The organism is Streptomyces sp. NPDC002958 (assembly GCF_055563255.1).
In genome coordinates this window covers 115,344-156,457 of the sequence record NZ_JBVHDS010000004.1, presented here as the reverse complement: position 1 = coordinate 156,457, position 41,114 = coordinate 115,344, and the positions used below count along the sequence as shown (strand labels likewise).

34 protein-coding genes and 3 pseudogenes (1 of these 37 only partly in view) are annotated in these 41,114 nt (G+C 69.9%); 24 read left to right on the top strand and 13 right to left on the bottom strand.

The features are described 5' to 3' along the window. Positions 1–402: 402 nt before the first annotated feature. Positions 403–1,632 (bottom strand): acetyl-CoA C-acetyltransferase, encoded by a 1,230-nt coding sequence (locus ACZ3IC_RS09535; RefSeq protein ID WP_467414305.1) that lies wholly within the window; start codon positions 1,630–1,632, stop codon positions 403–405. Between the two features lie 527 nt (positions 1,633–2,159). On the opposite strand from ACZ3IC_RS09535, the pseudogene ACZ3IC_RS09530 reads away from it, so the two are divergent. After that, positions 2,160–2,369: pseudogene (locus ACZ3IC_RS09530) on the top strand (3-oxoadipate--succinyl-CoA transferase subunit B); the annotation flags it as partial. Between the two features lie 46 nt (positions 2,370–2,415). Beyond that, positions 2,416–3,975: a 3-hydroxyacyl-CoA dehydrogenase gene (locus ACZ3IC_RS09525; protein WP_467414304.1), complete on the top strand. Its 1,560-nt coding sequence runs from the start codon at positions 2,416–2,418 to the stop codon at positions 3,973–3,975. A gap of 93 nt (positions 3,976–4,068) precedes the next feature. Here the strand turns inward: ACZ3IC_RS09525 and ACZ3IC_RS09520 are convergent. Continuing rightward, a pseudogene (locus ACZ3IC_RS09520) lies at positions 4,069–4,386 on the bottom strand (DUF6597 domain-containing transcriptional factor); the annotation flags it as partial. 52 nt (positions 4,387–4,438) lie between these two features. On the opposite strand from ACZ3IC_RS09520, the gene ACZ3IC_RS09515 reads away from it, so the two are divergent. Continuing rightward, on the top strand, positions 4,439–4,870 hold the full coding sequence (locus ACZ3IC_RS09515; RefSeq protein WP_467414302.1) for a CU044_2847 family protein: 432 nt from the start codon (positions 4,439–4,441) through the stop codon (positions 4,868–4,870). A gap of 9 nt (positions 4,871–4,879) precedes the next feature. Here the strand turns inward: ACZ3IC_RS09515 and ACZ3IC_RS09510 are convergent, their stop codons facing one another. Beyond that, the gene (locus tag ACZ3IC_RS09510) at positions 4,880–6,034 is read right to left on the bottom strand and encodes a YihY/virulence factor BrkB family protein (RefSeq protein WP_467414299.1); all 1,155 of its coding nucleotides are present in this window, start codon (positions 6,032–6,034) and stop codon (positions 4,880–4,882) included. Between the two features lie 17 nt (positions 6,035–6,051). On the opposite strand from ACZ3IC_RS09510, the gene ACZ3IC_RS09505 reads away from it, so the two are divergent. The 14 genes from ACZ3IC_RS09505 to ACZ3IC_RS09440 all read left to right on the top strand — a co-directional run bounded on the left by ACZ3IC_RS09505 (position 6,052) and on the right by ACZ3IC_RS09440 (position 19,512). Next, the gene (locus ACZ3IC_RS09505) at positions 6,052–7,689 is read left to right on the top strand and encodes an acyl-CoA dehydrogenase family protein (protein ID WP_467414297.1); all 1,638 of its coding nucleotides are present in this window, start codon (positions 6,052–6,054) and stop codon (positions 7,687–7,689) included. Positions 7,690–7,933: 244 nt separating this feature from the next. Next, positions 7,934–9,220: a helix-turn-helix domain-containing protein gene (locus ACZ3IC_RS09500; protein WP_467414295.1), complete on the top strand. Its 1,287-nt coding sequence runs from the start codon at positions 7,934–7,936 to the stop codon at positions 9,218–9,220. 108 nt (positions 9,221–9,328) lie between these two features. Next, on the top strand, positions 9,329–9,922 hold the full coding sequence (locus ACZ3IC_RS09495; protein ID WP_467414293.1) for a GNAT family N-acetyltransferase: 594 nt from the start codon (positions 9,329–9,331) through the stop codon (positions 9,920–9,922). Positions 9,923–10,030: 108 nt separating this feature from the next. Beyond that, positions 10,031–10,114, top strand: a complete 84-nt coding sequence (locus tag ACZ3IC_RS09490; protein WP_467414728.1) for a putative leader peptide — start codon at positions 10,031–10,033, stop codon at positions 10,112–10,114. 116 nt (positions 10,115–10,230) lie between these two features. Then, a complete protein-coding gene (locus tag ACZ3IC_RS09485) occupies positions 10,231–11,931 on the top strand; it encodes a nitrite/sulfite reductase (protein ID WP_467414291.1) in 1,701 nt (566 codons plus the stop codon). Continuing rightward, positions 11,928–12,107, top strand: a complete 180-nt coding sequence (locus tag ACZ3IC_RS09480) for a hypothetical protein (protein WP_467414290.1) — start codon at positions 11,928–11,930, stop codon at positions 12,105–12,107. The genes ACZ3IC_RS09485 and ACZ3IC_RS09480 overlap by 4 nt, the downstream gene beginning before the upstream one ends. Continuing rightward, positions 12,104–12,817 (top strand): phosphoadenylyl-sulfate reductase, encoded by a 714-nt coding sequence (locus ACZ3IC_RS09475; RefSeq protein ID WP_467414287.1) that lies wholly within the window; start codon positions 12,104–12,106, stop codon positions 12,815–12,817. Before ACZ3IC_RS09480 ends, ACZ3IC_RS09475 begins: the two co-directional genes overlap by 4 nt. 23 nt (positions 12,818–12,840) lie before the next feature. Then, positions 12,841–13,386 carry an adenylyl-sulfate kinase gene (cysC, locus tag ACZ3IC_RS09470; protein WP_467414286.1) on the top strand — a complete coding sequence of 182 codons (546 nt, stop codon included), beginning with the start codon at positions 12,841–12,843 and terminating at the stop codon, positions 13,384–13,386. Beyond that, on the top strand, positions 13,383–14,318 hold the full coding sequence (gene cysD, locus ACZ3IC_RS09465; protein WP_467414284.1) for a sulfate adenylyltransferase subunit CysD: 936 nt from the start codon (positions 13,383–13,385) through the stop codon (positions 14,316–14,318). The genes cysC and cysD overlap by 4 nt, the downstream gene beginning before the upstream one ends. Before the next feature lies 1 nt (position 14,319). Continuing rightward, positions 14,320–15,690, top strand: a complete 1,371-nt coding sequence (locus ACZ3IC_RS09460) for a sulfate adenylyltransferase subunit 1 (protein ID WP_467414282.1) — start codon at positions 14,320–14,322, stop codon at positions 15,688–15,690. A gap of 245 nt (positions 15,691–15,935) precedes the next feature. Further along, positions 15,936–17,051, top strand: coding sequence for an aliphatic sulfonate ABC transporter substrate-binding protein (locus tag ACZ3IC_RS09455; protein WP_467414280.1), 1,116 nt, complete (start codon positions 15,936–15,938; stop codon positions 17,049–17,051). A 40-nt stretch (positions 17,052–17,091) separates the two neighbouring features. Then, complete coding sequence (locus tag ACZ3IC_RS09450) at positions 17,092–17,883, top strand: ABC transporter ATP-binding protein (protein ID WP_467414277.1); 792 nt, start codon at positions 17,092–17,094, stop codon at positions 17,881–17,883. Continuing rightward, on the top strand, positions 17,870–18,748 hold the full coding sequence (locus ACZ3IC_RS09445; protein ID WP_467414274.1) for an ABC transporter permease: 879 nt from the start codon (positions 17,870–17,872) through the stop codon (positions 18,746–18,748). The genes ACZ3IC_RS09450 and ACZ3IC_RS09445 overlap by 14 nt, the downstream gene beginning before the upstream one ends. 8 nt (positions 18,749–18,756) lie before the next feature. Then, on the top strand, positions 18,757–19,512 hold the full coding sequence (locus ACZ3IC_RS09440) for a sirohydrochlorin chelatase (protein ID WP_467414272.1): 756 nt from the start codon (positions 18,757–18,759) through the stop codon (positions 19,510–19,512). A gap of 202 nt (positions 19,513–19,714) precedes the next feature. Here ACZ3IC_RS09440 and ACZ3IC_RS09435 read toward each other — a convergent pair. Next, positions 19,715–20,291 (bottom strand): annotated as a pseudogene (locus tag ACZ3IC_RS09435) (DUF1697 domain-containing protein). Between the two features lie 123 nt (positions 20,292–20,414). Next, positions 20,415–21,617 (bottom strand): S8 family peptidase, encoded by a 1,203-nt coding sequence (locus ACZ3IC_RS09430; RefSeq protein ID WP_467414270.1) that lies wholly within the window; start codon positions 21,615–21,617, stop codon positions 20,415–20,417. A gap of 549 nt (positions 21,618–22,166) precedes the next feature. On the opposite strand from ACZ3IC_RS09430, the gene ACZ3IC_RS09425 reads away from it, so the two are divergent. Next, the gene (locus tag ACZ3IC_RS09425) at positions 22,167–24,170 is read left to right on the top strand and encodes a glycosyltransferase family 2 protein (protein ID WP_467414267.1); all 2,004 of its coding nucleotides are present in this window, start codon (positions 22,167–22,169) and stop codon (positions 24,168–24,170) included. Positions 24,171–24,237: 67 nt separating this feature from the next. On the opposite strand, the gene mgt is transcribed toward ACZ3IC_RS09425, so the two are convergent. Genes mgt through ACZ3IC_RS09405 form a run of 4 tightly spaced genes read right to left on the bottom strand, consistent with a single transcriptional unit; the run spans position 24,238 to position 28,572 of the window. Next, the gene (gene mgt, locus ACZ3IC_RS09420) at positions 24,238–25,470 is read right to left on the bottom strand and encodes a macrolide-inactivating glycosyltransferase (protein ID WP_467414265.1); all 1,233 of its coding nucleotides are present in this window, start codon (positions 25,468–25,470) and stop codon (positions 24,238–24,240) included. A gap of 17 nt (positions 25,471–25,487) precedes the next feature. After that, positions 25,488–26,786: an ABC transporter substrate-binding protein gene (locus tag ACZ3IC_RS09415; RefSeq protein WP_467414262.1), complete on the bottom strand. Its 1,299-nt coding sequence runs from the start codon at positions 26,784–26,786 to the stop codon at positions 25,488–25,490. Then, on the bottom strand, positions 26,786–27,625 hold the full coding sequence (locus tag ACZ3IC_RS09410) for a carbohydrate ABC transporter permease (protein ID WP_467414260.1): 840 nt from the start codon (positions 27,623–27,625) through the stop codon (positions 26,786–26,788). The genes ACZ3IC_RS09415 and ACZ3IC_RS09410 overlap by 1 nt, the downstream gene beginning before the upstream one ends. Further along, a complete protein-coding gene (locus ACZ3IC_RS09405) occupies positions 27,622–28,572 on the bottom strand; it encodes a carbohydrate ABC transporter permease (RefSeq protein WP_467414258.1) in 951 nt (316 codons plus the stop codon). Before ACZ3IC_RS09405 ends, ACZ3IC_RS09410 begins: the two co-directional genes overlap by 4 nt. A 125-nt stretch (positions 28,573–28,697) precedes the next feature. Here ACZ3IC_RS09405 and ACZ3IC_RS09400 point away from each other — a divergent pair, with 125 nt between their 5' ends. Beyond that, entirely contained in the window at positions 28,698–29,564 is an 867-nt protein-coding gene (locus ACZ3IC_RS09400) for a phosphotransferase enzyme family protein (RefSeq protein WP_467414255.1), read from the top strand. On the opposite strand, the gene ACZ3IC_RS09395 is transcribed toward ACZ3IC_RS09400, so the two are convergent. Beyond that, on the bottom strand, positions 29,561–31,189 hold the full coding sequence (locus ACZ3IC_RS09395; protein WP_467414252.1) for an IS200/IS605 family accessory protein TnpB-related protein: 1,629 nt from the start codon (positions 31,187–31,189) through the stop codon (positions 29,561–29,563). The two genes, ACZ3IC_RS09400 and ACZ3IC_RS09395, sit on opposite strands and share 4 nt — an antisense overlap. A gap of 443 nt (positions 31,190–31,632) precedes the next feature. On the opposite strand from ACZ3IC_RS09395, the gene ACZ3IC_RS09390 reads away from it, so the two are divergent. The 3 genes from ACZ3IC_RS09390 (at position 31,633) to ACZ3IC_RS09380 (ending at position 32,909) form a co-directional block, all read left to right on the top strand. Continuing rightward, complete coding sequence (locus ACZ3IC_RS09390; protein ID WP_467414249.1) at positions 31,633–31,806, top strand: hypothetical protein; 174 nt, start codon at positions 31,633–31,635, stop codon at positions 31,804–31,806. A gap of 60 nt (positions 31,807–31,866) precedes the next feature. Next, the gene (locus ACZ3IC_RS09385; protein WP_467414246.1) at positions 31,867–32,379 is read left to right on the top strand and encodes a hypothetical protein; all 513 of its coding nucleotides are present in this window, start codon (positions 31,867–31,869) and stop codon (positions 32,377–32,379) included. 176 nt (positions 32,380–32,555) lie between these two features. Next, a complete protein-coding gene (locus tag ACZ3IC_RS09380; protein ID WP_467414245.1) occupies positions 32,556–32,909 on the top strand; it encodes a DUF4333 domain-containing protein in 354 nt (117 codons plus the stop codon). Between the two features lie 57 nt (positions 32,910–32,966). Here ACZ3IC_RS09380 and ACZ3IC_RS09375 read toward each other — a convergent pair whose 3' ends face one another. Next, positions 32,967–33,695 carry an exonuclease domain-containing protein gene (locus ACZ3IC_RS09375; RefSeq protein WP_467414242.1) on the bottom strand — a complete coding sequence of 243 codons (729 nt, stop codon included), beginning with the start codon at positions 33,693–33,695 and terminating at the stop codon, positions 32,967–32,969. Positions 33,696–33,882: 187 nt separating this feature from the next. After that, on the bottom strand, positions 33,883–35,115 hold the full coding sequence (locus ACZ3IC_RS09370; RefSeq protein WP_467414241.1) for an SAV2148 family HEPN domain-containing protein: 1,233 nt from the start codon (positions 35,113–35,115) through the stop codon (positions 33,883–33,885). Positions 35,116–35,486: 371 nt separating this feature from the next. Between ACZ3IC_RS09370 and glgX the strand changes: the two genes are divergently transcribed. Both glgX and treY read left to right on the top strand, forming a co-directional pair. Beyond that, a complete protein-coding gene (gene glgX / locus ACZ3IC_RS09365) occupies positions 35,487–37,646 on the top strand; it encodes a glycogen debranching protein GlgX (RefSeq protein ID WP_467414239.1) in 2,160 nt (719 codons plus the stop codon). 136 nt (positions 37,647–37,782) lie between these two features. Next, a complete protein-coding gene (treY, locus tag ACZ3IC_RS09360; protein WP_467414238.1) occupies positions 37,783–40,179 on the top strand; it encodes a malto-oligosyltrehalose synthase in 2,397 nt (798 codons plus the stop codon). Here the strand turns inward: treY and ACZ3IC_RS09355 are convergent. Then, positions 40,139–41,114 carry the 3' portion of a cytochrome P450 gene (locus ACZ3IC_RS09355; protein ID WP_467414726.1) on the bottom strand. It continues 116 nt past the right edge of the window, so only the last 976 of its 1,092 coding nucleotides appear in the window; its start codon lies off the right edge, out of view; its stop codon occupies positions 40,139–40,141. The two genes, treY and ACZ3IC_RS09355, sit on opposite strands and share 41 nt — an antisense overlap.

The window sequence follows — 41,114 nt, the reverse complement described above, 5'->3', positions numbered from 1 at the left end:
TCCCCCACCCACTCCACATCCCACCCCCCCCCCACCCACCCCCCCCCCCCCCCCCGCGCCCCCCCCCCCCCCCCCCCCCCCCCCCCCCCCCCCCCACCTCTCTGCTCTTCTCCGCAGTCCTCAGCAACGGCGAGTTGCAGGACCGGGAGTTCGGCATCGTCATCCCACCGGCGTTGCACCGGAAGCTGGTCGCAAGCGGATATCTGGGCGCGGACATGCCGACAACACCCGTCGCCACTTGTATCTGGCTCGCCCGGGCGCCGGGGCAGCGGTCGGCGCGTGAGCTGGCACGGCGGGCAAGCCCGGTGACGCCGTGCAATTGAGGCTTGTTGTGGCGCGAGTTGCGTTCGAGCATCGGGGAGAACGCGAGACGCTCGGCGTCTCACTGCCCCGTGGCGTCTCTCAGGCCGCGATGCGCTCGAAGATCGCGGCGAGGCCCTGTCCGCCGCCGATGCACATGGTCTCCAGGCCGTACCGGACCTCGCGGCGGTGCAGCTCGCGGGTCAGTGTGGCAAGGATGCGGGCACCGGTGGCACCGACCGGGTGGCCGAGGGAGACACCGGAGCCGTTGACGTTGATGCGCTGCTCATGGTCGGTTTCACTCAGACCCAACTCGCGGGTGCAGGCGATCACTTGGGCGGCGAACGCCTCGTTGAGCTCGATCAGGTCGAGGTCGGCAAGGGTGAGTCCGGCGCGGTCCAGGGCCGCTCGGGTCGCCGGGACGGGGCCGATGCCCATGGTGGCGGCGGGCACCCCGGCGCGGGCGAAGGAGACCAGCCGGACCAGCGGGGTGAGGCCGAGCCGTTCGGCGGTGGCCGCTCCGGTCACGAGGCAGGCGGCGGCTGCGTCGTTCTGACCGCTGGCGTTGCCGGCGGTGACGGTCGCCTCGGCGTCGGACTTCGCCATGATCGGTCGCAGTGCGGCGAGTTGTTCGGCGGTGGTGTCGGGGCGGGGGTGCTCGTCGGCCGTGACGACCATCTCGCCCTTGCGGGTCCGTACGGTGACGGGCACGGTCTCCGCGTCGTACCGTCCCTCCGCCGCGGCCCGGCCGGCGCGCTGCTGCGAGCGCAGGGCGAGGGCGTCCTGGTCGGCGCGGCTGATGCCGTACGCACGGCGCAGGTTCTCGGCGGTCTCGATCATGCCGCCCGGTACGGGGTGGTTGACGCCGCCCGCGGTGACCCTGCCCCTGGCCAGCGCGTCGTGGAGCTGGAGGCCGGGACCCTTGATGCCCCATCGCCCTTCGTGCGTGTAGTACGGGGCGACGCTCATCACGTCGACACCGCCCGCGATGACGACCTCGCTGAAGCCGGCCCGGATCTGCATCGCCGCGTCGAGGACGGCCTGGAGGCCGGAGCCACAGCGGCGGTCGATCTGGGTGCCGGTGACGGTCTCGGGCAGTCCGGCGTCGAGGGCGGCGACCCGGCCGATGGCGGGGGCCTCCGCGGACGGGTAGGCGTGTCCGAGGATCACCTCGTCGACCGCGGCGGGGTCGATTCCGGTGCGGGCGACGACCTCGGCGATGACGCGTGCGGCGAGTGCCGTCGGCGTCTGCTGTGCGAACACTCCGCCGAAGCGTCCGATGGGGGTGCGCAGCGGTTCACAGATGACGACATCGAGCTGCTGGTCGGGCACGGCGTGACCTTTCGGTGGCGAGGGGCGTGTGTCGCCCTTTCGAAGGCGAGGGGCGCGTGTCGCCGACCCTTGCACCCTGTGACTGAGCCGGTCCAATATCCCGATCGCCCTGGTTCAAGACGCAGCGCGTCTCAATGGCGGCTTGCGGTGGTTCGGCCCCTGGCCAGGAGCCCGGCCGGGCCCCCGACGTGGGCAGGGCTTTTTCCCGGCGTGGGCAGGGCTTCCTTCGCCACGGCGTGCACCGACCGCAGAGCGGCGGAGGGGTTGTCGGCCCGCCATGCCCGCTCCTCCGGTCACCGGTCGATCATCACCGACCTGATTCATCAATCAGAAGTCTTGATGCGACCTTAATTTGGCATGGGGCAGCAATCAATAGCCGCTGACACGGTGGGACGACGCGCATACCCAGGGCGCGCACGCAGAGCCGGAGGAGCACCGTGGCCACGACGGACCGGCAGGGCAAGACAATTTCGATGAAGGCAGCGATCGCCGTCCACGACGGCAGCACCGTCTGTCTCGAAGGCTTCACCCATCTGGGCATCCTTGCCCGTGAAGGCATCGGCCAGGAGCTGCGGCTGGTCGCCGTACGAGTGGGCGTCACCGTCGAGCAGGTACGGGCGGGCCACCGGCTGAAACCTCCGGGTCGCCGACACGGTCGGGACCTACCGCTGCCGACCGAGGCCGAACTGCGGCTGCTGCGCGAGGACGTGGACCCGGACCGGGTCTATCTTCGCTGAGTTGAGACGAATCACATGTTCACATCCCGAGAGGACCGCAACCGCCATGCGTATCAGGATCGTCGGCGCCGGGGCCATGGGCCGCGGCATCGCCCAGTGGGCGGCGACCGCCGGACACACCATCGAGCTGTGCGACGTGCGTACGGAGGCGGTGACGGCCGCGGTGGACTTCGTACGGTCCATGCTCGAAAGGGCCGTGCAGAAGGGCCGGATGTCCGCCGAGGACTCCGCCGCCGCGATGGAGCGTCTGATCCCGCTGGACGACCCGTGGGTGGAAGGCCCGGACGTCGAGCTGGTCATCGAGGCCGTGCGGGAGGACCTCGACACCAAGGCGGAGGTCTTCGGCCGGCTGGAGCAGGCGCTGCCCTCGACGGCCGTCTTCGCGACCAACACCTCGTCCCTGTCGGTCACCCGGATCGCCGCGTCGCTGAAGGACCCGACGCGCCTGGCCGGGCTGCACTTCTTCAACCCGGTGCCGCTGATGAGGATTGTCGAGATCGTGCCCGGCACGGCCACCCGTCCGGAGATCCCGTCGGCCCTCACCGCGCTTGTCGAGAGCTGTGGCCACCGTGCGGTCACGGTCGCCGACACCCCCGGTTTCCTCGTCAACCACGCCGGCCGCGGCCTGGTGACCGAGGCGCTCGCGCTGCTGGAGGAGACGGTCGGCGATCCGGCGGACATCGACCGGATCGCCCGTGATGTGCTCGGCCTGCGCATGGGACCGTTCGAGCTGATGGACCTCACCGGTCTGGATGTGACGGCCACGGTGATCGACTCGATCTGGCAGGGATTCCGGTACGCGGACCGGCTCCGCCCTTCCTATCTCACCCCGAACCGGGTGGCCGCGGGGCTGCACGGCCGCAAGACCGGGCGCGGCTGGTTCGACCACGGCCCCGAGGCGCCCGCCCCGGCCCCGGAACCGCCGGTCACGGGAGACGCGGACCGCCCGGTGTTCGTCCACGGCGTCGCGTCCCAGGAGCGGGACGCGACCGTGCTGCGTGCGGCGCTGACCGCGGCGGGCGCCGTCGTCGAGACCGGTACGGAGCCGTCAGCCGACGCCCTCGTACTGGTTCCGGTCTGGGGCACCACGGTCGCCTCCGCGGTCGCCGAGCACCAGCTGCCCGCGCCGCGCACCTTCGGCGTGGACCCGCTGCCTCCGGTCGGCCGGAGGCGGGTGCTGGCCGTGACCCCGGCGGCGGACCCGGCCGCTGCGCGCGACGCCCGCGCGGTGCTGACCCGGGCGGCGGACGGTGACGGGCCTTATGCGGTCTCGGTGGTACGGGACACTGCGGGTTCGGTCGCTCAGCGGCTGCTCGCCTCGATCGTGTCAGTCGCGGCATCGATCGCGGAGCGTTCCATCGCCACCCCCGCCGATATCGACCTGGCCGTCACGGCCGGGCTCGGCTACCCCGTCGGCCCGCTGGCCTGGGGCGACCGGGTCGGCGCCGAACGGATGCTGGAGCTGCACCGGGCGCTGCACCGCACGACGGGCGACCCGCGCCATCGCCCGAGCCGCTGGGTCACCGAACGCGCCCAGCTGGGTCTCGCGCTGACGGAATCGGGGACATCACCCGCCGACTGCACGGGCGGCGCCGCGTCGTCGTGACGGAGGGCAGCGGGACCTGTCGGGGGCTGCGGTCCCGACAGGTCCCGCCGTGCGTGGATTGCCTTCTCCAAGCTCTCGGCGATCCCCGGCGGCGGTGAGTACGCGGACCAGCGTGCCCGGCCACAGGTCCGCGAGGTCGACCCGGCGGTCGCGCAGTTCATGCGCCGGTACGCCGAAAAGCGCCGGGGCCGTGCCGGGCGCGAAGCGGATGCCGGTGTACTGCCCGCCGGTCTCGACGGCCGGCGTTTTTGCATGGGTGTGGGGGGCCCGCGACGAGCAGCCGTCCACCGATCCGGAGCAGGTCCACGCAGCCGTCGGGCAGCACCGGATGGACCGACCCTTCCGGCACGCTCAGTGTCCACGTGATCGCACCCTCGAACGCGACGCCCGCTCTTCGTACCTGTCGCTCAAACGCCACACGCTAATCTCGTCGGCGGACGGAATCAGCTACCCGGGGGCGGTCATGACGGCACTGATGGAGTTCACCACCGACAGCGGCGCGACGGTGACGGTCGAGGTCGACCGTCATACGCCCGGTGCACAGCTGGTCGCACTGGGCGACGACAACACCCTGGCCAGAGCCGGGCGTACGTTCGACAGCGCACTCACGGGAATCCGTTCGGCGGCCGAGTCCGCCCTCGCGGTGTTCCGGGACGGCGCCCTGAAACCGGACGGTGTGGAGCTCGAGTTCGGGGTGAAGATCACTGCGGAGGCCGGAGCCGTGATCGCGAGGAGCGCGGTCGAGGGCCATCTGCTGGTCAAGCTGTCCTGGTCCCCCGGCACGACATCAGCCGCAGAGACTGCATCAACGACACCGGCTGTACCGGCGCCCACGGCCCCACCCGTACCGGTCGCACCACCCGTACCGGCCACACCACCCGCAACCGCCAGGTAGCGGGCGCCCTCAATCGTCGGACGGGTTGTTCGACTGGTCCGACTCCTTGTCGCGGCTCGGCTGCAGTCTGGACTTCACATCGTCCGGCGGCAAGAACCTCGACCAGCGCTCCGGGAACTCGGACGGCATATGGGGACTGTCACCGTCGTCGTCATCGTCGTCGTCCCGGTTCTCCGCCTGTGTCCGCGCCACGAACTCCGCGGCCTGGGCCACCCGTGCCCGGTCATTGGCCGCACGCGCCGCAGCCGTCGCCAACGAGGGCCACACCCGGTCGATGGCGGCGTTCACCGCCGCTCCGACCAGCACCGCGAACGCAGAGATGCCGATCCACAGCAGGACGGCGATCGGTGCCGCCAACGAGCCATAGATCGTGGGCCCCTCGACCGTACTGGTGAGGTAGATCCGCAGCAGGAAACTTCCGAGCACCCACATCGCGAGCGCGACCAGCGCACCTGGCACATCCTCGATCCACGGCGAACGGACCGGTACGGACACGTGGTAGAGCGTCGTCAGGAACGCGATTGACAGCAGGATCACCAGCGGCCAGTACAGAATGCTGAAGACCTCGGTGCCCCACGGGATGAACTCCACGACCCGGTCGGGGCCGACCACGAGCAGCGGCAGCACGACGGCACCGAGCAGCAGCGCGACGACATACAGCAGGAAGGAGAGCAGCCGCGTCTTGACGATGCCGCGCTGGCCGTCGAGGCCGTACATCACCGTGATCGTTTCGATGAAGACGTTGACCGCGCGAGAGCCGGACCAGAGCGCGATCGCGAAGCCGATCGAGATGATGTCGGGCCGGGCGCCCCTGGTGACGTCCGCCAGGAGCGGTTCGGCGAAGTCGTTGACGCCCCGCTCGCTGAGCACCGTCTGCGAGGCGTTGAGGATGTTGCGCTCGATGGAGGCGACCGTGGTGGTGCTGGTCCACTCGTCGACGTAACCGAGCAGTCCGATCAGGCCGAGCAGCAGCGGGGGCAGGGACAGCAGGGTGAAGAACGCCGCCTCGGCGGCGAGTCCCAGGATGCGGTACTCCATGCACGAGTTGATGGTGTCCTTGAGCAACTGCCAGACCATCTGCCGCTTGGATACATTGCGGTAGAGGACTCGAGCCCGGTGGAGCCGACCCGATGGCCGCTCGGGTGTTTCATTTGCTGCCTGCACATCCTTACCGTATCGGCATGGCACCCACCACCCACACAGTGTCCAACCAGGTACCGCCGCTGGTCGGCTACGACGTCTTCGCCGCCGACCGCGCACTCACCGAGGCGGTGCAACGTCACATGCCGCCCGATCTCCTGGCCGAAGCCCAAGGCGAACTCGGCGAGCTGGGCAGGTCCGCGGGCTCCGCGCAGGCGCAGGCGTGGGGGGTGCAGGCGAACGAGAATCCGCCGGTGCTGCGTTCCCACGACCGGTACGGGAATCGCATCGACGAGGTGGAGTTCCATCCGGCCTGGCACCGGCTGCTGGGTCATGCGGTCGCCGCGGGTCTGACCGACGCCTGGGGCAGGCCCGGCGGTCATGTGCGGCGGGCGGCCGGCTTCCTGGTGTGGACGCAGGCCGAGGCGGGGCACGGCTGCCCGCTGTCGATGACGCACGCGGCGGTGCCCGCGCTGCGGACCGATCCGGCGCTGGCCGCCGAGTGGGAGCCGCTGCTGAGCTCGACGGTGTACGAGCAGGGGCTGCGGCCCGCCGCGCAGAAGGCCGGTGTGCTCTTCGGGATGGGCATGACGGAAAAGCAGGGCGGCACGGACGTACGGTCCAATACGACGCGGGCCGAGCCGCTGGCGGCAGAGGGCGAGTATCTGCTCACCGGGCACAAGTGGTTCTGTTCGGCGCCGATGTCCGACGGATTCCTGGTGCTGGCGCAGGCGCCCGGCGGCCTGACGTGTTTTCTGCTGCCCCGGGTGCTGCCCGACGGCACGCGCAACACGTTCGCGATCCAAAGGCTGAAGGACAAACTGGGCAACCGGTCCAATGCGTCGAGCGAGGTCGAGTTCGACGGGACGTGGGCGCGCCGGGTCGGCGACGAGGGGCGCGGGGTGCGCACCATCATCGAGATGGTGGCGGCGACCCGGCTGGACTGTGTGGTCGGTTCGGCGGCGCTGATGCGGCAGGCGGTGGCGCAGGCGATCCACCACTGCACGTACCGCAGCGCGTTCGGCGGGGTGTTGATCGAGAAGCCGCTGATGCGCAATGTGCTGGCCGATCTGGCGCTGGAGTCGGAGGCCGCGACGGTGCTGGCGCTGCGGCTGGCCGCGGCATACGACGCCGATTCGGAGAGCGAGCGGGCCTTCCTGCGGATCGCGGTGCCGACGGCGAAGTACTGGGTGACGAAACGGTGCACGCCGATGGTGGGTGAGGCGCTGGAATGTCTCGGCGGCAACGGTTACGTCGAGGAGTCCGGGATGCCCCGGCTGCTGCGCGAGGCGCCGCTCAACTCGATCTGGGAGGGCTCGGGGAACGTACAGGCGCTTGATGTGCTGCGGGCGCTGCAACGCGAGCCCCAGGCACTGAACGCGTTCCTTCAGGAGGTCGGCAGGGCGCGTGGCGCCGATCACCGGCTGGACGGGGCGATCAAGGACATGCTGACGGAGCTCGCCGATCTGAACGGGATCGAGGCGCGGGCCCGCCGACTGGTCGAGCGGATGGCTCTGGTGCTGCAGGGGGCGCTGCTGGTGCGCTGGGCGCCGCCGGAGGTGGCCGACGCGTTCTGTGCGTCACGGCTGGGCGGGGACTGGGGCACGGCGTTCGGGACGTTGCCGCACAGCCTCGACCTGGCATCGGTCGTGGAACGGGCGCGGCCCGTCGAGCATTAGCCGGGAGGCACAGCAACGGAGGGTGGTGCTGCGCCGACACGGCACCACCCTCCATGCTGTGCACACACGATGGCGGGGCACAGGCTCCGCCGTACGGCGTTTCCGTCACTCTCGTACGGACCCGCACGCCCTCGCCAGAGTTGCAAAGGGTTGCAACCATTGTGTGGAGTGCGCGGTATCGGGCCCCTCACACCAGGCAGGATGGGTCCGTGGGCCGCTGAACCGGCCCGTGCATCTGGGGGGAATGAGAGTGGAGACACGCGCTGCCGAGGTGACGCGATCGGCTGTGCCGCAGTCCGTCCGGGCCATACGCCTGATCCACCGGGCCAGGGAGGCGAGGCTCGCTGGCGGCCGTTCGCCGGTCGCCCCTCGGGCGGAGATCGGCGCTTCGTGGGACCGGGTGCGGCGCAGCGGTATCGATCCGGATCAGTCCACCGAGAGTGTGCTGCTGGAGATGGACGAGATCGAGCACCGGCGCCGGAATTCGACGCTGGGCGAGGTGATGCCGCTGCTGAGCGAGGGCCTGGTCTCCCTCGCGGACGCCGCCCAGCAGATCGTGGTGGTCACCGATGTGGAAGGCCGGGTGCTGTGGCGCCAGGGCAATACGGGGGTGCTGCGCCGGGCGGACGACATTTGTCTGGCGGAGGGCGCCGCCTGGGCGGAGGCGAGCACGGGGACGAACGCGATCGGCACGGCGCTCGTCTCGCGGACACCGGTCCAGGTCCATTCGTCGGAACACTTCGTGCGCAGTCTGCACAACTGGACCTGTGCGGCGGCTCCGGTGCGTGATCCGCGGGACAGTCGGCTGATGGGCATCGTCGACATCAGCGGTCCGGCGTCCACGTTCCATCCGACATCGCTCGCCCTGGTCCGTTCGGTCGCCAGGCTGGCCGAGAGCGAGATCAGGAACCGGCATCTGCAGACGATCGACCGGCTGCGTTCGGTGGCGGCGCCGCTGCTGTGCCGGGTGGGCGGCCGGGCCCTGGCGGTGGACACCCACGGCTGGCTCGCCGCGGTGACCGGGATGCCGCCGGTCGACCGGCTGCCGCTGCCCAAGTCGATGCAGCCGGGCCGCGTGTGGCTGCCGTCGCTCGGTATGTGCCGGGTCGAGCCGCTGCCCGGCGGCTGGCTGGTGCAGGTCACGGACGGGTCTTCGGACGGGCCGCCGCGACGGGTGGTGCTGGACCTGAGCCGGCCCCGCGGTCTCACGGTCAATGTGGTGGGTGCGGTGGGCACCTGGACGCAACGGCTCTCGCCGCGCCACGCGGAGCTGCTGTACGCCCTGGCGCTGCACCGTGAGGGGCGTACGGCATCCGAGCTGGCGGAGGACATCTTCGGCGACGCCACCCGGACGGTGACGGTGCGGGCGGAGATCTCACGGATACGCCGCCATCTCGCGGAGGTACTGGCTCACCGCCCGTACCGCTTCGGCGAGGGGGTCGAGGTGGAGGTGATCCACCCGGATCATCCGGCCGATCTGCTGCCGCGCTCGACGGCTCCGGTGGTGGTCAGGGCGCGTACGGTTGCCTAGCACGGTTGCGGTACCAGGACCCCTCTTTCGCCGTTTGGCGACGGTCCCGCCGTCCGGGCTGCGGGACCGGCTTGGGCCCGGGCCGGGCGGCATGGTTCCCTGACAGCCATGAGCAACCCCGCGCACACCGCCGCCACCACCGCCGAGGTGACCATCTGGTCCCTGGAACAGACCTCCTCCGACGATCTGCGCCCCGCCGCGGTTCCGGAGGGCGATGTGCGGATCATGCGGTCCGGGGTGCCGCTGCCCGAGTTCAGCCGGTTCCTGTACACGGCGGTCGGCGGCGACATCCAGTGGACGGACCGGCTCACGATGACGTACGCGCAGTGGCAGGAAGCCTTGGACCGGCCCGGGGCGGAAACCTGGGTGGCGTACGAAAACGGCACTCCGGCCGGATACATCGAGTTGGACCCGCAGGACGACGGCGTGGTCGAGATCATGTACTTCGGGCTGATACCGGCCTTCCGGGGGCGCCGGATCGGCGGCCATCTGCTCTCGTACGGGGTCGCCCGCGCCTGGGACCTGGCGGAACGCTGGCCGGAGCGGACGCCGACGAAGCGGGTGTGGCTGCACACCTGCTCCAAGGACGGACCGCACGCCATGGACAACTATCTGCGGCGCGGCTTCCGGCTCTTCGACACCACGGTGGAGCTGGAGCCGGAGGTGGCGACGCCGGGGCCGTGGCCGGGGGCGGCGCGGTAGGGCGCGGACGCGGCTTCCGGCGACAGGTGAGGTGATTGGGCAGGACACTTTCGTTCACATCATGGACAGTGGTGGACTGGTCCGAGCTTCGCGTGCCACGCTTCCGTCATGTCTGGGACTGGAATCGCCCTGGTGAGTCGACGCCACGTCGACCTCGGCCGCGTGTCCAGCGCCGTCTGTCCGACGGGCTGAGAGTCCCAGCACCGCCGCGATCCCCCTTTTCTCTGCAAAACCCTGCGCACCGCCGCGCCTCAGCGCGAGTGTGCAGTTCAGAGCCGCCCTCCTGTAGTCCCGAAGGACGTACTGTCATGGCCGCTGCCCCGGAACAACCTGCGAGCACCACCACGCCCCGCCGCAAGGCCGGACGCCACCGCGGCGAAGGCCAGTGGGCCGTGGGGCACCACACTCCCCTCAATGGCAATGAGCAGTTCAAGAAGGACGACGACGGTCTCAATGTGCGGACACGCATTGAGACGATCTACTCCAAGCGCGGTTTCGACTCGATCGACCCCAACGACCTCCGTGGACGCATGCGCTGGTGGGGCCTCTACACCCAGCGCAAGCCCGGGATCGACGGCGGCAAGACCGCGATCCTGGAGCCGGAGGAGCTGGACGACACGTACTTCATGCTGCGGGTCCGGATCGACGGCGGCCGGCTGACCACTGAGCAGCTGCGGGTCATCGGCGAGGTCTCGCAGGAGTACGCGCGCGGCACCGCGGACCTCACCGACCGGCAGAACGTCCAGTACCACTGGATCCGGATCGAGGACGTACCGGCGATCTGGGAGAAGCTGGAGGCCGTCGGGCTCTCCACCACCGAGGCCTGCGGTGACTGCCCCCGCGTGATCATCGGCTCCCCGGTGGCCGGGATCGCCGCCGACGAGATCATCGACGGGACGCCGGCGGTCGACGAGATCCACGAGCGCTACATCGGCAGCAAGGAATTCTCGAACCTGCCGCGCAAGTTCAAGACCGCGATCTCCGGCTCGCCGGTGCAGGACGTGGTGCACGAGATCAACGACATCGCGTTCGTCGGCGTCGTCCACCCCGAGCACGGCCCGGGCTTCGACGTCTGGGTCGGCGGCGGGCTCTCCACCAACCCGCGTCTCGCCGAGCGGCTGGGCTCCTGGGTGCCTCTCGACGAGGTGCCGGATGTCTGGGCCGGGGTCGTCGGCATCTTCCGTGACTACGGATACCGCCGGCTGCGCACCCGCGCCCGCCTGAAGTTCCTGATGGCCGACTGGGGCCCGGCGAAGTTCCGCCGGGTACTGGAGGACGAGTACCTGAAGCGTCCGCTCATCGACGGGCCCGCGCCCGCGGAGCCCAGCAGCCGCTGGCGCGACCACATCGGCGTCCACCAGCAGAAGGACGGCCGGTTCTACCTCGGTTTCGCACCCCGGGTAGGCCGTGTGGACGGCTCCACCCTGGCCAAGATCGCCGACCTGGCGGCCGCCCACGGCTCGGACCGGCTGCGCACCACCGTCGAGCAGAAGATGCTCATCCTCGATGTGGAGCAGGACCAGGTGGACTCCCTGGTCGCCGGCCTCGAAGCGCTCGACTTCCAGGTGAAGCCCTCTCCGTTCCGACGGGGCACGATGGCCTGCACCGGCATCGAGTTCTGCAAGCTGGCGATCGTCGAGACGAAGGCGCGCGGCGCCTCGCTGATCGACGAACTGGAGCGTCGCCTGCCGGAGTTCGACGAGCCGCTCACCATCAATATCAACGGCTGCCCCAACGCCTGCGCCCGCATCCAGACCGCGGACATCGGCCTCAAGGGCCAGCTCGTCCTGGACGCCGACGGCAACCAGGTCGAGGGCTACCAGGTGCACCTGGGCGGCGCCCTGGGCCTGGAGGCCGGGTTCGGCCGGAAGGTCCGTGGCCTGAAGGTCACTTCGGCCGAACTGCCCGACTATGTCGAGCGGGTCCTGGGCCGCTTCCAGGAGGAGCGCGAGGACGGCGAGCGGTTCGCGACCTGGGCAGCGCGCGCCAGTGCGGAGTCGCTGTCATGAGCGAACGCGCCGCCCCGTTCTACTGCCCTTACTGCGGTGACGAGGACCTGCGCCCGCACGAGACCGGCCACGGCGCCTGGGAATGTGCCTCCTGCAACCGCGCGTTCCAGCTGAAGTTCCTGGGTCTGCTGACCCGGGGGTTGCAGCGTGACGACGTTGAACAGGACAGAATATGACGGATATTCAGATGGAGGAACGCACCGTCGAGGAGCTGAAGGAGCTGGCCGGGCGGGCCGGCCGGGAGCTGGCGAACGTCTCCGCGCTGGAGATCCTCCAGTGGGCGGCCGACACCTTCGGCAAGCGGTTCTGCGTCACCTCTTCCATGGAGGACGCCGTCGTGGCGCACCTCGCCTCGCGCGCCCTGCCGGGTGTGGACGTGGTCTTCCTCGACACCGGCTACCACTTCCCCGAGACGATCGGCACCCGTGACGCGGTCGAGGCCGTGATGGACGTCAACGTCATCACGCTGACCCCGCGCCAGTCCGTCGCCGAGCAGGACGCCGAGTACGGTCCGAAGCTGCACGACCGCGACCCCGACCTGTGCTGCAAGCTCCGCAAGGTCAGGCCCCTTGAGGAGGGCCTGACTCCGTATGCGGCCTGGGCCACCGGGCTGCGCCGCGACGAGTCCCCCACCCGGGCTAACACCCCGGCCGTCGGCTGGGACGAGCAACGGCAGAAGGTCAAGGTCTCGCCGATCGCCCGCTGGACGCAGGACGACGTCGACGCGTACGTGTCCGAGCACGGCGTTCTCACCAACCCGCTGCTGATGGACGGTTACGCCTCCGTGGGCTGCGCGCCCTGCACCCGCCGGGTGCTGGGGGGCGAGGACGCACGCGCCGGACGCTGGGCCGGCCGGGGCAAGACCGAGTGCGGACTGCACGACTGATGACGACTGATCAGGAGACTTCGATGAGCGTGACGGAGACGGGAGCCACCATCTGGCTGACCGGTCTGCCGAGCGCGGGCAAGACCACCATCGCGTACGAGCTCGCCGGGCGGCTGCGCGGCGAGGGCCACCGCGTAGAAGTGCTCGACGGCGACGAGATCCGGGAGTTCCTCTCCGCGGGCCTCGGCTTCTCCCGCGAGGACCGCCACACCAACGTCCAGCGGATCGGCTTCGTCGCCGAGCTGCTGGCGGCCAACGGCGTGAAGGTGCTGGTCCCGGTCATCGCCCCGTACACGGACAGCCGGGAAGCGGTACGCAAGCGGCACCAGACCGAAGGGACCGCGTATCTGGAAGTGCATGTCGCGACTCCGGTCGAGGTGTGCTCCGTACGCGATGTGAAGGGCCTCTACGCCAAGCAGGCAGCCGGCGAGATCAGCGGGCTCACCGGGGTCGACGACCCTTACGAGGCACCCGAGTCGCCCGATCTGCGGATCGAGTCGCACCGGCAGACCGTGCAGGAGTCCGCGGCGGAGCTGTATGCGCTGCTGAGCGAGAGGGGTGCGGCGTGACGACCGTCGCGACTGTGTCGGAGGGCACCGACAATCCGTACGCACTCAGCCACCTGGACTCCCTGGAGTCCGAGGCCGTACACATCTTCCGCGAGGTGGCGGGCGAGTTCGAGCGGCCGGTGATGCTCTTCTCCGGCGGCAAGGACTCCATCGTGATGCTGCATCTGGCGCTCAAGGCGTTCGCGCCCGCGCCGGTGCCGTTCACGCTGCTGCACGTCGACACCGGGCACAACTTCCCCGAGGTGCTGGATTACCGCGACCGCACGGTGGCCCGGCACGGGCTGCGGCTCCATGTCGCCTCCGTACAGGAGTACGTCGACGCCGGGAAGCTCCGCGAGCGCCCGGACGGCACCCGCAATCCGTTGCAGACCGTGCCGCTGACCGAGGCGATCCAGCAGCACCGATTCGACGCCGTGTTCGGCGGCGGGCGGCGTGACGAGGAGAAGGCGCGCGCCAAGGAGCGGGTCTTCTCGCTGCGCGACGAGTTCTCCCAGTGGGAGCCGCGCCGCCAGCGCCCCGAGCTGTGGCAGCTCTACAACGGCCGGCACGCCCCCGGCGAGCACGTCCGGGTCTTCCCGATCTCCAACTGGACCGAGCTGGACGTCTGGCAGTACATCGCCCGTGAGCGCATCGAGCTTCCGGAAATCTACTTCGCCCATGAGCGCAAGGTCTTCAACCGCTCCGGCATGTGGCTCACCGCAGGCGACTGGGGCGGCCCCAAGGAGGGCGAGCGGGTCGAGACCCGGCAGGTGCGCTACCGCACGGTCGGCGACATGTCGTGCACCGGCGCCGTCGACTCGGACGCGACGACGCCGGCCGCCGTGATCACCGAGATCGCCGCCTCACGGCTCACCGAGCGGGGCGCGACGCGTGCCGACGACAAGATGTCCGAGGCCGCGATGGAAGACCGTAAGCGCGAGGGGTACTTCTAGGATGACCGCACTCACCCAGCACACAGAGCAGTTGTCGACCACGACCCTGCTGCGGTTCGCCACCGCGGGGTCCGTCGACGACGGCAAGTCCACCCTCGTGGGACGTCTTCTGCACGACTCCAAGTCGGTCCTCACCGACCAGCTGGAGGCCGTCGAGCACGCCTCGCGCAGCCGGGGCCAAAAGGCGCCCGACCTGGCGCTGCTGACCGACGGACTGCGGGCCGAGCGCGAGCAGGGCATCACCATCGATGTCGCCTACCGCTACTTCGCGACGCCACGACGCCGGTTCATCCTGGCCGATACCCCAGGGCATGTGCAGTACACCCGGAACATGGTGACGGGCGCCTCGACGGCCGAACTGGCCGTCGTCCTGGTCGACGCCCGCAACGGTGTCGTCGAACAGACCCGCCGGCACGCCGCCGTCGCCGCGCTGCTGCGGGTGCCGCACGTGGTGCTGGCCGTCAACAAGATGGACCTGGTCGACTACGCGGAGCCCGTGTTCGCCGCCATCGCCGAGGAGTTCACCACGTACGCCGCATCCCTCGGCGTCCCGGGCTGGGGGCCTGGGGGGAACCCTCAGGAAAACCGGTGCACCACGATCCCGATCTCCGCGCTGGCCGGTGACAATGTCGTGGAACCGTCCGCGCACATGGACTGGTACGGCGGCCCGACGGTCCTGGAGCACCTGGAGACGGTGCCGGTCAACCATGACCTCACCGCCTGCCACGCCCGCTTCCCCGTCCAGTACGTCATCCGGCCGCAGACCGTCGAGCACCCGGATTACCGGGGTTACGCGGGCCAGATCGCGGCCGGTGCGTTCCGCGTGGGCGAGGCCGTCACCATCCTGCCCTCGGGCCGTACGTCGACGGTCACCGCGATCGACGCGCTCGGCGAGAGCGTGGACGTCGCCTGGGCGCCCCAGTCGGTGACGATCCGGCTGGCCGACGACATCGACATCTCGCGCGGCGACCTGATCGCACCGGCCGACGACGCGCCGGCGATCACGCAGGACGTCGAGGCGACCGTCTGCCATGTCGCCGACCAGCCGCTCACCGTCGGCCAGCGGGTGCTGCTCAAGCACACCACACGCACGGTCAAAGCGATCGTCAAGGACATCCCCTCGCGCCTCACGCTGGACGACCTCTCCCAGCACCCGGCGCCCGGCCGGCTCGTCGCCAATGACATCGGCCGGGTCGTCGTCCGTACCGCGCAGCCGCTCGCCCTCGACGCGTACGCGGACTCCCGGCCCACCGGTTCCTTCCTGCTGATCGACCCGGCGGACGGCACCACACTGACGGCCGGCATGGCCGGTGCCTCGCTCGCCGCCGTGGACGCGGCCGCGGCCACCGACGACGCCGAATGGAACTTCTGATGAGTACCGACATCTACTCCACTTTCGCGAAGGAGGGCGGCCGCGTCGGCAGCGGCGCCCTCGGCAGCGGCCAGGGCGGGGTCGCTCGATGTGCGCGATGACGTACGCGCACTGCCTGCGCGCCTGCTTGAACCAACCGCACCGCTCGCACAGCCGGTTCAGACGAAGACCTGCCGCCTTCCCGGCCGCGCCCCCGTAGTTTCCGCAGGGACGCGATCACCGGGCCAACGAGAGGAAAACCTCCCGTGCCTGCCCCTCGTACCACGCTCGACCGCAGCCTCGCCGCTGCCGCCGCCCTGCCACTGCTCGCCGTGGCACTCACCGCCTGCGGCTACGGCTCCGAGGCGAAGGACGACGACTCCAAGAAGTCGGACGTCGCCGCCGACGCGAAGAAGCTCTCCACGGACACCGTGCGGATCGGCTACTTCCCCAACCTCACGCACGCCACCGCGCTGGTCGGCGACCAGGAGGGGCTCTTCCAGCAGGAACTCGGCGGCACCCGGCTCAAGACCTCGCAGTTCAACGCGGGCCCTTCCGAGATCGAGGCGCTCAACGCCGGTTCGATCGACATCGGCTTCATCGGCCCGTCGCCCTCCATCAACGGCTTCACCAAGTCCCAGGGCAAGAACCTGCGGATCATCGGCGGCTGCGCCTCCGGCGGCGTGAAACTGGTCGTCGACCCGAAGAAGATCAAGACCCTGGACGACCTCAAGGGCAAGAAGATCGCCACCCCGCAGCTCGGCAACACGCAGGACGTGGCGTTCCTCAACTGGATCTCCGAGAAGGGCTGGAAGGTCGACGCCCAGAGCGGCAAGGGCGACGTCTCCGTGGTCCGTACGGACACCAAGGTGACCCCGGTCGCCTACAAGTCCGGTTCCATCGACGGCGCCTGGGTCCCCGAGCCCACCGCGTCCAAGCTGGTCGCCGAGGGTGCCGAGGAACTGCTCGACGAGTCGACGCTGTGGCCGGACAACAAGTTCGTGATCACGAACATCATCGTGTCGCAGAAGTTCCTGAGCGAGCACCCCGATGTCGTCGAGGCGGTGCTGCGCGGTTCGGTCCACACCAACGCGTGGATCAACGCCAACCCTGACAAGGCGAAGGCCTCCGCCAACGCCGCACTCGAGAAGCTGACCGGCAAGACGCTGCCCGCCGAGGTCCTCGACCCGGCGTGGAAGTCGATCCAGATCACCGATGACCCGCTGGCCGCCACGCTGAACGCGGAGGCCGAGCACGCGGTGAAGGCCGGTCTGCTGGAGAAGCCGGACCTGACCGACATCTACGACCTGAAGCCGCTGAACAAGGTCCTCAAGGCCGCGGGCAAGCCCGAGGTCGCCGACGCCGGTCTCGGCATCAAGTAAGCCATCCGACCGTTCCAGGATCTCCCAGGAGGTGACGACCATGGCGACGACCACGCTCACCAAGGGCGAGGACCATACAGCGGTCGGGCACGCCGCCCGTATCGACCACGTCTCGAAGTCCTTCGGCGGACCGGAGGGGCAGCAGCTCGTCCTCGACGACATCTCGCTCGATGTCGCACCGGGCGAGTTCGTCACCCTTCTGGGAGCCTCCGGGTGCGGAAAGTCGACGCTGCTCAATCTGGTGGCCGGACTCGACCGCCCGACCGCGGGGTCCATCGAGACCCCCGGCGGGCGACCGGCCCTGATGTTCCAGGAACACGCCCTGTTCCCGTGGCTGACCGCGGGCAAGAACATCGAACTCGCGCTGCAACTGCGCGGTGTACCCAAGTCGCAGCGCCGCACGGAAGCGGAGCGACTGCTCGAACTCGTACGGCTGGGCGGGGCGTACGGGAAGCGGGTACATGAACTCTCGGGCGGTATGCGGCAGCGGGTGGCGATGGCCCGGGCCCTCGCCCAGGACAGTCAACTGCTGCTGATGGACGAGCCGTTCGCCGCGCTCGACGCCATCACCCGGGATGTGCTGCACGACGAGCTGACCCGGATCTGGCGCGAGACGAACGTCTCGGTCCTCTTCGTCACACACAATGTGCGCGAAGCGGTGCGGCTCGCCGAGCGGGTCGTCCTACTGTCGTCCCGCCCCGGCAGGATCGCCCGTGAGTGGACGGTCGACATCGAGCAGCCGCGCCGTATCGAGGACAACGCGGTCGCGGAGCTGTCCGTCGAGATCACCGAACAACTGCGTGGGGAGATCCGCCGTCATGGCCGACACTGACACGAAGCCCGACGATCTGGCCGGTCTGGAGGCCGGGCTCGACGCGCTGGACGCCGTGCAGGTGCGCCGCACCCCGGTGCGCGAGGTGCTGCTGCGCAAGGTGCTGCCGCCCGTGCTCGCGGTGGCGCTGGCGATCACCGTCTGGCAGCTGCTCGTCGAGGCCCAGGTCACCGACGACTACAAGCTGCCGTCACCGGCCGCGGTGTGGACCAGCGCGTCCGACATGTGGCTGCAGGGAACGCTCCTGGAGGTCGTCTGGACCAGCATCTCGCGCGGTCTGCTCGGCTTCCTGATGGCCGTGGCCATCGGTACGCCGCTGGGTCTGCTGGTCGCCCGGGTGAAGTTCGTACGGGCCGCGATCGGCCCGATCCTGTCCGGGCTGCAGTCCCTGCCGTCGGTCGCCTGGGTGGCACCGGCCGTGATCTGGCTCGGACTGAACGACAGCATGATGTACGCCGTGATCCTGCTGGGCGCCGTCCCCTCGGTCGCCAACGGACTGGTCTCCGGCGTCGACCAGGTGCCGCCGCTGTTCCTGAGGGCAGGCCGTACGCTCGGCGCGACCGGGCTGCGCGGGACCTGGCACATCGTGCTGCCGGCCGCGTTGCCCGGCTACCTGGCCGGTCTCAAGCAGGGCTGGGCGTTCTCCTGGCGTTCGCTGATGGCCGCCGAGATCATCGCGTCCTCCCCCGATCTCGGCCTGGGGCTCGGTCAGTTGCTGGAGAACGGCCGCAACAACGCGGACATGCCCGGCATCTTCCTCGCCATCATCCTGATCCTGTTCGTCGGCATCGCGATCGACCTGCTGATCTTCAGTCCGCTGGAGCGGTGGGTACTGCGCAGCCGCGGTCTCCTCGTCAAGAACTGAGCCACGCCATGTCCACCCCGGTCCTCCTCGTCATCGCCCACGGCAGCCGCGACCCACGGCACGCGGCGACCGTGCACGCGCTCACCGCGCGGGTACGGTCGCTGCGGCCGGGACTGCGTGTGGAGACCGCTTTCCTGGATTTCAACGCGCCGTCGATACCAAGGGTGCTGGAGCGGCTGGCAGCACAGGGTGCGGGAGATGTCGTCGCGCTCCCCCTGCTGCTCACCCGGGCCTTCCACGCCAAGTCCGACATCCCCATGGTGCTGCACGAGGCCCGGACCCGACAGCCCCGGCTCCGCATCCGTCAGGCCGAGGTGCTCGGCCCGTCACCCCTGCTGAACTCGGCCCTGGAACAGCGACTGCGCGAGGCCGGGGTCCGCCCCGGTGACAGGGGCTCGACCGGGCTCGTCCTGGCCTCGGCGGGCTCCACGGACCCGGAGGCGATCGCAGTGATCGCTGACATCGCGCGGGAGCTGCGGCACACCGGTTGGTGCGCCGTGCGGCCTGCGTTCGCCTCCGCCGCATCTCCCGCGGGGTTCCCCCGCACCGAGGACGTGGTACAGGCCCTGCGGGCCGAAGGTGTGCGGCGGGTGGCGGTGGCCCCTTACGTCATCGCACCCGGTCGGCTCCCGGACCGTATCGCCGCGGGCGCGGCCGGAGCGGATGTACTGGCCGATGTTCTTGGCGCGTCACCGCAGTTGGCGCAGCTTTTGCTGACCCGGTACGACGAGGCCCGGGTGCCGCTCGCACGGTCGGCGGCGTAGCTCAGCGCATAGCTGACATTTCCTCAGCAGCACCGCAGCCCCTCAGCCCACATCCGGGCTGCCCGTGTCCGGGGTGCGGTGAGTGGTCATGCGTCGAGCCCAGCCAGGCCTTGGCGTACCGCCCTGGGCCATTCACCGTCCGATCGGCTGGGCCACTTTCAGGCTACGGTCCAGTGCGGGTCGCGTCCGGGAGACGGTTCGGTCATGTGCGGGCTCCGTCGCTTGCGGTTCCCGTCGGGGCCGTCATCTCCACCAGCTTGACCACGGTGTTCCAGTTGCGCGAGGTGGCGATGACGCCGTTGGTGAGGGAGGGACGGGACAGGGCATCGGCGAGTCTGGACCGGCCCAGTCCGTCGGGGGCGTAGAGGTAGAGCGCGCGGTCGCCGAGCCGGAAATCCTCGGGGAGGAAGGCCGCCGGGTCGATCCCGGCGAAGCGGTCGGCGTCGACCGGCTGCCCGTAGTAGGTGATGTGCAGCTGCCTGCCTTCGAGTTCGGCGGCCGGGAACGGGCAGGCTGCGGCAACTGCCGCGAGGTAGGCGCCGTCCCGGACCAGACAGGGGACCGGGAAGCCGAACCGCTTCTCGATGGCCCGCTCCAGCTCGGCGGCGAGTGCGTCCTCGTCGTCCAAGGGACTGCTGAAGACGGCGTTGCCGCTCTGCAAGTGGGTGCGGACGTCCCCGTGGCCCAGTTCGGTGAGCAACCGTGCGGAGTTCGGCCATCGGAACCCTCTTGTGGCCGCTCACATTGATCCCGCGCAACAGCGCCGCGTACATCGTCATGGGCACACCATAGGACGATCTGTACGCGCAGTGCGGCCGCCGCGCCCCGTGGGGGAGGGCGCGGCGGCCGCCGATTGCGTTGCGTCCGGGCGTCTGCTGCCCGGTCACGGCTGCGGGGGTCGGTTACTCAACGACCTTCAGCAGCTTGTTCGGCGTGCCCTCGGTGGCGTTGGAGATCGCGTCGGGGGTGGCTCCGTCGGTCAGTGCCGTGGCGACCTCCTCCGGGGTGGCGTCCGGGTGTTCGGCGAGGTAGACGGCGGCGGCACCGACGACGTGCGGGGTCGCCATGGACGTACCGGAGATGGTGTCGGAACCGTCGTCGCTGTCGTTCCAGGCCGAGGTGATGTCCGATCCGGGAGCGTAGATGTCCACGATCGAGCCGTAGTTGGAGAACGACGACTGCTCGTCGTCCACCGTGGACGAGGCGACCGTGATGGCCTCCGGGACGCGGGCCGGGGAGCTCTCGCTCGCGTCGGCGGATTCGTTTCCGGCGGCCACCGCGAAGGTGACTCCGGAGGCGATGGCCTTCTGGACCGCGGTGTCGAGCGCCTCGTCCACGCCGCCGCCGAGGCTCATGTTGGCGACCGACGGGCCCTCGTGGTTCTCGGTGACCCAGTCGATGCCGGCGACGACCTGCTCGGTGGTGCCCGAGCCGGAGTCGTCGAGGACCCGCACAGCGACGATCTTCGCCTGCTTGGCAACCCCGTAGCTCGCTCCGGCGATGGTGCCCGCCACGTGGGTGCCGTGGCCGTTGCCGTCGTCTGCGCTGTCGTCGTTGTCGACGGCGTCGAATCCCGAGCTGGCCCGGCCCTCGAATTCGTTGTGCGTGGTGCGGACGCCGGTGTCGATGACGTATGCGGTGACACCCTCGCCCGCGCTGTCCGGGTAGGTGTACGCGTCATCGCCGGCCGTCTCGGTCTGGTCGATGCGGTCCAGCCCCCAGGACGGCGGGTAGTCCTGGGTGGCGTTTATGTGGAATTTCTTGTTCTGGACGACCTTGGAGACGGCCGGGTCGGCCGCCAGGCGCTTGGCCTCGGTCAGTGAAAGGCCGCTGGCCGAGAAGCCGTTGATGGCGGAGTTGTAGTTCCGCTTGAGCTTGCCGCCGTACTCCTTGGCGAGCTTCGCCTTGTCGGCCTTCTGGTCCAGCATCACGATGTAGCTGCCCGAGACGGCGGTCGCCGCGTCCGCACCGTAGACGGTGCCTATGGCGGGCGCAGGAGCGGCGCCGGCGAGCGAGGTGCCCATCAGGGTGACTCCGACCGCTGCGGCCACTGCGGTTGTCGCCGCGGTCAGCTTGATCCGGCGTGCGCGCTTGTGAATTGCCATGAAGAGGGGTCTCCTCGTCATTCTTTGTGGGGGGATTGACCCCCGGCCGGAAGATCTCCGGGGGTTGGCTCGAAACCCTCGCCGATTGACGCGCTCAGATCAAGGCCTTCATGACGCTGTGACTTATTCAATAAGGCTTCGTAATAAGAAACAGGCCAGCCGTGCCCAAGTCGGGCACGGTCGCCGCAACGTCCGTCGCGCACGCGGGGCTTACGGCACCACCGGCACACTTCACACGTGGGAAGACGAACCCCGCCCGACTGCACGGACGGACGAGAGGATGGCTTGTTTCCACCCCCGTGTTCACAGAGCCCTCACGAGGTAACCACGTTGAGGTCGACCTCGGACGATCCGGACCTCGGAGACCCCCCTCAGCCCGGCGAGGGGCGGCGTCGCCGACGTCCCCATGGTCGGCCGCCGAAGTCACCCTGAACTCACAGGAAACTCATGGTACCTTCACACAATTACCGGCACCTTACCCGTGATTGAACGGCGACAGCGGTATCGCAGCCGGCGCAATGGGCTGTGCCCCGGATCACTTTGGAGAGCATGACGATGGCCGGCCCCACCGTTTCGGTGATTATCGCTGCGTACAACGCGATGCCCTATCTGACGCGGTGCATCACGTCCGTCGCCGAGCAGAGCATCGGCCGGGACACCCTGGAGGTCATCGTCGTCAACGACGGGTCGACCGACGGAACGCCCCAGGAACTCGAGCGGCTGACCGGCGTCCACCCGGGCCTTCTGCGCGTCATCCACCAGGAGAACTCCGGCGGCCCGTCCGCGCCCCGCAATGTCGGCCTCGACCAAGCCCGGGGACAGTTCGTCTTCTTCCTCGACGCCGACGACTATCTCGGGCCCGAGGCGCTGGAGCGCATGGTCGCCCTGGCCGAGGAGAACGGCACCGATGTCGTCCTCGGCAAAATGGTCGGCGTCGGGGGCCGTGGTGCGCCCACCTCGATGTTCCGGCGCAACCAGCCGAAGACCGACGTCTACTCGTCACGCGTCTACTGGACGCTCAATCCCATGAAGCTGTTCCGCCGCGAGCTGCTGGAACGGTACCGGCTGCGGTTCCCGACGGACCTGAAGATCGGCGAGGACCAGCTGTTCGTCGGCCCGGCGTACATCCACGCCTCCGGCATATCCGTACTGGCCGACTACGACTGCCTGTTCTGGGTCGAGCGGGACGACAACGGCAACATCACCAAGCGGACCTCGGGATCGGAGCCCCGGCTGCGCTTCCTGCCGCGCGTCGTCGACATGATCCTCGAGAACGTGCCGCCGGGTCCCGGCCGCGACCACCTGGCCCACCGGCACCTGACCGTCGAGGTCCAGCAACTGCTCGGCGGGCACCTGGTGTGGGAACCCCGCGAGACACAGGTCAAGACGCTGAGGCGGCTCGCCGAGATCATCGAACCCCTCTGGCACGACGGCCTGGCCGACCGGCTCTCGGCGATGGCGCGGCTGCGGCTGCACCTCGTGCGCCACCAGATGCTCGACGAGGTCCTCGAACTCACCGCGTTCGAGAAGCGGCTGGCCAAGTCCGCGTCCGCCACCCCGCTCGTCGTTGAGCAGGGCCGCGCCTACGCCCAGTACCCCTTCTTCCGCGACCCCGCCGCAGCCGTCCCCGACGCGTGCTACGACGTCACCGCCCAGGTCGGCGTGCGGCACCATGTCGCGCGGGCCGAACTACGCGGCACCGAGCTGCGGTTGGCCGGGCACGCGTATCTGCACCGGGTAGCCACCGATGACGTCACCACCGAGCTGGTGCTGCGGGAACGCGGCAGCGGGACCGCGCACCGGCTGCCCGTCACGCACACCGCGACCCCCGGGCTCGGCGCCGACGAGGACGCGGGACGGTACGCGTACGAGAAGGCCGGGTTCGAGGCCGTCGTCGACATCGACACCGCCGCCGGGAGCGCCCCGCTCAGCGATGGGCTGTGGGACGTGTCGCTGGCCGTGGGCGCCCAGAGGCTGACCCGCGAGGTGCGGATCGGCAGCAGGCGCGCCGAGCAGCTGTCCGGCGAGCCGGACACTCGGATCGTGGAGAGCGCACGCGGCGCCCGTGCCGTCACCCTCTACACCACCAAGCCGCACGGCAACTACACCCTCGACCTCGGCGAGAAGAAGCACCGCTTACGGTCCCACTTCACGTTCGAGGCCGTTCGCTGGAACGCCAGCTCCCCCACCGAGCTGCTGGTCAGCGGGCGCTGCACGCTCGGCGCGTCCCCCAAGGCCGCCCCCCTCGTCGCGGCCCTGACCGGTGACGGCGGGGCCACCGCCGTCTTCCCCGTCATTCGCTCCCCGCACGCGGACCTGTTCTCCGTCCACGTGCCCGTCTGCGACCTCGCCCCGGGCGTATGGAGCGGGGAACTCCGCCTCGGCGACTGGTCGGTGCCCCTGCCCGCCCTCCCCAAGGACCTGGAGCCCGTCAAGTGGCGCCGCTGGGGCCTGCCCTGGTACGCAAAGCCGGTGTCCGGCGCCGGCAAGCGGTTCGCGCTGACCGTGGCGAAGACGCAGCTCATGAAGGCGGTGGCGGGCAAGCTCAGATGACGGCCGCCGATCACCGACGTAGCCCGCGACGCAGGTTCCGGTTTTCTGCTTGATTCCACCCCGCCCGTCAGGCGGGGAGTTCGGCCTCGATGAGGTCGGCCGCCCGCTTCGTTCCGCCCTCCCCCGCCATCCGCTCCCGCACGGCCGCGGCTCTCTTCGCCACCTCGGGTTCGCCCACCAGCCCGAGCACGGCGGCCCGCAGCGACTCGGGAGTCACCTCCGCCATCGGGAGGTGGCGCGCGACGCCGAGCGCCTGGAGCATGTCGGCGTTGCCGAACTGGTCGACGGCCTGCGGCACGGCGACCATCGGGGTGGCGGTGGCGAGCCCCTCCTGACTGCCCCCGGCGCCCGCGTGGGTGATGAAGACGTCCGCCTGCTTCAGCACGGAGAGCTGCGGCACCCAGGGGCACACCTCCACATTGGCTGGTACGTCACCCAGTTCGGCGGCGTCGACCCAGGCCCCGATCTGGAGCACGACGTGCCAGCCGGGCAGGGAGCCGAAGGCGGTGATGCAGTCGCGGTAGAACCCGGGCTGGTTGGTGAAGGTCGAGCCGAGCGAGACCAGCAGCACCTTCTCGACGCCCGCGGGGCGCTGCCACTCCCCCTGGTCGGCGCGGTCGCCCTGGCAGGCACCCACGAAGGTGTGGACCGTCCTGTCGACGCGGTCGGCATTCGGCTGGAGCACCTCGGGGATCAGGACGAGCGACCGCGGCGGCCGGCCGACGAACGGATCCGGGTGCCGGTCGATCCCGTTCTCGGTGAGCCAGTCCTGGAAGCGCCGGTAGTACGCCCGTCCGCGCTCGGACCGCTTCAGCTCGGCGGTCATCGGCTCGCCGACCTCTTCCTCGTATCCGTCCCAGGCGACCAGATTGGGCGAGAGGGAGACGGCGGGCACGCCCCAGCGGTGGGCGAGGACCCGCGCCGGGTAGGAGGTGATGTCGTGCAGGACGAGGTCGGGCTCGTCCCCGTCGAAGGCCTTGATGAGCTGAGGCAGCGCCTGGACGGCGTCGTCGAGGAAGGGTTCGAGGTTGTCGATCAGTTCGGTGCCCCAGGCCTCCGGGGCCTCTTCGGACGGCAGAACCGAGGTATAGAGCACTGGTTCGGCACCGGTGGCGGCGACCTTCTCGGCGAAGGAGGCCGGGATGGCGTAACTGACGTGGTGCCCACGGGCGACAAGCTCCCGGATGACTTCCAGGCTCGGGTTCACGTGCCCGTGGGCGGCGATGGAGAACATGGCGATATGGGCGCGCTCGGTATTCGTCATGCCCTCACCATAGGCGAGACGAGACGTCTCGTGCATGTCGTTTTCGGGACGTCTCAGCGCTGATAGCGGGCCAGCACCCGGTTTCCGTCGACGACCAGACGCTTCCTCAGCTCCTTCGCTCCGATCGCCCCGCTGTAGTACTCCTGGAGGGCGGGCGTGGCGACCTTGTCCTTCCATTCCGGGTAGCCTCGGACCGACTGGGCGGGCGCCGGGCGGAGCCCCTTCGCCACGGCGACACCGGTTGCCCAGCCGTCCTCGTCGGTGTGCAGGGACGGGTCGGCGAGGGCCTCGGTGCCGGTCGGGAGCATCCAGTCGCCCTTGGCGAGGCGCACCATGTTCTGCGGCCGGAGAAGGAAGTCGATGAACTGCGCGGCCTCCTTCTTGTGCGGGCTCGCCTCCGAGACGGAGAGGGTCTGCGGGCTCACTCCCTGAGCGAGACCCCCGCTGCCGACCGGGGCGGGCAGAACCGTCCACTCGAAGCCCTCGGGAGCCTGTTCGGCGACCTGCTGGCGGTACGAGAAGCCCAGCGGAACCATCGCGTACTTGCCGCCGAAGAATCCGGGGAGGGCGTCGGAGCCACCCATGCCGAGCGTGGTGCGGGCGGCACTGCGGTCGGTGTTGACCTGGTCGTTTATGGTGCCGGGGACGACCTGGTCCCCCTCGCCCGCCCGGATGGTCACCTTGCCGTCGGCACCGCGGTGGAAGAGCTCGCCACCGGCGGAGAGACCGAGGTTGAGGGTGACGGAGACGGGCTCCTTGAGCGGCCAGGCGACGCCGTATCTCCCCTTGCCCGTCAGTTCCTTGGTGATCTGCCGGAACTCGGTCCAGCTCCAGGGTCTCTCCGGCGTCGGGATGCGGACTCCCGACTCCTTGAGAATCCTGGTGTTGGCGATCAGGACGCGGGGCTCCTGGAGGAACGGCACCCCGTAGACGCCGTCGCCGAAGGTGGTGGTCCGCCAGCTCTGTTGCGGGATGTCGGCGGTCAGCCGGTCCGGGAGGAGCGTCCGCAGATCGGCGAGGTAGCCGCCGTACGCGAAGTCGGCGAGGTCGTCGGAGGCGTCATGGATGACATCCGGCGCCTCGTCGCCCTCGAAGGAGGTGAGCAGCTGGTCGTGGACGGTGTCCCAGCTGCCCTGGACGTAGCTGACATGGATGTCGGGGTGGGTTTCGTTCCACTCCTTCACCAGTTGCTTGTTGGCGTCGACGGACTCCTTCTGCCAGGCCAGCGACTGGAAGCTGAGCTCGGTCCGTCCGTTGCCGTCCCCGCCGTCGCCCGTCCCCGAGCAGCCGGTGAGCAGCAGGACCAGTGCCGTGGCCACGGCGGCCGCCGTCGTCGTCACGGATGCGCGCATCAGCTCTTCACCGCCCCGGCCAGCAGGGAGCCCGTGATCCGCCGCTGGATGACCGCGAAAATGACCAGCGAGGGAAGGGTCGCGAGGAACGCGGCAGCGGCCAGCGGCCCGAGATCGGCCGCGCCCTCCGCCCCGATGAAGTGGGTCAGTACGACCGGCAAGGTCTGCTTCTCCGGTGTCTTGAGCAGGACGAGTGCGAAGAAGAACTCGTTCCACGCGGTGATGAACGCGAAGAGTGCGGTGGCGACGATGCCGGGGGCCAGCAGCGGGGCGGTGACCGAGACGAGCGTCCGCAGTCGGCCGGCGCCGTCGACCGAGGCGGCCTCTTCCAGCTCGGCGGGCACGGCCCGTACGTATCCGGCCAGCATCCACAGCGCGAAGGGCAGCGCCCAGACGACGTACACCGTGATCAGCCCCCACAGGGTGTTGATCAGATGGAGATTCTTCAGGATCAGGAAGAGCGGAATGATCAGCAGGACGAAGGGGAACGCCTGGCTGACCACGACCCATCCGGTGGTGGCCGTCGAGAGCCCGGAGCGGTGGCGGGCCATGACATAGGCCATGGGTGTGGCGATGAGGACCGCGACGAGGGCGGCGCAGAGCGCGGCGATCAGCGAATTGGCGGCGGCCTGGAGCAGCGGCTGTTCGTCGAATGCTTTGCGGAAGTTGTCCAGCGTCGGCTGCTCGGGGATCCAGGTGGGGTGCAGGGAGCCCAGTTCTCGCGCCGGCTTGAAGGCGGTGGAGATCAGCCACAGGAACGGGAACGCCAGGAAGACGAGATAGCCGAGCAGTGCGACGTACTGTCCGGCACGTGCGAATCTGCTGGTCCGCAGGCTCACCGGTCCTCGCCTCCCCTGAGTCGGCCGACGAGATACACCGCGAGGATCACGGAGATCACCGCGACCATCACACAGCCCATCGCCGCGGCGTAGCCGAACTGTCCGTAGCGGAAGGCCTCTTCGTACGCGAAGAGCATCGGCAGCCGGGTGCGGCCGCCGGGTCCGCCGCTGGTCAGTACGTAGACCAGGGCGAAGGAGTTGAAGTTCCAGATGAAGTTGAGCGCGGTGATGGAGAGCGCGACCGGTCTGAGCACGGGCCAGGTGACCGTGCGGAAGCGGCGCCAGGCACCCGCTCCATCCAGGGCGGCCGCCTCGTGGAGTTCGTGCGGGGTGTTCTGCAGTCCGGCCAGGAGGGCGACGGTGGTCTGGGGCATGCCGGCCCAGACGCCCACGACGATCACGGCGGGCAAGGCGGTGGCGAGTCCGGTGAGCCAGTCCCGCCCGTCGCCGAGGCCGAGATCGCGGATCGTCTCGTTGAGGACGCCCGCGTCCGGGTTGTAGACGAGCCGCCACATGATGCCGACGACCACCTCGGGCATCGCCCACGGAATGATCGCCAGCGCCCGCGCCAGCCAGCGCATGCGCAGATTCTGGTTGAGCAGCAGGGCGAGGCCGAGCGCCAGTACGAACTGCGGGACGGTGACGCCGACCGCCCACACCAGACCGACCCGGAACGAGTCCCAGAACAGGGCGTCGTGCAGCAGGTCCTGGAAATTCAGCCCGCCCACCCACTGGGTGGAGCGGGTGCGGCCGGACTGGGCATCGGTGAAGGCCAGCGCGATGCCGTAGAGGAGCGGGCCGACGCTGAGGATCAGGATCGGGATCAGCGCGGGCAGTACCAGGAACCAGGCGCCGGCGTTCCGGTTGATCGGGCCGGTCCGCTTGTCGTGCGGACTGCCGGGTGGACCATTTCTCCCGGATTGTACGGTTGCACTCGCCAATGTCATGAATTCGCCCCCTTGCGTCATTCGATCGGTTTCATACCGTTCTGGCCGCTCAGGTGGCCCTCGTCATCGTGCTGACGGGCCGTCGGTTCGTCAAGCCAACCTGCACAGATGCGAAAATCGGAGCCATGAACGAGATGCGTGCGCGCGAGGTGCTGACCGCTGCCGGACTGTCCGGCGGTGCGGAGCTGCTCGCGCTGGGTGAGAACGCGGTGTTCGCCGTGGACGACCTTGTGGTCAAGGTCGGCCGGGACGCCGTGCGGAACCCGGAACTGCGGGACCGGGCCGAGCGCGAGGTGGCCGTCGCCCAGTGGCTGGCAGCCTCCGGTGTCCCCGCCGTACGGGTCGCCGAGCCCGGGGCGCGGCTGGTGGAGGGTCATCCGGTGACGCTCTGGCACCGGCTGCCCGACGCCGTACGCCCTCCCGAGCCGCGCGATCTCGCCCCGCTGCTCACCCTGGTCCACGCGCTGCCCGCCCCGGAGGGCTTCACGCTGCCGCGCCGTGAGCTGCTCGGCGGCGTCGAGCGCTGGCTGCGGCTCGCGGGCGACGCGATCGATCCGGCCGACGCCGACTATCTGCGCGGCCGGCGCGACGGCTTCGCGAAGGCCGCGGCGGCCCTTGCCCCGCACCTGCCGCCGGGTCCCATCCACGGCGACGCGCTCCCCCGCAACGTCCACGTCGGCCCGGACGGGCCGGTGCTGGTCGATCTCGAGACCTTCTCCGCCGATCTGCGCGAGCACGATCTGGTGGTCCTCGCGCTCTCCCGCGACCGGTACGGCCTGCCCGCCCATGCCTACGACGCGTTCACCGAAGCGTACGGCTGGGACGTGCGTACCTGGGAAGGATGCGCGGTTCTGCGCGGCGCCCGCGAGACGGCGAGTTGCGCCTGGGTCTCCCAGCACGCCCCGGCGAACCCCAAGGCGCTGACGGAATTCCGGCGCAGGGTGGCGTCACTGCGCGCGGACGACCCCGAGGTGCGCTGGTACCGTTTCTAGCCAGTGTGCATGAGTGGGTCCTGGACCCACTGGTGCGTTCTGGGCGCATCCCGAACGGTTTTGGATGCGCTGGGTTGCCGCTTTCTCGTCCCGTTCGGCGGCACGTCTCCGGGGGCGTGGTCCGTTGCGGGTGGGCGGGTTCCCTCACGCCCCCGGTCACCTGGTCCGGCCTGGACGGTCCGATGCCCCGCACGATCACTCCGGTCGTGTGGGGGCGGTGCCGTCCGACGCCGGATCGGGTGTCCGAGGGCGCGTCGTCCGATCGCGATACCGGCGGCATCGTGACGGGACATCTCTCGCTTGGGGGTGGCCAGTGGCTTCTGCCAGTGCTGGGCACCCCACAAGGAGGTATAGGCGGGGTCGACCGCGATGATCGCGAGGCCCTGTTCGGCGGCCATGGAGACCAGCCGGGCCTTGAGCTTCCCGGTCGGGATGCCGGAGATCAGCTGCCGGAACCGCTTCTTGCGGCCGTGCTTCTCGCGGGTCTTCTCGGTGGTGAAGTCGAGGTCTTCGATGGCGATCGCGGCGACACCGGCCTGCTTGGCCCAGTTGATCAGCCGGGTCAGGGCGTGGCGGATCTGTGCGTCGCGGCGAGCGGCCGAACCGGACAGGTCGTAGAAGAACCGCCGGGGCTCGCCGATGGGGTTGCCGTGCCGGTCGAGCCGGTAGGCGGCGAAGTGGTCGGCATTGGTGTCGACGCCGATCACGCCCCGGGCGCGGGCCGTCTCCAGCGGGATGGTGTGCACGGCGGGGCGTTGCCAGGAGGCGGTGAGGTACCAGCGGCCACGGCCGGTGTCGAGGTGGATGCGGTAGGCGACGGCCCGGTTCGCGGTGATGCGGTCGGCCCACTCCTGGCCCCGGTGCGCGAACGCCACGGTCGAGGTGAGGGTGTACCGGCCATGAGGGGCGTTGGCCAGGTGTGCGAGCGGGGCGGGCAGTTTGATGCTGACCTCGCCGTCCGGGGTGACGCGGATCGTCTCGTTCCCGAACCACTTGCCCGACTCGCCGTCGGCGGCGATGAACCAGCGTTCCGCCTCCCAGCGTTCCCGCCATTGCTCTTCGGTGAGCTGGGCCTGGGTGAGGTGGTGGCGGGTGTTGAGGAGACGTCTGCCGCCCCGTACCACCCGCACCCGTCCGGCCTGCCGGTCGGCGACAACGGCCGCATGCCGTGCCTCCAGCGCGGCAAGGCGGCGGGACTTGTGGAACCACTCACTCCGGGAGCGGTAGCCGCCCGCAGCCCGCTTCGTCCCGGCTTCGCCGATCGGGAGGGACAGGCGGTGCCGCAGCGTCCTGATCCCAGCTTCCAGCGTCTGGATGTGCGCGGCCTGGCAACGGCGCGCCAGCGCCCACTGGTCATGGGTGGCCTTGGTGATCGCACCGGCGATCCGCGACGACGACTGCGCGGTCAGGCCCCGCTTACGCGACGCCCACGTATCCGCGCTGTGCTCCAGACCATCCGCACAACGGGCCCTGAGGTCACGGGAAGCGAGCGCGCCCTGATACTCACCGACCGCACGCAGAACCCCCTCGTCCTGGGGCGTGAGGTGCTTCAGACGGTCCCGGACCGCCACCCCGCAAGGCCCGGGCACCACAAAGGGCGCGGCCGACTCTCGCACACCACCCACCACAACACCCCCTCCCACGAGACCGGACACCCGCTACCCAGTCCAACGAGCACCAGCCGCCAAGGTCACCCATTCGGCCCCAGAACTACCGTTCCCGCCCCGCGAAGCCGCCGACAGCACTCACTCCTGCTCACTACAACGCACTTCAGCTCAGCAAACCGACAGCAGCTCACAGCCCCTTCTGAACGGCGCTTCCCGTCGCGCGGAAGAGCTGGAAACGCGCGGCGGGCCGCCCGCCCGCACCGCCATGCACCCGGTCACTCGGTCACTCGGTCACCCATGCTCCCCGTCGGTCCGCCGAGCGACTTTCACGGGCGTATGCCCTTGTTCGGGCGAGCGCGCGGTGCCGAGTCCCGGGGGCGCCAGTCCGGTGCCCAATTACCCTACGTACTACGCCTCTTGGCCGTGAGGCCGAACAGGTGCGATTGCAACGGGGGTTACCCATGGGAGCCGGAGAAGGCGGCGAGCAGAAGCTCGCGAGTTCGCCCAGCGACAAGAAGCGCGCGACGAAGTACGCGGAAGAGCACCAGATGCCCGACACCCCGGCTGCTGCCCGCATGGCGGCCGACGGTGGATCGGTGCGGACGCCCTTCCTCGCCCCCGTCGCGGCTTCGTAGGACATCCCGCCCGAACGGCCCTTCTTGTACCGACAATCCGACCCCTCATAGGTTGACCTCATGGGATTCTTCGACATGCTGACCGGAACCAAGCGCCCCGAGGACGGGGTCGCGCCCCGCTCAGCCGAGGATTTGCGGGCAGCGCTGCTCAGCCTCAACCGGCCGGATGTCCCGTACATCATCAGCGACGGCGCAGCGCATGACGCCGATCTGGTGGCGGAGTGGCGGATCGCCGAGCCCGCCTGGCAGACCTTCTTCATCGGGTCCCAGCTGACGCACGCCCTCCGGATCCGGATGCGCCTGGTCGCCGAGGTCCCTGAGGTGCGTGCCGTCGAGGAGCAGTGGGAGGTCACCCGCGTCGGGAATCCTCCGCGGCTCCAGACTTCGGCGGAATACGCGCGCGGCGCGGGCAGGACCGTCTCCCGCCGCTGGACGCTCCAACGCGGGGAGAACGGCCGCCTCGAAGCGACGGAGACATTCAGCTTCGACAGCACGCAGCTGACCAACCCTCTGCGGAACGCCGCCCTCGAGTCGGGCTGGACCTGGCGCGGAGTGATCTTCGGTAAGCTGTGAGGTCTACGGGACCACGACTCGCCGCCCGTCCCCCCGGGCTCCTGCCCGGACCGGGGTCGGCCCGGCATGTTCCCGCTTGCTGCCGAAGGTGGGCCGACCGCCCTCCGGGGCATCCGCGGAACACGGTCCCACGTATGCTTCCGGCGACTGCCTTGATCATTCGGAATGGGTCACCCATGACCATAGCCCGCTCGTCCGCAGCGAAGTGGAGCCTCTCGGCCGTGGCCGCCGGCGCGCTGCTCGTCGGCTGCTCGATGTCGGTCAGCGCCGGAAAGTCCGAGCCGAAGCTGTCCTCGGACAAGCTGGCCGCCTCGCTCGCCGACAAGCTCGCCTCCACGACGGGCCAGCCGAAGCCGGACATCACGTGCCCGGAGGGCCTCGCCGGGAAGGTCGGCACCGAAAGCCGGTGCGCGCTCACCGCGGACGACGGCAGCACCCTGGGCGTGACGGTCACCGTCACCTCCGTCGACGGAAAGCAGATCCACTACGACTTCAAGGCCGACGAGACGGCTTCGCCGGCTCCGAACTGACACCGTTCCTAAAGAGGTCGAAGAGCAGTTCCTGACCCCTCGCCCGTCGGATCGCCCTCAACCGCCTGCCGGCTCCCGCCTCCGGGGGATGAGCGGCCAGGCCGGCTCGACGACCGCCGTCGGATCTGCGGTGCGCCTCAGATAGGCCTGCAGGGAGAGCGACTGCTCGGCTGCCGCGCGCACCTGAAGGCCATGCAGGTCCTCCAACGGCATCACGCCGACCGGCTGGTGCTTCTCCCCCATACGCCGCACTACGCGGGCAGCGGCCACGGCGTCCGCCCTCGCGTCGTGCGCGTCGTCGAGCGACACCCCGTAGTGGGCGCACAGCGCGTGGAGGGCCCGCTTCCCCTTCCGGTACTTGTCGACATGCTTGTCGATCACCAACGGATCGATGACGGGCGAAGGCACGTCGCCCAGTCGCTCGCTGACCGACTCGACCGCGTACCGCCGGCACTCACGGTCGAGCAGGGACAGGTCATAGCGTGCGTTCATCACCACCAGCGGCGTCCCTGAGCGCATCCCGTCGGCGACGGCCCGGGTGATCTCCTCGATCGCGGAGGCGGCCGGCACCCCGTGCTCGCGGGCACGTTCCGTCGAGATGCCGTGGATCGCCGATGCCTGCTCGGGTATGGCCACACCCGGATTCAGCAGCCAGGTCCGCTCCTTGGACACGGATCCGTCCGCTTCCAGCCGGACGACCGCCGCCGTCACGATGCGGTCGGTCTCGACATCCGTCCCCGTGGTCTCCAGGTCGAACGCCAGCAACGGCCCGCTGATCCAGCTCATCGGACCGCCCCCACCCCAACGACCGCGGCGGTGGCGATCCGGGCCTCCAGCGGGTCCGTGCCGCTCGTCTTCGGGCCGAAGCCGACCGGGCACTCCTGGTGCCAAATCATCCCGTACCTCCTTCTGTGGTGCGTTCCCCAAGTGATGACCACCTTCGCACGCACCACTGACAACGCTGGAAGGGGCGTCAGGAGACGGGCCTGGAGTCCGTCCAGACCGACTCGAACTCCTCGCGGTACGTCTCGAAGAGGCCGTGCTCACTGTCCTGACCCGCCCTGACCACCGCGCCCCCGCCGCCCCGCAGCACCAGCACGGGCGCCTCCATGCCGCGTGCGCGGCGCAGATACGGCTGGACGACCCCGACCGCGTCCGTCCCGTCGCCGTCCACGAGATAGGCCGTGAAGCGCGGCGTCTCGTCGAAGACATGGATCTCGAAGGCGCCCGGATCGCGGAGCTTGGAGCGGACCCGGCGCATATGGAGGATGTTCATCTCCACCGACCGGCTCAGCTCGCCCTTCTTGAGACCCAGCTCCCGCTCCCGGCGCTTGACCGCACTGCTCGCCGGGTTGATGAAGAGCAGCCGGACCCGGCAGCCCGACTCGGCGAGCCGGATCAGTCTGCGGCCGGAGAAATTCTGCACCAGCAGGTTGAGTCCTATGCCGATCGCGTCAAGACGACGCGAACCGCCGAAGAGATCCTCGGCGGGCAGCTGGCGCTGGAGCCGCACCCGGTCGGAGTGGACGGAGACCACGTCCGCGTACCGGTCGCCGACCAGCTCCTCGACGGCGTCGACCGGGAGCCGGTCGGCCGACGGGACCGCGGCGCCGCTGCCCAGGATCTCCAGCAGCCGGGCCGAGGCGCGCTCGGCCTGGGCGAGGACCGCCTCGTTCAGGGCGCGGTTGCGGGAGACCACGTTGCGGGCGACCTCCAGCTCGTCGAGCGCCAGCTCCACCTCGCGCCGGTCGTCGAAGTACGGTTCGAAGCAGGGCCAGTGCTGGACCATCAGCTCACGCAGCTGCGGCAGCGTGAGGAAGCTGAGAACGTTGTCGTCGGCCGGGTCCAGCAGATAGCCCTTACGCCGGGAGACCTCGCGTACGGCGACGGCGCGCTGCACCCACTCCTGCCCGGCGGGTCCGGCGGCGGCCACCACCCAGTCCTCGCCGTGGACCGGCTCGTAGATGGGCCGGAGCACCGCGGCGACCACGGCGCGCAGCCGCTGCTCCACGAGATTGAGCCAGATGTAGGCGCGCCCGGCCCGCTGGGCGCGCGTGCGCACCTCGCTCCAGGCGTCCGCTCCCCAGTCCAGTTCCGCGCCGATCTCCATGGGCCGCGCAAGTGACACCGCCCCGGGCGGGGCATCGGTGGATTCCCCCTCGTGACCTGTGTCACCCGGAGGTAGCTCGAACCCTTCCGAGCTCACCCGCGCACCGCCTTCCACTCCCCCATCAACGATCAAGGAAGGGTACTCCGCGAGCGGGAGCCGGTGCAGCCGGATGCGCAGGCTGCTTTCTCAACTTGCCTATGGCATCGGCACGTTCCCGACGGCAGGATTTGCCGTAGTGAGCGGATTCATAGTGATTGGGCACCCCCATTCGGGGCCCTGTACCGGGCGTGCGACCGTCTCGGGTCCCCGGATTCCGGTTCCGGGCGACACGGAGAGGCCCGATGTTGACCGGACCGTGCGACGTCCTAGGTAGGCGCACCTCTTTCGGGGAAGATCTGGCTCAAGCAGCCCACACACTCCATCAGCATCCTCCAGGCACCCGGATCAGAAGTGGAAGAGTCGAACCTATGCAGGTCTGGCCGGGACAGGCGTATCCCCTCGGTGCCACGTACGACGGCGCCGGGACCAACTTCGCGGTCTTCTCGGAGGCCGCCAACCGAATCGAGTTGTGCCTGCTGCACGACGACGGTTCCGAGACGGCGGTGGAGCTCAGGGAGACCGATGCCTTCGTCCGCCATGCCTATCTGCCGGGGGTGATGCCGGGTCAGCGGTACGGATTTAGGGTCCACGGGCCGTACGAACCGGAGCGCGGCGCCCGCTGCAATTCGGCCAAGTTGCTGCTCGACCCGTACGCCAGGGCCGTCGCCGGGCAGATCCGGTGGGGCGAGGCGGTGTACGGCTATCCGTTCGGCCGGCCCGACGCGCGCAATGATCTCGACTCGGCGCCGCACACCATGACGTCGGTCGTGGTCAACCCGTACTTCGACTGGGGCGACGACCGGCTGCCCCGTACCGACTACCACCGCACGGTGATCTACGAGGCCCATGTGAAGGGTCTGACGATGCTCCATCCGGGGCTGCCGAAGGAACTGCGCGGCACTTACGCGGGGCTGGCACATCCGGAGGTGATCGCCCATCTGACGGAACTGGGCGTCACGGCGATCGAATTGATGCCCGTGCACCAGTTCGTCCAGGACCACCGGTTGGCGGACGCGGGACTGGCCAATTACTGGGGTTACAACACCATCGGATTCTTCGCCCCGCACAACGCGTACGCCTCCTGGGGGGACCGCGGTGAGCAGGTGCTGGAGTTCAAGCAGGTCGTACGGGCGCTGCATCAGGCCGGCATCGAGGTGATCCTCGACGTGGTCTACAACCACACCGCGGAGGGCAACCACCTGGGTCCGACGCTCTCCTTCCGGGGCCTGGACAATGCTTCGTACTACCGGCTCGCGGACGACCAGCGGTACTACATGGACACCACGGGGACCGGGAACTCCCTGCTGATGCGGTCGCCGCACGTACTCCAGCTGATCATGGACTCGCTGCGGTACTGGGTCACGGAGATGCATGTGGACGGCTTCCGCTTCGATCTGGCCGCCACCCTGGCCCGGCAGTTCCACGAGGTGGACCGGCTGTCGTCGTTCTTCGATTTGGTGCAGCAGGACCCGGTGGTCAGCCAGGTGAAGCTGATCGCCGAACCGTGGGACGTGGGCGAGGGCGGCTACCAGGTGGGGAACTTCCCGCCGCTGTGGACCGAATGGAACGGCAAGTACCGGGACACCGTGCGGGACCTGTGGCGCGGCGAACCGAGGACCCTCGCCGAATTCGCCGGGCGGCTGACGGGGTCCTCGGACCTGTACCAGGACGACGGACGGCGGCCGCTCGCCTCGATCAACTTCACCACCTGCCACGACGGATTCACGCTGCACGACCTGGTCTCGTACAACGAGAAGCACAACGAGGCGAACGGCGAGGGCAACCGGGACGGCGAGAGCCACAACCGGTCCTGGAACTGCGGCGCGGAGGGCGACACGGACCAGCCGGAGGTCCTGGAGCTGCGCGAACGGCAGATGCGGAATTTCATCGCCACGCTGATGCTGTCGCAGGGTGTGCCGATGCTGAGCCACGGCGACGAGTTCGCACGCACGCAGCTGGGCAACAACAACGCGTACTGCCAGGACAGCGAGTTGTCGTGGGTGCACTGGCCCGACCCGGCCGCGAGGGACGATGCCAATGAGGACGCTCCGGCCGAAGGGGACGGTCTCGGCAGCAGTCTGCTGGAGTTCACCCGGGCGATGGTCTGGCTCCGCCGCGACCATCCGGTCTTCCGGCGCCGCCGGTTCTTCCACGGACGTCCGGTCGAGGGCACGCACGACGAGCTCTCGGACATCGCGTGGTTCACGCCCGAGGGCGACGAGATGACACAACGGAACTGGCAGGCCGCGCACGCCAAGGCGCTGACGGTCTTTCTCAACGGTCACGCGATCTCGGAACCGGGGCCGCGCGGCGAGCGGATCTCCGACGACTCGTTCCTGCTGATGTTCAACGCGAGCGCCGAGACGCTGGAGTTCTCCGTTCCGGTGAACCACGGCCGGCGCTGGATGGTGGTGGTCGACACGGCGCGCCCGGCCGGGGTCCTTCCCCGCTCGGGACCGAAGGTATCGGCGGGCGAACGTGTGGCGCTGGTCGGGCGGAGCATGGCGGTGCTGCAACGGGCCGCGTAGGCCCCGGTCTCCCCATGGCCTCAAGAGCGGTGCGAGGGGCCCGCTCGGCGGGCTCGGTCGTCCGGCGACACCGCCGGAAGAGCCCTTTGCGTCGTTCGGTGACACAGGAGCCCGCAGGCTGGGTACGTAACGGCGCATGACGCCCACCGCCACCTACCGGCTCCAGCTCCAGCCGGACTTCCCGTTCTCGGCCGCCGGAGACGCCGTGCCGTACCTCGCCGCGCTCGGCGTCTCCCATCTGCACCTGTCCCCGGTGCTGGAGGCCGTGCCCGGCTCCAGACACGGGTACGACGTCGTCGACCACAGCCGGGTACGCGCCGAACTCGGCGGAGAGGAGGGGTTGCGGGATTTGGCCCGCACGGCGCGGGAGCACGGTCTCGGGCTGGTCGTGGACATCGTGCCGAACCACATGGCCGCCGTCCCCCGCCACAACCACGCGCTGTGGGAGGTGCTGCGCGAGGGCGCCGAGTCCCGGTACGCCCGCTGGTTCGACATCGACTGGGCGGCGGGCGGCGGCAAGATGCTGCTGCCGGTGCTCGCCGGACGGATCGGCGACGAGATGGGCCGGTTCCTGGTCGACGGGGAGGTGCTGCGCTACGGCGAACAGGAGTTCCCGCTCCGGGCCGGCACCGCCCGCCTGCCGCTGCCCGAACTGCTGGACGCCCAGTACTACCGCCTCGGCTGGTGGCGGCTGGCCCGCACCGAGCTGAACTACCGGCGGTTCTTCACCATCTCGGACCTCATCGGGGTGCGGGTGGAGGACCCCGAGGTGTTCGCCGCCACCCACGGCAAGATCCTCGAACTGGTCCGGGACGGGGTCGTCGACGGGCTGCGCATCGACCACCCCGACGGGCTCGCCGATCCCTCGGCCTATCTGGATCGGCTCTCCGCGGCGGCCGGCGGGCGTTGGACCGTGGTGGAGAAGATCCTCACCGGTTCCGAGCCGCTGCCCGCGGACTGGGCCGTCGCGGGGACGACCGGGTACGACGCACTGCACCGGATCGACGGACTCTTCGTCGACCCGATGGGCGCCGCGAAGCTGCTCGGCCGCTACCGGGAGTACACGGGACCCGCCGGGGACCGCGGCGGTGAGTGGACGGCGACCGTCCGCCGGGCCGCGTACCGGGTGGTGACGCATGAGCTTGCCGCCGAGACCGCGCTGCTGACCCGGCTCGCGGTACGCATCTGCGCCGGGGACCCCGCACTGCGCGACCACGCACCGTGGACGCTGCACACCGCCGTGCGTGAACTGCTGGTGCGCATGCCCGTCTACCGCCCGTACGTGACAGCCGGCGGGCCCCGCACGGAGACGGCGGAGGCGGAGCTCACGGACGCGGTCGTGCGGGATGCGAAGGCGGTGTTCTCCGTTCCTGAGGAGGCGTCGGCCGTCGAGGTCGTTCGGGAGCTGGCGCTGGGGCGGTTGGGCGAGGGAACCGACCGGGTCGCATTCTGCGCCCGGTTCGCCCAGACCGCGTCGGCGTTGCGCGCCAAGTCGGTCGAGGACACGGCGTTCTACCGGTACGTACCGCTGATCTCGGCGAACGAGGTGGGCGGCGATCCCGCGCATCCGGCGGTGACACCGGAGGAGTTCCACGCGTTCTGTGCCCGGCTGGCGCGTGACTGGCCGGCCACGGGCACGACGCTGACCACGCACGACACCAAGCGGAGCGCCGATGTCAGGGCCCGGATCGCGGTGCTGACGGAGTGCCCGGAGCAGTGGTCCTTGCTGCTGGTGGAGCTGGGGCGGGTGACTCCCGCGACCGCTCCCGATGCGCAGCTCGCCTGGCAGGCCTGGCAGACGGCCTACGGCTGTGTGAGGCTGCCGGCCCGGGAGATGGCGGGCCGACTGGAGCCCGCACTGCTGAAAGCGGTCCGTGAGTCGGGTCAGTTCACCAGCTGGACCGAGCCGGATCCGGCGTACGAGCGGACGGTGACGGACTTCGTCGCGGCGGGACCGGCCGCCGGCAAGGGTCCGGTGCGCGAGGCGCTGGAGCGGTTCGCGGGCACGCTCGACCCCTACGTACGGGCCAATGTGCTCGGCGCGGCACTGGTGCAGCTGACGATGCCGGGTGTGCCGGATCTGTATCAGGGCACGGAACGGGAGTACATCGCGCTGGTCGACCCGGACAACCGGCGGCCGTTCCGCCACCCGTCCGATGACGTGGCCTTCAGCGAGAAGGGCGAGCTCACCGCGACGGCGCTGCGGCTGCGGCGCGAACGGCCGGAGGTGTTCGGCGAGTCGGGTGCGTACGCGCCACTGAGCGCCCAAGGTCCGGCGGCCGCGCACTGTCTGGCCTTCTGCCGCTCGGGCGAGGTGGTCACCGCGGTGACCAGGCTGTCGTTGCGGCTGGCGGAGTCGGGCGGCTGGCGCGGGACGGAGCTGACTCTGCCGGACGACGGGCCGTGGACCGATCTGCTGACGCCCGGCCGGAAGTTCATCGGGGCCACGGTGGCGGCGGACGAGCTCTTCGCCGAACGGCCGGTGGCGCTGCTCAGCCGGGACGGACGAGAAGGGCCCGCGGGCCGCGCGTGAGCAGCCCGGTGCCGGCCGGACGGAATCCGTCCGCCCAGCGAAGCCGGGGCATCGCGTCGAGCAGGGCGCGCAGGCCCTGCTGGGCCTCCAGCCGGCCGAGCACGACGGCCGGGCAGCCCACCGGGCCGGTGAGGGAGCGGCCCTGGTCGCGGCGGAAGGGGTCGAAGAGGTCGGGTGCGGCGAACCGTTCCGGATCGCGGCCGGCCGCGCCGATCAGGCAGGCGACGTCTGCCCCGGCGGGCAGCGCGCCGCCGCTGAGGGAGACCTCGGTGACGGTGCGGCGCAGCACGACCTGGACGGGCGGGTCACGGCGCAGTGACTCCGTCCAGGCCCGAACGGCCAGGGCGGGTTCGATGCGCAGGGCGGCCAGGAGGTCGGGGGCGTCCAGCAGGTTGGCGAGGAAGGAGGCGAGCGCGGTCTCACGGAGGCCGGTGTGCCGGGTGCAGGGGGTGGCCGCGGTCGCGGTGCCGGGCGTGGTGCCGTACGCGATGCCGGGCGTGGTGCCGGACAGCCGGTCGGCGTAGCGTCGGGCGCTCGCGCCGGGGGCGGCGCCGAAGGGCAGCCAGCGGCAGAACTCCTCGACGAGATCGACCTGTTGGCGGCCCGCGATGCGGCGCGCCAGCACGTATGCGGTCCGCTCGATCCGCGCGGCCATGTGACGTGGCACCGCCGCGAGGTCCGGCATGTGACATGGCACGGGTCCGGGCGTCGCCGGGCGCTGATCGCGGGGCGCGCAGCGGGGGCCGCCGTGGCAGAGCCCGCGCGGGGCGGGGGCGCCGGGGGGTGCGGCGTCGTGCGGGAAGCCGGTGAAGCGGGGGTCGGTGAGGGCCGTGGCCACGTCCGCGTACCGGCTGACCAGCCAGGCGCGCAGGGGCGCGTCGTAGCTGAGCGGGTACTCCTCGCGCAGGACCCGGTAGAGGCGGTACGGGTCACGC

Bases quoted from the DNA above. Each gene is read 5' to 3' on its own strand.
- ACZ3IC_RS09525 (WP_467414304.1), top strand. From the start codon at position 2,416: ATGCGTATCAGGATCGTCGGCGCCGGGGCCATGGGCCGCGGCATCGCC.
- ACZ3IC_RS09515 (WP_467414302.1), top strand. From the start codon at position 4,439: ATGACGGCACTGATGGAGTTCACCACCGACAGCGGCGCGACGGTGACG.
- ACZ3IC_RS09505 (WP_467414297.1), top strand. From the start codon at position 6,052: ATGGCACCCACCACCCACACAGTGTCCAACCAGGTACCGCCGCTGGTC.
- ACZ3IC_RS09500 (WP_467414295.1), top strand. From the start codon at position 7,934: ATGAGAGTGGAGACACGCGCTGCCGAGGTGACGCGATCGGCTGTGCCG.
- ACZ3IC_RS09495 (WP_467414293.1), top strand. From the start codon at position 9,329: ATGAGCAACCCCGCGCACACCGCCGCCACCACCGCCGAGGTGACCATC.
- ACZ3IC_RS09490 (WP_467414728.1), top strand. From the start codon at position 10,031: ATGTCTGGGACTGGAATCGCCCTGGTGAGTCGACGCCACGTCGACCTC.
- ACZ3IC_RS09485 (WP_467414291.1), top strand. From the start codon at position 10,231: ATGGCCGCTGCCCCGGAACAACCTGCGAGCACCACCACGCCCCGCCGC.
- ACZ3IC_RS09480 (WP_467414290.1), top strand. From the start codon at position 11,928: ATGAGCGAACGCGCCGCCCCGTTCTACTGCCCTTACTGCGGTGACGAG.
- ACZ3IC_RS09475 (WP_467414287.1), top strand. From the start codon at position 12,104: ATGACGGATATTCAGATGGAGGAACGCACCGTCGAGGAGCTGAAGGAG.
- cysC (WP_467414286.1), top strand. From the start codon at position 12,841: ATGAGCGTGACGGAGACGGGAGCCACCATCTGGCTGACCGGTCTGCCG.
- ACZ3IC_RS09460 (WP_467414282.1), top strand. From the start codon at position 14,320: ATGACCGCACTCACCCAGCACACAGAGCAGTTGTCGACCACGACCCTG.
- ACZ3IC_RS09450 (WP_467414277.1), top strand. From the start codon at position 17,092: ATGGCGACGACCACGCTCACCAAGGGCGAGGACCATACAGCGGTCGGG.
- ACZ3IC_RS09445 (WP_467414274.1), top strand. From the start codon at position 17,870: ATGGCCGACACTGACACGAAGCCCGACGATCTGGCCGGTCTGGAGGCC.
- ACZ3IC_RS09440 (WP_467414272.1), top strand. From the start codon at position 18,757: ATGTCCACCCCGGTCCTCCTCGTCATCGCCCACGGCAGCCGCGACCCA.
- ACZ3IC_RS09430 (WP_467414270.1), bottom strand. From the start codon at position 21,617: ATGGCAATTCACAAGCGCGCACGCCGGATCAAGCTGACCGCGGCGACA.
- ACZ3IC_RS09425 (WP_467414267.1), top strand. From the start codon at position 22,167: ATGACGATGGCCGGCCCCACCGTTTCGGTGATTATCGCTGCGTACAAC.
- mgt (WP_467414265.1), bottom strand. From the start codon at position 25,470: ATGCACGAGACGTCTCGTCTCGCCTATGGTGAGGGCATGACGAATACC.
- ACZ3IC_RS09415 (WP_467414262.1), bottom strand. From the start codon at position 26,786: ATGCGCGCATCCGTGACGACGACGGCGGCCGCCGTGGCCACGGCACTG.
- ACZ3IC_RS09405 (WP_467414258.1), bottom strand. From the start codon at position 28,572: ATGACATTGGCGAGTGCAACCGTACAATCCGGGAGAAATGGTCCACCC.
- ACZ3IC_RS09400 (WP_467414255.1), top strand. From the start codon at position 28,698: ATGAACGAGATGCGTGCGCGCGAGGTGCTGACCGCTGCCGGACTGTCC.
- ACZ3IC_RS09390 (WP_467414249.1), top strand. From the start codon at position 31,633: ATGGGAGCCGGAGAAGGCGGCGAGCAGAAGCTCGCGAGTTCGCCCAGC.
- ACZ3IC_RS09385 (WP_467414246.1), top strand. From the start codon at position 31,867: ATGGGATTCTTCGACATGCTGACCGGAACCAAGCGCCCCGAGGACGGG.
- ACZ3IC_RS09380 (WP_467414245.1), top strand. From the start codon at position 32,556: ATGACCATAGCCCGCTCGTCCGCAGCGAAGTGGAGCCTCTCGGCCGTG.
- ACZ3IC_RS09375 (WP_467414242.1), bottom strand. From the start codon at position 33,695: ATGAGCTGGATCAGCGGGCCGTTGCTGGCGTTCGACCTGGAGACCACG.
- glgX (WP_467414239.1), top strand. From the start codon at position 35,487: ATGCAGGTCTGGCCGGGACAGGCGTATCCCCTCGGTGCCACGTACGAC.
- treY (WP_467414238.1), top strand. From the start codon at position 37,783: ATGACGCCCACCGCCACCTACCGGCTCCAGCTCCAGCCGGACTTCCCG.